The following is a 56280-nucleotide window of genomic DNA, read 5'->3' as shown; positions in this document are numbered from 1 at the left end:
CCGCGCGCGGCAGGAAAACCTCGATCGTCCGGATCTCTTCCAGTGGCAGCGCAAACTGGTTTCTAAGCGCAATCGCCGCATCGATCGCGGGGATGAGAAAGTAGCAGGCCGGGAGCGGCTTCACCGCAAGCTGCCCGCATAGCCATGTCTCGCCGAGCCCCTCGGTCAGAAGGCTCAGGTCGCATTGGCTGAAGCGTTCCGCCGCCATGATCCGGTAGAGGCCATAGAGCCCCTCATAAGGCTCACTCGGGACAATCATGCCGCTCCGCGCCAGGCGGGCCGCGGTCACACCGCAAACGCCGGCCCATGCCGGATGCAGTGCTTTTGTGGTGGCAAGCTCGCGGGTGAATTCGCGGCTGCCCGCGGCCATGCTGTGCGCGATCCCCTGCGCATGGCTCATCTGGACGCCATCGAGGCCAAGGAGACGCCCGGCGAGGACCGCGGCGCCGAAAGCGCCGCTCAGGCCGATAATGTCGACGCCGCGTTGCTGAAACGTGCCTTTGGACGCCGCGCCCACCCGGATCGCGATCTCGATCCCGACGATATAGGCCACGAGGATATCCCGGCCTCCCACACCCCATTCATTCCCGCACCACAGGGCGACCGGCGTGCAATAGCCGTTGGGATGCACACGCCCTTCTATGGACGTGTCGTCATACTCAATTCCGTTGATGAGCATCCCGTTCGCCAGGAGGGCATCGCTCAACGAAACCTTGTGGTGCGATCCGATGATTCCATGGGTTCCGGCCGAACCATCGGCCAGAGCATCGACCATGCTGCGGCTCGCGGCGAGCCGGGACGAAACAAGGCCAACACCAAGGGAATCGAGAATATGAAGCTTTGCTGTGTGCCGGATGGCTTCCGGTATATCGCCGAGCTTAATCTCACTGGCGAATTCGCCGACGATCCGGGAAATTGGCGCACGTCTGTTCATATTGAACCGCGCTTCACTTAAATTTTGAGAACAACTCTATCAGAAGACTTGCCCAACACATTTATTGGCGAGCAGAGCATGCGCAGATTGAACCCGCACGATCTCCGAGCAACGAATCTATATCTATGAGAAAACGATACCGTCAATAAGAAATACGCAGCCTCCCAGCTGCCACGCCTCGCGGCCCAGCATCATCCCTCGCGTTGCCCCGCTGTGTTTACGGCGGAAGCAAATTCGTGAAGCGTCCCCCCTCGGGGCAAGGCCGCGACGTATCATTGCCAATCTGTCGCAACTATCTTCATAATGCGAAAGACAGCGGCGACACGCTCCCAGGCCCATGGACGCCGATGCCCCAACCAGCTCGCTTGATCGGGTTGAAAAACAAGAATCCTGTAGGGAGAGACATATGAAGATCTGGAATTTCCTCACGGTCGCCGCCCTGTGTCAGGCGGCGGTCTTAGGGATGCCTGCCAGCAGTTCGGCCCAGACATCATTTCCAGAAAGAGCCATAAAACTCATCGTCAGCTTTCCACCCGGCGGCGGATCGGACGCCGTAGGACGGATCATCGCCCAGAAGCTGAGCGAGAACATTCAAAAGCCCGTCGTCGTGGACAACCGGGCGGGAGCCGCCACGAATATCGGCTTGGATGCCATCGCGAAGGCCCCTCCCGACGGTTACACAATGGGGCTGGCGACAAGCAATCTCGCCATCAATCCCGCCGTCTTCCCCTCGCTGCCGTTCAACCCGGTCACGGACTTCACGCCCGTCACTCTCGCAGCCACGGGGCTCTACGGCCTCGTCGTCCATCCTTCCGTGCCGGCAAATTCAGTTCGGGAGCTGATCGCATACGCCAAAGCCAATCCCGGGAAGATAGATGCCGCGACCGCGGGCATAGGAACGCCGCCCCATCTGGCGCTCGCCCAGCTCAACAACCTTGCCGGCACGGACATCGTGCCTGTCGCCTATAAGGGCGCGGCCCCGGCGCTGGTTTCCGTCATTGCGGGTGAGACCAAGCTGTATTTCACGGTGCTGTCGGCGGCCCTGCCGCACATCAAATCCGGCAAACTGCGCCTGATCGCGCTAACCACGCCCGAGCGGTCCTCCATGGTCCCCGATGTGCCAACCATGTCGGAAGAGGGCGTGAAGCTGGAAATCTATGAATGGTACGGCATCGTCCTGCCCGCCAAGGTGCCCGCGCAGATCGTGACGTACCTGAACCAGGAGATCGTGAAAGTCCTCAAGGATGAATCCATCAAGACCCGCCTGACGGAACTCGGCTGCGAGGCGGTTGGCAGCACGCCAGAGGCGTTCGGTACCTTCATCCGCAGCGAGATCAAGAAGATGGGAGAGATCGCCCGCGCGGCCAACATCAAGGTCGAATAGCGGAATTCCCAGCACCACCGTTCGCGGGGAGGCTGCGATGCCTCCTCGCGGAGGATGACGCAGTGCTACCCTCAATCCCCGAACACCGACCACCTCATGGCCTTGGCCAGATGCTCCAGCGCCAGCGAGCCGAGCACCGAGTTGCCGTGCGGGTCCAGCCCCGGCGACCAGACGGCGATGGATGCTTCCCCCGGCGCCACAGCGAGGATGCCGCCGCCCACCCCGCTCTTGCCCGGCAGGCCGACGCGGAAGGCAAAGTCGCCGGAGCCGTCATAATGGCCGCAGGTGAGCATGAGGGCATTGATGCGCCGCGCCCGCTCCGAAGAGATCACCGAGACGTCCTTGCCCGGCAGCCGGCCGGAAAAGGCGAGATAGCGCCCGGCCATGGCGAGTTGCCGGCAGCTCATGGTGATGGAGCAGTGGTGGAAATAGACCCCCAGCGCATGGTCCACGGGGTTCTCCAGCACCTTGAACGCCTTCATGTAATTGGCGAGCGCGGTGTTAAGGAAGCCGGTCTGCTTCTCCGAGCGCGCCACGTGCTCGTCGATGGCGACGCTGTCGTCTTCGGCCACGAACCGGCAGAAGCGCAGGATTTCCCCAAGCACCTCGCGCGGCTCGTGGCCGGCCAGCAGCACGTCGGTCACCGCGATGGCGCCGGCATTGATGAAGGGATTGCGCGGCTTGCCCTTCTCGTATTCCAGCTGGACGATGGAATTGAACGGGTTTCCCGAAGGCTCGCGGCCGACCCGGGTCCAGAGCTGGTCCCCCACCTTGCCGAGCGCGAGCGTGAGGGTGAAAACCTTCGAGATGCTCTGGATGGAGAAGGGGACCTCCGCATCGCCCGCCACGATCGTCTCGCCGTCCGCGGTGAAGACGGCGATGCCGAACTGGTCGATGGGCACCTTCGCCAGCTCGGGGATATAGCTGGCCACCTTCCCCCGCTCGTCACGGGCCGTCATGCGCTGGGCGATTTCCCCGACAACCGAGGCTAGGTTCGGCAAACCGCATTCCCCATTTTCAGCTTGGCCTTTTCCAAGACTACACCGATATCTTAGCCGGGCACGCGCACACTTGCCGCAGGCGATGCCGCCAGGCCCACCGCTTTAGTGGTGCCGCATTTTTTCTGGACATTCCGGTTATGGCCCCTGCCCTGCTCTGGTTCCGCGACGACCTGCGGCTGAAGGACAACCCGGCGCTGACCGCGGCAGCCGAAGGCGGGCGACCGCTGGCCGCGCTTTATGTGCTCGACGAGGATTCCCCCGGCATCCGCCCGCTGGGCGGGGCTGCGCGGTGGTGGCTCGCGCAGTCGCTGCGGGCCTTGCAGGAGGCACTGGCGGCGCACCGCATCCCTCTCATCCTGAAACGGGGACGCGCCGTTTCCATCGTGCCCGAGGTGGCGCAGGCGCTGTCCTGCGAGCTTGTTGCCTTCAACAGCCGCCCGGGCGCCGGAGAGGCGAAGGCGGACGCGGCTGTGATCGCGGCGCTGGACGCGCAGGGACGGGCGGTGCGAACCTTCAACGGCCATCTGCTGCACGCGCCCGGCTCCGTGCGCACCGCATCCGGCGGGCTACCGCGCACCTTCACCGCATTCCACCGCGCCGCGCAGAGGGCGGCGCGGCCCCGCCCCCCTTTGCGCCTGCCGGCGGATCTTGCAGGGGCGGCGCGCACGCCTGCCAGCGAGAAGCTGGAAGACTGGGATCTGGAGCCATCCTCGCCGGATTGGGCCTGCGGCTTTCGCGAAGCCTGGACCTGCGGGGAGAAAGAAGCCCATGGCCGACTGCTGGATTTCATCAAGAGCGGCCTGAAGGGCTATGCCACGCGGCGCGACAACCCGGGCTCCGAGCACGTCTCTCGCCTGTCGCCGCACCTGCGCTGGGGTGAGCTTTCCCCCAACCAGGTGCTTCATGCCATCCGTCATGCGGCGGAGACCGGCACCGTGCCCCATGGGGATGCGGAGAAGTTCGAGGCAGAGCTTTACTGGCGGGAATTCTCCCACCACGTGCTGAGCGCCGAACCCGATCTGGCGCGGCGCAACCTTCAGCCGCGCTTCGACCATTTCCCCTGGCGCGAATGCCCGGGCGAGCTGAAGGCCTGGCAGAGGGGCTGCACCGGCTATCCCCTGGTGGATGCGGGCCTGCGGCAATTGTGGCAGACGGGCTGGATGCACAACCGGGTGCGGCTGGTGGTGGGCTCCTTCCTCGCCAAGCACCTGCTCATCGACTGGCGCGAGGGCGAGGCTTGGTTCTGGGACACGCTGGTGGACGCCGACCCGGCCAACAATCCCGGAAACTGGCAATGGGTGGCGGGAACGGGCGTGGACGCCGCCCCCTATTTCCGCATCTTCAATCCCATCCTCCAGGGGGAAAAATTCGATCCCGATGGGGACTATGTCCGCGCCTTCGTGCCGGAGCTCGCAAAGCTCCCCAAGTCGGTGATCCACCAGCCCTGGAGCGCGGACGAGGCCACCCTCACCCGCGCCGGTGTCCGGCTCGGCACCACCTATCCGAAACCCGTTATCGCCCACGAGCTTGCCCGCGACCGCGCCCTGCGCGCCTTCGATCACATCAAAGGAAAATAGACGGCATCGGTTGCCGGGCAAGAACCCTCTCAGCTAATTTGCGCTCCCTTCGCTCAAGGTTGCCTCCATGACAATTCGCAACGGCCTCGTCGAATCCATCGGCCACACGCCCCTGATCCGCCTGAAGCGCGCCTCCGAGGAAACCGGCTGCACCATCCTCGGCAAGGCGGAATTTCTCAATCCCGGACAGTCTGTGAAGGACCGGGCGGCGCTCGGCATCATCCGCGATGCCATCGCGAAGGGAACGCTGGAGCCCGGCGGCGTCATCGTCGAGGGCACGGCGGGCAATACCGGCATCGGCCTTGCGCTGGTGGCCGCGCCGTTCGGCTTCAAGACGGTGATCGTGATTCCCGACACCCAGTCCCAGGAAAAGAAGGACATGCTGCGACTCGCCGGCGCCACGCTGGTTGAGGTGCCCGCCGTGCCCTATTCCAACCCGAACAATTACGTGAAGGTCTCCGGCCGCCTTGCCGAGGCCCTGGCGAAGACCGAGCCGCACGGCGCCATCTGGGCCAACCAGTTCGACAATGTGGCGAACCGGCAAGCCCATTTCGAGACCACCGGCCCGGAGCTGTGGGATGAGACAGGCGGCAAGATCGACGGCTTCGTCTGCTCGGTGGGCACCGGCGGCACGTTTGCCGGCGTCGGTATGGCGCTGAAGGCGCGCAACAAGGCCATCAAGATCGGCCTCGCCGATCCCATGGGCGCTGCGCTCTATTCCTATTACACCACCGGCGAACTGAAGGCCGAGGGCTCCTCCATCACCGAGGGCATCGGCCAGGGGCGCATCACCGCGAACCTGGAAGACGCTCCGGTGGATGCTGCCTTCCAGATCCCGGACGAAGAGGCCATCCCCATCGTCTTCGACCTTCTGGAGCATGAGGGCCTGTGTCTCGGCGGCTCCTCCGGCATCAATGTGGCCGGCGCCATCCGCCTCGCGAAGGAAATGGGCCCCGGTCACACCATCGCGACCATCCTGTGCGATTTCGGCACGCGCTATCAGTCCAAGCTGTTCAACCCGGACTTCCTCAGGTCCAAGAACCTGCCGGTCCCGGAATGGCTGGAGCGCGACGCCGCCGTACCCAACGTCCTCGTCTGATCCTCCCGAGGCCCACAATGCCCATCTTCGTCTCCACCCAGTGGCTCGCCGACAATCTCCACGCGCCTGACCTCGTCATCGTCGACGCCACCTGGTTCCTGCCGCCCACGGACCGCGAGGGCCGCAGGGAATTTCTTGAGCGGCACATTCCCGGCGCGGTGTTCTTCGACCTCGAAGGCATTTCGGACCAGACCAGCGACCTGCCCCACATGCTGCCCGAGCCGCGAGACTTCGCGACCGCGGTCGGCGCGCTCGGCATCGGCGACGGCGTGCGGATCGTGGTCTATGACGCGCTCGGCCTGTTCTCCGCGCCGCGCGTGTGGTGGACCTTCCGGGCCTTCGGCGCGCAGGACGTGAAGATCCTGGAAGGTGGCCTGCCCAAATGGCTGGCCGAGGACCGGCCGGTGGAAGCCGGCCCGGCGCGCCGCCCGCCGGCGGTGTTCACGCCGCGCCTCGACCGCTCTGTGGTGGCCGACATCGCCCATATGGAAAAGGCCATGGGCTCGAGCACGCAGATTCTCGACGCCCGCGCCGCCGCGCGCTTCACCGGCGAGGCTCCCGAGCCCCGGCCGAATCTGAAGTCCGGCCACATTCCTGGCAGTCTCAACCTGCCTTCTTCCAAGCTTGTGAAGGACGGAATTCTGGTGGGGCCGGACGTCGTGCGCGCGGAGCTGGCGGCGGCGGGGCTCGACATGTCCAGGCCGGTCATCACCACCTGCGGCTCGGGCGTCTCGGCGGCGATCCTCTGGATCGCGCTGGAGAGCGTCGGCAAGCGGCCGCAGGCGCTCTATGACGGCTCCTGGACCGAATGGGCCTCGCGCGGAAAGCCCATTGCCACCGGCGACGCCTGACTCATCCGCCCCGACGGGCGGCAGCGGCACTGCCGGCCCGGCGCATGAATGTCCTCGGGCGCGCCAAGGCACGGCCGGGGTCAGCCACCGCGCTGACGCCGGCAATGCACTCGCATGTCTTGCAAAGACTCAGTTGAGGTAACCGGAGGCAAGCCTCGGGCAAGCTATCCTAAGCATCACATACGATAGAGAGAGGTTTGCCCATGGACCCAGAGCCCATGCGTTGACCGCTCGGCATGTGGGAAGCAGGGGTGGAGCATGTCCTTCAAGAATTGGCCTATCCTCGTAAAAGTCCTGTCTCTGTCAGCGCTCCTTCTCGTATCCTCCGCGGTCGGCCTCTTCTTCATGGCCACCAAGGCGTACGAGGTTCAGAACGAATTCACGGACTTGATCGAACGGGACGCGATGGCCGCCATCGCCCTTTCCCAGTCGAGCCGCGCCCTCGTCTATACCAGCCGCTCCATCTATGAATCGCTGACTGCCGTCACCACCATCGACAACAAGACGGCTGTGCAGCATCAGGCCATGGGCCTGAAGACCTTCAAAGAGCAGATGGACATCGCGAAGAAGGCCCTGCCCGAGCGTGTCGCCGAGTTCGGCAGCATCCAGGACCAGTTCCTGGCGACCGTCGACAATGTCTGTAAGGAAACCATCGTCCTCGCCACCACGGGCACGTCCACGGAAGAGAATGACCGCGGCACGCGGCTGATGAACAATACCTGCGACCCGGCCCTCCAGGCGGTCGCCGACCAGCTCAACTATCTCGTGGATGACCTCCAGCGCAGCGTCGAGGACAGCTCGCACCAGCTCGTCGCCCGGTCGAACCAGGCCATCCTCTTCACCATGGGGATCGTCGCGGCGGTGATGCTCTTGGTCTTTATCCTCAGCGCGTTCACCGCCATCTTCGCCATCTCGCGCCCGATCAAGCGCCTCACCGGCGTCCTGACCTCCATCTCCAACGACGAGCTCGACGTCGAGGTGCCGGGGACGGAGCGGAAGGACGAGCTGGGCGCCATGGCCCGCAGCGCGGAAGCGCTCCGCCAGGATCTGGTGGAAGCCGAGCGAATGCGCCAGGAGGCAGCCGAAGCCGAACGCCGCAACGCGGAACGCATGAAAGAAGAGCGAAACGAGATCGCCAACGAGTTTGAGAGCAAGATGGGCGCGCTTGCCGGCGCCTTCGCGAACTCCTCCAGCGAAGTGTCCGATGCCGCGCGCAGCCTCTCCGCCTCGGCGGAAGAGACCTCCCGCCAGGCGCAGGCCGTCGCCGGTGCCGCAAATGAGGCCTCCAACAACGTCCAGACGGTGGCGGCCTCCACCGAGGAGATGAGCGCCTCGATCCGCGAGATCGGCGTCCAGGTCAGCCACGCCGCCAACATCGCCGTCGAGGCGTCGCGGGCGACCGAGCAGACCCACGGCGAGATTCGCGAGCTCTCCACGGCCGCGGCGAAGATCAGCGAAGTGGTGGACCTCATCACCAACATCGCTGGCCAGACCAACCTCCTCGCGCTCAACGCGACCATCGAGGCGGCGCGCGCCGGCGACATGGGCAAGGGCTTCGCGGTGGTGGCCCAGGAGGTGAAGGAACTCGCCTCCCAGACCGCCAAGGCGACCGAGGTGATCGGCTTGAAGGTGTCGGAGATCCAGGGCGCGACGCAGCGCACGGTGGGCTCCATCGAGAAGATCGTCGGCATCATCACCGACATCCGCCAGGCCACCTCCGCCATCGCCACGGCGGTGGAGCAGCAGGGCGCTGCGACCCGCGAGATCGCCTACAACACGCAGAATGCCGCCCAGGGCACCGAAGGCGTCAACGACAACATCTCCGGCGTGGGCCGGGCGGCGGAGATGACCGGCGCCGCCTCCACCCAGATGATGACCCTGTCCACCTCGCTGTCGAGCCAGGCCAATGAGTTGCAGGACGAAGTGCAGCGCTTCGTCGCCAACCTGCGGGCCGGCTGACGCCTTGAGAAGATTGGTTCCCCTCCCCTCGCGGGGAGGGCCGGGTGCGGGGTGCGTTCGCTGGCTTTTGCGGGGGCAAGCCAGCGTTCGTACCCCCACCTGAAAAAAGCTCCCTCACGGGAGCTTTTTTTATTGGCGTTCGGGCAGCAGGTCGGCCGGCTAAAGCAGCCCGAGGGCGCGCAGCTCCCGCTGCAGGGTCTCGGGCAGTTGGGCATCGCCCTCCCCGGCCACCACATCGGCCGGTGCCTCGCTGCCCTTCAGATAGCGCCAGCCCTGGAACGGCCGCGATGGGCGCGCCACCACGCGCACCACCTCAGGGTCGAGGACAAGGCGGCAGCGGCCGATGCCCTCGCCATCCACGAAGGGCTCGATCTTCATGAGGCGCTGGCGGCACAGGACCTCGCCCTTGATCACCCAATAGAGTGCGCCGCCCGCCAGCAATTCCTCAGCGCGGGTGGGCGTCATGCGGGTGATGTGTGCGTGCTCGACGGGCAGGCCCTTGGCCTTCTTGTCGGCGAGGCGCTCGGCGATCCAGGAGGTGAGATCCTCCACGGATTCGGCCCCCACGCACAATTTGATGAGGTGGAGGGATCCGGCGGCGGCCGGTTTCGGACGCTTGGCTTTTGGGGCGGCGGTCATTCCGCAGGTTCGCGCTTCACGACCGGCCAGTCCACCTCGTCGTGCTCTTCCACCCAGGTTTCCTTCAGGCCGTCCTTCCTCCAGGCGACGAAATCGGGCTGGGCGTGGATGGCGGCCACATAGGCGGCGCTGACGGGATCGAGGGGCACCGCATAAGTGCGGAAGCGCGTCGCGACAGGGGCATACATGGCGTCCGCCGCGGAGAAGCGGCCGAACAGGAAGTCGCCGCCCGCGCCGAACCGCCCCCGCGCCTCCTGCCAGATGGCGGTGATGCGAGCGATGTCCTTGGCGACGTTCTCGTCATAGGCGCGCGGCTCCGGCGGCCGCCACAGATTCATGGGCATATGCCGGCGCAGATAATGGAAGCCGGAATGCATCTCGGCGGAGATCGAGCGCGCCATCATGCGGGCCGCGCGATCGCCCGGCCATATGGCGCGGTCGGGATAGCGCTCGGCCACATGCTCGATGATGGCAAGGGAATCCCAGACCGGCTCATCGTCATGGACCAGCAGCGGCACGCGCCCGGGAGAGCCCAGCCCGGCGAGGGATTGCTTGAATTCCTCACTGCCGAAGGGGATCAGCCGCTCCTCGAAGTCCACATGGGCGGCCTTCAGGGCCAGCCACGCGCGGAGCGACCAGGACGAATAGTTCTTGTTGCCGATGAACAGCGTCAGCGCCATTGCCCCCTCCCAGAAAACGGTAGGTTCCGCGCGACGCGGTCAGCGCATCACTACAGCCGCCGAAGGCTCGAAACCGCCGAAGAGGTAAACCAGGACGATGGCGGCGAGGAAGACGCCGAGGCTAACGCGTGCGATTCCCCAACAGGAACGCTCGGTCTGTACTGCCATGATGACAATGGGCCTTGGATAAGTCGAAGTTCGGCCGGGCGGCGACACGCCGTCAAGCGCCGGGCAATGTGATTAAGAAATCCTTAAGCGACACGCAACGAAAATTTCATCGCAATGCACAATTTGATGACGCGCCGGCGACACGGCGCCCCCTTGCCGGCCCCTTGCCGGGATGCGAGGAGGGGCCATGAGCACACCGCATGATGAAATGGAACCGAACACGCCGGCCGAAGACAGCCCGGCGGCGCGCGTCATCCTCGCCCTCGCGCGCGAGATCGGCCCCGCCAAGACCCTCAGCCCCATCGACGCGGCGCAGGTGGTAGCGCCCGGCGAGGACTGGCAGCATGCTCTGCCCGAGGTGCGCCGCGCCGCAATCCGGCTGGCGCTGGAAGGCCGGCTGGTCATCTATCGCAAGGGAAAGCCGGTGGATCCGCTGGATTTCCGGGGTGTCTACCGCCTGGGTCTGCCGCGCGACGAGTGACGCTCAGGGCGCAGGAAACAACGCGTTGGTCCTGCCTGCGAGATAATAGGCGAGAAGCCCCACCCATTCCTTCGCCCCGATATCGGTGAGATCCTGCCCCTGCGAGGCGCGCGAGAACATGCCGCCGAGGGCGTTCGGGCCAAGCGTGCGATAGTCCACCGGGTTCGCGATCACCGGAAAGCCCGCTTCCCGGAAGCTCCCGATGGCCCGGGGCATGTGGAAGGCGGAGGTCACCAGCAGCCAGCGAGAGCCCGGGGCGGGGTTCACCATGGCCTTGGTGAAGATGGCATTCTCCGCCGTGTTGCGGGACTTGGTCTCGAAATGCATGCGCTTGAGGTCGATGCCCACATCCACCAGGCCTTCGCGCATGCCGAGAATCTCAAGGGATCCGGTCTCGCCGAACCCGCCCGGTGCCCCGGTGAAGACCAAGGTGGCGTCGGGGTATTCGCGCGCCAGTGCCGCGAAGGCGATCAGCCGCTCCCCGGCATCGTTCAGCGCGGGCACGCCGCGCGCAAGCGCAACATCCGGCACCTCAGCCCCGCCAAGCAGGATGATGCCATCCACCGGGCGCCCGTCCGGGACGAAGGGTGGGAATCGCTCTTCCAGTGGCGAGACCAGATAGTTCGGGAAGGGCGAGAGCCCGGTGACGATCTGGCCTGCCACCGCGAAGATGATGCAGGCGAGCCCCAGCCGGCGGGTGCCGGTCAGCGTGAAGGCGATGCCCAGCACGGCCATGAAGATGAGGAAATTCGAGGGGACCGCGAGCCCCCAGAACATCTTCGACAACGTGAAGAAGTCATCCACCGCCCCGCCTCCCCGGCCGGACCCCGCTCAGTCCCAGGCCGGGGACCAGGAGGGGTTGGCCTTGCGGCTGTTCGGGCGCGCGAGCCCGTGCAGCGTGGCCATGTCCTCATCGGTGAGGGCGAAGTCGAAGATGGCGAGATTCTCCGCCAGCCGCTCCACCTTGGCAGTGCGGGGAATGACGGTGAGATCCTGCTGGATCAGGTAGCGCAGCGCCACCTGCACCGTGGTGCGCCCATGGGCATCGGCGATGCCTTGAATGACCGGGTCGTGGACGATGTCGCCGCGGGCGATGGGGCTGTAGGCCGTGACTTCCAGGCCGAGATCCTTGGCGGCGCGGATCACCCGATCCTGCTCGAGATAGGGGTGCACCTCGATCTGGTTGCACAAGAGCGGCTCGGGGCAGAGCTGCACCGCCTCCTTCATGAGGGCGATGGTGAAGTTGGAGATGCCGATGTTGCGCGCAAGCCCGGCGCGCTTCACCCGCGCCATGGCGTCGAGCGTCACCTTCAGCGGGACGGCCGGGTTCGGCCAATGGATCAGCAGAAGGTCCACATAGGGCGTCTTCAGGCGGGCGAGGCTTTCATTCAGCGAGCCCTCCACGTCGTCGAGGCGGGTCCACCACACTTTGGTGGTGAGGAAGAAATCGCCCCGGTCCATGCCCGAGGCGCGCAGGCCCGCGCCCACCGCCTCTTCATTGCCGTAGGCGGCCGCCGTGTCCACATGGCGGTAGCCGACCTTCAGCGCTTCCTTCACCACAGCGACGACGGCGTCGCCCTCAACCTGGAATGTGCCGAGGCCGATCGGCTGCACTGCGGCGCCGTTGCCGGTGACATAGCTCATGGCGGGACGCTTTCTTCTGAGAAGAGGGATGCGCGAATGCGCTCACATTGTCTTCTCAAACAATTGGCGTCCGATCAACATGCGGCGGATCTCGCTGGTGCCGGCGCCGATCTCATAGAGCTTCGCGTCCCGCAGCAGGCGGCCGGTGGGATAATCGTTGATATAGCCGTTGCCGCCCAGGGTCTGGATCGCCTCGAGCGCCATCCAGGTGGCCTTCTCCGCCGCATAGAGGATGGCGCCGGCCGCGTCCTCGCGGGTGGTGGCGCCCCGGTCGCAGGCCTTGGCCACCGCATACACATAGGCCTTGGTCGCGTTCATGGTCACGTACATGTCGGCGATCTTGCCCTGCATAAGCTGGAAGCTGCCGATGGGCTGGCCGAACTGCTTGCGCTCATGGATGTAGGGCAGGACGATATCCATGCACGCCTGCATGATGCCCACGGGCCCGGCGGCGAGCACCGCGCGCTCATAATCGAGGCCGGACATGAGCACGTTGACGCCCCGGCCCACATCGCCGAGCACGTTCTCCTCCGGCACCTCGCAATCCTCGAACACCAGTTCGCCGGTGTCGGAGCCGCGCATGCCGAGCTTGTCCAGCTTCTGCGCCGTGGAGAAGCCCTTATAGCCCTTCTCCACCAGGAAGGCGGTCATGCCCTTGGAGCCGGCGGAAGGATCGGTCTTGGCATAGACCACCAGCGTCTCGGCAATGGGGCCGTTGGTGATCCACATCTTGTTGCCGTTGAGGATGTAGCGGTCGCCCTTCTTGTCGGCGCGGGTGCGCATGGAGACCACGTCCGAGCCCGCCCCCGGCTCCGACATGGCGAGCGCGCCCACATGCTCGCCGGAGATGAGCTTGGGCAGGTATTTGCGCTTTTGCGCGTCCGTGCCGTTGCGGCGGATCTGGTTGATGCAGAGGTTCGAGTGGGCGCCGTAGGAGAGGCCGACCGAGGCGGACGCCCGGCTGATCTCCTCCATGGCGATCACATGCTCGAGATAGCCGAGGCCGGAGCCGCCATATTCCTCCTCCACCGTCACGCCCAGGAGGCCGAGGGCGCCGAGCTGGGGCCAGAGATCGCGCGGGAACTGGTTGGTGCGGTCGATCTCGTCGGCGCGGGGAGCGATCTTGTCGTCGGCGAAGCTGCGCACCGTGTCGCGCAGCATGTCGGCGGTCTCGCCGAGGTCGAAATCGAATCCCTGATGGGCGTTGGGCAACATGGCGATCTCCTCCGGCCCTTATCTTACGCGCTCTCCCGGCGCGGCGCCGCAGGGTCCTGCGGCGAAGGGTGTGGCAGGAAGAATAAAACGGATGCCCGTTTATTCAACCTCGTTCGAGAGAGCGGTGGTTCCCTGGAGTCTTACGTCGAAGATGTCTCGTCAGGACGGAGATAAACCTATCCCCTGACCCCATCACCTTCCGTCCGGTCCGACAGCCTGCGGCTGGGTCCGCGCGGCTGGCCTTGGGCGCGCTGCGCCTCCAGCATTGAGACGGCCGTCTCAATGGATACCGGTGGGGAGAACAGGAAGCCTTGCGCCTGCTGGGCGCCGAAGGCCCGCAGGAAGCGGAGCTGCTCGCGCGTCTCCACCCCTTCGGCCGTGAGGACAATGCCCAGAGAGCGGCCGAGCCGCACCACATATTCGACGATGGACGCCGCATCCCGCTCGATGCCGAGGTTCATGATGAAGGAGCGGTCGATCTTGATCTTGGTCACCGGCACGCTGCGGATGTGCACCAGGGAGGCATGGCCGGTGCCGAAATCGTCCAACGCGATCCGCACGCCGGCATCGCGCAGCCGCAGCAAAGACTCCTTCCCCCGCCCCTCGGCCTGGAAGATGGCGCTCTCGGTGATCTCCAGCTCCAGGCGGTTCGGGTCGAAGCCGGTCTCCTCGAGGACGGAGAGCATGCGCTCGGCAATGTCCGGCTGGCGCAAATTCACCGCCGACATGTTGACGGAAATGGTCACGTCGGTGAGCTGACGCCCCAGTTCGCACGCCGCCCGCAGCGCCCATGCGTCGAGGCGGCTGATCAGGCGCGAGCGCTCGGCAATGGGCACGAACCCCTCCGGCAGGATGCGGCCTCGCACCGGATGGTCCCAGCGCACCAGCGCCTCGAAGCCGATGATGCGCTCGCTCTCCACATCCACCTGCGGCTGGAAGAGCAGCGCCAGCTGGCCCTTGGAGATGGCCTCCGACAGTTCCTGCTCCACCTCGCGACGGTGGAGCACCTCCACTTCCAGTTCCGGCTCGAAGGCGTGGAAACTGCCCCGCCCTTCCGCCTTCGCGCGATAGAGGGCGATATCGGCGCGACGCATCAGTTCGCGGGCATCGGTGGCGTGGCGGGGCGCGAAGGCGGCGCCGATGGAGGCGCCCACCATCAGATCTCGCCCCTCCATCTGCACCGGCTCCTGGATCACGGCGAGGAGGCGCGCCACCATGTCCGCCGCGGTGCGTTCCCCGTCGGGCGCGACGAACAGCACGAACTCGTCCCCGCCAAACCGGGCGGCGAGGCCCGCATCGCCGATGCAATCCTTGAGGCGCTGCGCGATGAGCCGCAGCAACTCGTCGCCGACGCCGTGCCCCAGCGTATCGTTGATGTCCTTGAAGCCATCGAGATCGAGGAAGAGGAGCGCAAGCGTGTCGTCCGGCTTCAGGTCCGCGAGGCGGGTGCCGAGCTGCTCGATGAAATAGCCCCGGTTGGCGAGGCCGGTGAGATAGTCCTGGAATGCGAGGGCGGTGGCGCGGGCCTCGCTCTGCGCCAGGGCGCGGGCCGAGCGGCGCGTGCGGATCAGCAGAGCGATGCAGATGGCGAGCAAGAGGGTGGAGAGCGCGGCAACCACCGGCGCGACACGGCGGAGCGAACCCGAACCGGCCTGATCGGGCTTCCACGACAAAGCAAGCGGTGCGTCGCCGGCGAGATTGGTGAGGGTCACGCTGTTCTCGGCGCGATCGGGGTTCACGGCCGGGACGATATGAAGGCCTGCCACCTGGAGACGGCCCTCCAGCTCATGCAGGAAGGTATCGTCCACCGCATCGACCACGACGCAGATGATGTTGGCTTGACCGGCCGGGGACGGAATGACGGCGGCGAACCCGACCCCCTGCCCGTCCACGATGAAACCCATGCGCTGGTCGCCCACGCCCCTCAGGGCGCGCCGCAATGTGGGGGTGACGCTCACGATCCCAGCATCATCGAGCATGCTGCCGTCGACGGAGGCATAGATCGGCTTTCCGGTGGTGCGGTCCACCAGAAAGGCACGCTCATAGCTGAAGCGGGAATTGAGAGGCTCGCCGAACTTGCTGTGGACGAAGCCCGCATCGCCGGAGGTGGCGCGCCGGATGATCTCGGTGTCCTCGAGGAGCGCATTCACGCTGCGCTGCATGGTGACCGCCCGCTCCTGGAGCAGGGCGGAAACCACGTCCCTTTCGCGCGCTGCGATACGACGGTCGCTGCCGGCCATGGTGATCACGAGAAGACCAACCAGCCCACCGAGAACGACCGCGACCGCGGCGACAGTCGCGATAAAGAAGGCGCGCTCGTCGGCGCCCGTACGTCTTGGAATTTTTTGCCTCCTGCGGCCGCAACGCAACCGCCCCCACGAGCCCCGTGGTATCGGCCACCTTTTAGGCAGCTTGCGCCATCTGGCGCAAGAAGGTCGAATGCCTTCCAAGCTTAAGGTTAAGCGCCCCGCCCGGTCGTGCGCTCGTGCCGCTCAAACCCGGGAAAACCAAAGGGACGCAAAGCCCAGGAAGACGAAGAAGCCGACGCTGTCCGTGACCGTCGTCACAAAGACGCCCGATGCGACGGCAGGGTCCAGCTTCAGCTTGTGAATGGCGATCGGGATAAGGATACCGAACAGGCCGGCCGCGAGCATATTGACCACGAGGGCCGCCGCGATGACGCAGCCGAGGTGGATGTTGGCGAACCACGCGGAAGCGATAAGGCCCAGCAGAATGGCCAGAATAATCCCGTTGCAAAGGCCCACCAGCACCTCGCGTCGCACCACGCGGCGGGCATTGTGGCTGCCGAGATCCTTGGTGGCGAGCGCGCGTACTGCCACCGTCATGGTCTGGTTCGCTGCGTTTCCGCCCATGGAAGCAACGATGGGCATGAGCACGGCGAGTGCCACCATCTTCTCGATGGTATCGGAGAACAGCGCGATGATGAAGGCGGCGAGGAACGCAGTGCCCAGATTGACCACCAGCCACGGCAGGCGGCCGCGCGCGGTATAGGCGACGCTGTCGGAGAGTTCTTCGTCGCTGCCGACGCCCGCCATGGCGCGCAGATCCTCGTCCGCCTCCTCCTGGATCACGTCCACCACGTCGTCGATGGTGATCACCCCGACGAGGCGGCCGGCATCGTCCACCACGGGGGCGGAGACGAGGTTGTAATGCTCGAACAGGCGGGCCACGTCCTCCTGGTCGTCGCTCGCTTTCACCACATGCCGCTGCTCGTTCTTCACCGTGGTCAGCGGCACCGAGCGCCGGGTGCGCAGGAGCCGGTCCAGGGAGACCGAGCCGACGAGGCGATAGGCCGGGTCCACCACGAAGATCTCGTAGAAGGTATCCGGCAGATCCTCGGTCTCGCGCATGTAGTCGATGGTGCGCCCGACGGTCCAGAAGGGCGGAACGGCGATGAACTCCGTCTGCATCCGCCGGCCCGCGCTCTCCTCGGGATAGTCGAGGGAGCGCTCCAGGGCCACGCGCTCGGGCGCGGGGATGTATTTGAGGATGTCCGCCTTCTCGTCCTCGTCGAGGTCTTCGAGGATGTAGACGGCGTCGTCGGAATCGAGATCGCGGATGCCTTCCGCCGTCGTCCAGGGCTTCAGGGCCCGGAGGATCTGGACACGAACCGTCTCGTCCAGCTCGGTGAGCGCGGTAAAGTCGAAATCACGGCCCAGAAGCTCGATGAGCCTGGGGCGCTCGTCGGCATCAAGGGATTCGATGAGGTCGCCGAGGTCGGCTTCGTGGAGGCCAGCGATTTCCGCCTTCAGCGCAGCCCGGTCCTCTCCGGCAATGGCGGCTTCCACACGTTCCAGAAAAGCGGGCACAAAGGCGCCGTCCTCGTCGCGGACGGACGGGACGTCTTCCTCGATGGCGGGATTGTCCTCGCGCATCCGCTCGTCCTCTTCGGCATGGATCGGAAACCTAAGGCGTTCTAGAGCGCACGGGCCCTGGAGGGAAGCTGAGATGGCCGCGCCGGAGGCGGCAAATCAGCCCTGCTTTCGGCCAAGCAAGCCGGCAGCGGCAGCGCTCCCGCCACCGCAAGTGGCAAGAAAAATGAGACAGCCGTCTTAGAAAAAGCGAGAGGGGAAATCCGCCATCCTTCGCGCCTATCCTGCCATCGTCTCCGAATCGGGTTTCCGCATGACCATTCGCTTTCTCCTGGGGCTCGCCCTCGTTGTCCTTTCCGGCATCGCGGCTCATGCACAGGCCCCCTGCCCGCGCCCCGGCACGCTCGGCACGACGCGGGTGATGGAGGTGCCGGCCGGCGTGCGCGTCGGCACCAAGTCCTTCCCCCAGACGCTTCCTTTGGCAGAGAAGGAAGTGGTCCTCACCTTCGATGACGGCCCCTGGCCCACCACCACCGCCGCGGTGCTCGATGCTCTCAAGGCGGAGTGCGTGAAGGCCACCTTCTTCCTGATCGGCCAGAATGCCCGCGCGCGGCCGGAGCTTGTCCGCCGCACGCTGGCCGAAGGGCACACGGTCGCCCATCATTCCATGACCCACCCGGAGGCGACACTCGCGAAGATGCCATTTGAGGCGGCGGTGGCGGAAATCGAGCACGGCATGGCTGCGGATGATCAAGCCGCCTACGGCACCAGCACGGGCGCGCCCCGAATCCCCTTCTTCCGATTCCCCGGCTTTGCCGCCACGCCTCAGCTTCTGGATTATTTGGCGGGGCGTGGCATTTCGGTGTTCGGCGCGGACCTCTGGGCCAGCGACTGGAATAAAATGACGCCCGAGCAAGAGCTTGACTTGGTGCTTCGTCGGCTCGACGCAGCGGGACGCGGTATCATCCTATTCCACGATACCAAATCTCAGACTGCGGCCATGATTCCGGCGTTCTTGCGGGCTCTAGCGGTGCGTGGGTATCACATAGTTCATATCGTTCCAGCTTCGGCGAAACCCGCCCGCGCGTTCAACTAGCGCATTGTTGGGCGTATCCGACGAAGCTGGTGCGGCTTGGTTCCTGGTCAGGGATCCGCCCAGGGCGGGCGTCGGGAGAGCAACGGGATGCGGTCCATTCTTTTGGCTGGCGCATTGATTGCGCTTGCGGGGGCGGCACACGCGGAAGACGCCTGTCCGAATCCCGACGCCATCGGCACGTCGCGGGTCATCACCATCGACCCGAAGCAGACGCCGTTCCTCGGCAATCTTCAGTACAAGACCACGGCGCCGCTCCAGAAGGGCGAAGTGATTCTCACCTTCGACGACGGCCCCCTGCCCCCCATGACCACCCGCGTGCTGGACACGCTGGCCCGCGAGTGCGTGAAGGCGACCTTCTTTATCGTCGGGCGCATGGCGAGCGCGTATCCGGCCGAACTCCAGAAGACGGCGGAAGCGGGCCACACCATCGGCACGCACAGCCAGACCCACCCGCTGATCTTCCCCAAGCTCAAGCAGCCCGCGGGCATCCAGGAGATCGAGCAGGGCTTCGCCTCTACCAATGCGGTGCTCGCGCCCATCGGCGCGCACACCGCGCCCTTCTTCCGATTCCCCGGCCTCGGCCGCACCAAGTTTTATGAGAACTATACCCAGGAGCACGGCATCGCCGTGTTCAGCGTGGATGCCGTCGCCGACGACTGGCTGCACCTGAAGCCCGAAGAGGTGATGAAGCGCGCCCTCGACCGCCTCACCGCGAAGGGCTACGGCATCCTGCTGCTGCACGATATCCAGCCTTCCACGGCGGTGATGCTGCCGAACCTGCTGAAGGAGCTGAAAGCGCGCGGCTTCAAGATCGTCCACATGGTCTATGGCGAGAACCCGGTGGCGGAAGCTCCGGCCGCTCCGGGGGCGCCAGCCGCCGCGACGATCGCGACTGCGCCCGGCGCGCCTATTGCGATTCCCTCTGCGGTCGGCGCTCCTGCGGCCCCTGCCACGACGCCGGAGGCCACCGCTTCCGTGCCGGCCCCGGCCCGTCCGGCGCCTGCGCCCGCTCCTGCCCGCACCGTTGCTGCCCCAAAGCCCGCACCGCCGCCGAATCCCACCCAGGCCCTGCCAGGGGGGAAAGCGCTGACGGATCCCGTCGAGACCCCGTTCAACCTGTTCTGGCCGCGCCTGATGACCAATACGGCACCGCCAAGCCTGCGCTGAAGGCGGCCCTCGAGCCTGTGGCTGGGAAATGGCTGAAACACATACCTGAAACGACAACGGCGGCCCTTGGGGCCGCCGTTGTCCGTTCTGGAGCCTAAGCTCACCAATATCTGGTGCGGACGAGAGGACTCGAACCTCCACGGGTCTCCCCACTAGCACCTCAAGCTAGCGCGTCTACCAATTCCGCCACGACCGCAATCAGATCTGGCCCGGGTCTGGCCCGGCAGCCGGCTCATCGCCGGGGGCCATCGTCTAACAGATCGACTTTGGCGCCACAAGGCCTCAACAGCACGCTTCGCGACAACTATATGTCCCATGTGGACAAGGGCGGCTGTGCCCTTCCGAACCGTTGTGCCCGTATGACCTCCGCTGTGACGCGCGCCCATCTCGATACCCGCTTCTTTCCCGCCTCCCCGGACGCCCCTCCGGTGGAATGGTGGATCAGCGACGATCTCGTCCCCTATCCGGACGCGACCGCGCGCATGGAAGCGCGCGTGGCGGCCATTGCAGCAGGTGAAGCCGCCGAAGCGGTCTGGCTGCTGGAGCATCCCCCGCTCTACACCGCCGGCACCAGCGCCAAGCCCGCCGATCTCGTGGATGCGCGATTCCCGGTGTTCGAGACCGGCCGCGGCGGCCAGTTCACCTATCACGGCCCCGGCCAGCGGGTGGGCTATGTGATGCTGGACCTGCGGCGCCGGCAGCCGGACCTGCGGCGCTATGTGAGCGCACTCGAAGCCTGGCTGATCGGCACGCTGTCCGCCTTCAACGTGCGCGGCGAGCGGCGTGAGGACCGAGTCGGCGTGTGGGTGCCCCATGACGGCGTCGAGGAGAAGATCGCCGCCATCGGCATCCGCGTGCGCCAATGGGTGACGTTCCACGGCATTTCGCTCAACGTCGACCCCGACCTCGACCATTTCGACGGCATCGTGCCGTGCGGCGTGCGCGAGCACGGCGTCACCAGCCTCTCGGCCCTCGGCCGCCTCGCGCCATTGCCCGAGGTGGACACGGTGCTGCGTGTCGCCTTCGAAGAAGTCTTCGGCCCCACCATCCAGCGCCACGGCCCCGCCGGCCTGCCCTGAGCGGCCTGCGCACAGCTCAGCAACACCCATACTCTACGTGATGCCGTTGAGGAATATTGCCCCGGCTATTCACACAAGCGTCGCCGGACGCAGCGTAATTTCAGTACATAGACATAACACATAAAATAGTACCTACCTGGATGCGGACTTGACCTTGACCCTAGCAGGTTAGCGACGGGATACGTCCCGTCGCCTTCGCGTCAGTTCCCCGAAAAACCAAACACATTCAATCGCTTCATCAAATCATCCATCACGCGCGAGCGAAGGCGGAAGATCATGCCCAATTATACTTTGCAGCTCCTGCATTGGTCGGACGGCGAAGCCGGCCTCCTGGCGTCCACCACAGCCCCCTATCTGGCGGCCATGGTGGATGCCTACGAGGACCAGTTCGCCAACACGCTGGTCCTGACCAGCGGCGATAATTTCCTCCCAGGCCCGTTCCTCGCAGCGGGGACTGATCCGAGCGTCATCGCGGCACTGAATGCGGCGGGCTCGCAGCTTTCTTCCACCGCGACCGTTCCCATCGGCGCCGTCGACATCGCCATCCACAACGTGTTGGGCGTCACGACCTCCGCCATCGGCAACCACGAATTCGATCTCGGCTCCCGGGTGCTGCGGGATGCCTTCACGCCCGCCAGCGGCTGGAGCGGGGCGAACTTCGTCTATCTCTCGTCCAACCTGGATTTCTCGGGCGATGCGGACCTCTCCAGCCGATTCACCAATACGGTGGACGGCAATCCCGCCACGCCGTTCGCTGACGCCAGCACCCTGAAGGGCCGAATTGCCCCGGCCGCGGTGATCAACCGGGGCGGCGAGCGAATCGGCGTCATCGGCGCCACCACCCAGCTCATCGAATCCATCTCCTCCCCCTCGGGGACCGAGGTGAAAGGCTTCCCCACCGGCGGCGGTGCCAATGGCGAAGTCGACAATATGGACCTGCTGGCAGCCCAGCTTCAGCCCATCATCGATGAGATGCTGGCGTCCGGCGTCAACAAGATCATCCTCCAGTCGCACCTCCAGCAGATTCAGAACGAGCAGTTGCTCGCGAGCAAGCTGCGCGGCGTCGACATCATCATGGCCGGCGGCTCCAACACCCGCCTGGGAGATGCGAACGATCAGGCGTCAGCCTTCCCCGGCCATGCCCCCGCTTTCGAGGGCTCCTACCCGCTCCAGGTGACGGGCGCCGACGGCAAGACCACGCTCATCGTCAATACGGATGGCGAATACACCTATCTCGGACGCCTGGCCGTCGACTTCGACGAGAACGGCGACATCGTGCTGAGCAGCCTCACCGCCAACCAGACGATCAACGGCGCCTATGCCTCCACCGCCCAGAACGCGGCCGCGGCCTGGGGTGTCGCCGTGAGCAGTCTGGAGGCGACGGCGTTCGCCGCCGGCACGAAGGCGGATCTGGTGCGCGACCTCACGCAGGCCGTGCAGAACGTGATCAACGCCAAGGACAGCGACATCTTCGGCTACACCAAGGTTTACCTCGAAGCCGAGCGCAACATCATCCGGAACGAGGAGACCAATCTCGGCAACCTCACCGCCGACGCCAATGCCTATGTGGCGCGCCAGATGCTGGGGGACGAGGCCACCTTCGTCGTCTCGCTCAAGAATGGCGGCGGCATCCGCACCCCCATCGGCACCCTTTCCGAGCCCGATCCGGTGGACGGCTCCATCGACAAGCTGCCGCCGCCGGCGAATGGCGCGGTGGGCAAGCTGGAGGGCGGCGTCTCCCTCCTCGATGTGGAGAATGCGCTGCGCTTCAACAACCGGCTCATGGTGTACGACACCACACCCGAGGGCCTGCTCAACATCCTGAACTGGGGCGCCGGCCTCTCCGCCAATAATGGCGGTTTCCCCCAGATCGGCGGCGTGCGCTATTCCTACGACCCGGACCTGCCGGGCAATTCAGGCACGACCCCCGGCTCGCGCATCCGCGACGTGGCGCTCATCGACGAGAACGGCCATGTCGTCGCCAAGGTGGTGGATAACGGCGTCGTGCTGGACGAGGCGCCGGACGTCATCACGGTGGTGACGCTGAACTTCACCGCCAATGGCGGCGACGGCTACCCGGTGAAAGCCAATGGCAGCAATTTCCGCTTCCTGCTGAATGACGGCACGGTTTCCGAGGCCATCGACGAGGCGCGGGACTTCACCAACGCCAATCCCACGACGGGCGTCGGTTCGCTGATCGCGCGTTCGGTCGGTGAGATCGAGAGCTTCGGCGCCTACATGCAGGCCGTCCATGGCACGCCGGCCACCGCTTATGACGGAGCCGACACGGGCCAGGCGCTGGATACGCGCATCCAGAACGTCAATGTCCGCCAGGACACGGTCTTCACCTCCGCGGCCGTGAATGGCTCCGACGCCGGCGATCCCCTCGACGGCACGGCGGGCGACGATGCGCTCCACGGGATGGCCGGAAACGACTTCTTCTTCGGCCGCAAGGGCGACGATCTGCTCGATGGCGGGGACGGCGACGACACCGCGGTGTTCGACGTCGACTTCAACAGCGTCTCGGTCTTCCTCGTCGGCAATGCCATTGTCATCTCCAGTGCCGAAGGCCAGGACCGGATCCGCAACGTCGAGCATCTTCAGTTCGCCGATGGCCGGATCGACCTCAAGGACGGCAATGCGCTGGTGAATGACCTGTTCTACTACGCCCAGAACAAGGACGTGTGGGACGCAGGCGCCGACGCAGAAACCCACTACGCCACCTTCGGCTGGAAGGAAGGCCGCGACCCCAGCGCCCTGTTCGACACCAGCGCGTATCTCGCTGCGAACGCCGACGTGAAGAAGGCCGGCGTCAACCCGCTGGAACATTATCTGACAATAGGTTGGAAGGAGGGCCGCGATCCCTCCGCCGATTTCGACACCCGCCTCTATCTGACCCAGAACCCCGATGTCGCGGCCGCGGGGGCCAACCCGCTCGAGCATCTGGAGGGGTCGGGCCGGGACGAAGGGCGGAAGATATCCTTCGCCATCGGCGACAAAGCCCAGAATGGCTTCGACGTCCAATACTACCTCATGAAGAATCCGGACGTGGCGGCGGCGGGGGTGGATGCCGCGCAGCATTATCACTCCATCGGCTGGAAGGAGGGGCGCGACCCCAACGCCCTGTTCGACACCTCCGCCTATCTGGCGGCTTATGCCGACGTTAAGGCGGCAGGCGTCGATCCGTTCGAGCACTACATGACCATGGGCTGGAAGGAGGGGCGCGATCCCTCAGCGCTCTTCGACGGCGACGCCTATCTTGCAGCCTATCCGGATGTGGCGGCCGCCAAAGCGAACCCGCTCCAGCACTTCCTCGCCAACGGCATCTATGAAGGGCGGGATGGCTTGATGATCTGACAAGATCCGGCACCGCCGGCAGAAAGAGGAACGGCGGAGACCTAGTCTCCGCCGTTTATTTTTTCACGAGGTGCAGAGCGCCGGGGGTGCTGCTCAGATGCCGAGCTTGCGCTTCAGGATGTCGTTGAGCGCCTGCGGGTTGGCCTTGCCGCCGGAGGCCTTCATAGCCTGGCCCACGAACCAGCCCAGCATGGTGGGCTTGGCCAGGACCTGGGCTACCTTGTCGGGATTGGCGGCGATGATGTCGTCCACCACCTTCTCGATGGCGCCGGTGTCCGTCACCTGCTTGAGGCCGCGCTCCTCCACGAGAACGCGCGGATCGCCCGCCCACTTCTCTTCCAGGATGATGATCAGCACGTCCTTGGCGATCTTGCCGGAAATGGTGCCGTCCGAGATGAGGTCGACGATACCCGCCACCTGCGCGGCCGAGACCGGGGTGCGGGAGATGGAGACGCCGGCGGTGTTCGCATAGGCGGCAACATCGCCCATGACCCAATTGGCCACCAGCTTGGCGTTGCGGGCGATGCCGCCCACCTTCACCGCCTCCTCGAAATAGTCGGCGGTCTCCTTCTCGGCCACCAGGATGGAGGCGTCATAGGGGGTGAGGCCGTAATCGGCGATGAAGCGGGCCTTCTTCGCGTCCGGCAGTTCGGGAAGCTCGGCTTCCAGCTCCGTGACGAAGCCCGGCTCCAGCACCAGCGGCAGCAGATCCGGGTCCGGGAAGTAGCGGTAATCGTGCGCCTCTTCCTTCGAGCGCATGGAGCGCGTCTCGCCCTTGTTGGGGTCGAACAGGCGCGTCTCCTGGTCGATCTTGCCGCCATCCTCGATGATGTCGATCTGGCGCCGCGCCTCGGCCTCCACCGCCTGGCCGATGAAGCGGATGGAATTGACGTTCTTGATCTCGCACCGCGTGCCGAGGGGATCGCCGGGCTTGCGCACCGAGACGTTCACGTCGGCGCGCAGGTTGCCCTTCTCCATGTCGCCGTCGCAGGTGCCGAGATAGCGCAGGATGGAGCGCAGCTTGGTCACGTAGGCGCGGGCCTCCTCGGAGGAGCGCAGATCGGGCTTGGAGACGATCTCCATCAGCGCCACGCCGGAACGGTTCAGGTCCACGAAGCTGCGGGAGGGGGAGAGATCGTGGATGGACTTGCCGGCATCCTGCTCCAGATGCAGGCGCTCGATGCCGACCGTGATGCTCTCGCCGTCTGGCAGGTCGACGATCACCTCGCCCTCGCCCACGATGGGGCTCTTATACTGGCTGATCTGGTAGCCCTGGGGCAGGTCCGGGTAGAAATAGTTCTTCCGGTCGAACACCGAGCGCAGGTTGATCCCGGCCTTCAGGCCGAGCCCCGTGCGCACTGCCTGGGCGACGCATTCCTTGTTGATCACCGGCAGCATGCCGGGCATGGCCGCGTCCACGAGCGAGACATGGTCGTTGGGCGGGCCGCCGAAGGCGGTGGAGGCGCCGGAGAACAGCTTGGCGTTGGAGGAGACCTGGGCGTGGATCTCCATGCCGATCACCACTTCCCAGTCGCCGGTGGCGCCCTTGATGAGCTTCTTGGCGTCGGCGGGGCGTGCGTGAGCGTTCATTGCTGTCCCTTGAAGAAATGTGGCGGTGCGCGCGGATGTTCCCTGTCCCCTACTCCCGACGGCGGGACGTGGCAACCACGCGGATTGACTGCGCGCCCCGCCCCCCTAAGAGTGCGCGCCCTTAAGGAACAGCCGGGCTGCCGCCATCACAATGCGCATCGCATCCATTTCCCTGGTCAAGGACGAGGCCGACATCCTGGAAGGGTTTGTCCGGCACAATCTCCATTTCGTGGACCGGATGTACATCATCGATGACCGCTCCACGGACAACACCCCGGAGATCCTGCGGCGGCTGACGGAGGAGACTTCGGCGGTCCGGATCCTGGAGGACGGCTGGACCGGCGCCTTCCATCAGGCGCGGCGCACCACCGCCGCCATGCGCCTGATCCTGAAGGAAGAGGACTGGGACATCATCCTCCCTCTCGACGCGGACGAGTTGATCCGTGCCGCCGATCGCAGCGTGTTCGAGGCGGACCTTGCGGCGATCCCGCAGGGCATGGCCGGCGCCTTCAGCGAGATGCGCTATCTGGCCGGCCCCGAAGACGACCTTTCCATCACCGACCCGCTGGTGCGTGTGCGCACGGCGCTGCCGCACGATCCCGTGGGCGCCTTCAAGAGCATCGCCACCCGCCAGCTTCTGGCCGAGCCGACGCTGGCCTTCGACGAGGGGAACCATTCGATCCTGACCCACGGCATCCGGGTGCCGACGCGGTCCCTGCCGAACGTGCAGCTCGCGCATTTCGCCATAAGGTCGGTGGATCAGATCGCCGTGAAATGCCTCAAGCATTATGTGGGCTGGCGGAGCCGGGAGGATTACACGAAGAATTTCGTGCCCACCCTGGTGGGGGGCGCCGAGGCCCTGAAGGCGGAACCGCGCTTCGCGCTGGCCCCTTCCGCCGCCATCATCCCCGCTTATTGCGATTCCTATCCGCTCGACCAGGCCGCGGACCGGCCCTTCGTGGAGCGGCGCGGCGCGCTGAAATGGCCGGAGCTGGCGGTGTCGCCGCCTTATGCCCAGGTGATCGGCCTGTTCGACCAGCTCATTGCCCGGGCCTCCGCCGGGGACGCGCTGGTGAAGGCGGCGGGTGGCGAGGCGAACGCCGAAGCGGTGTCGCGGGTCATCGCCGAGCGCAACGCGCTCCAGATCGAGATGGACCAGCTGAAGACCTCCACCAGCCGGCTGGCAAAGGCCTATTGGAACGCCGTGGTTTTTCGCATGCGGCGGTCGCTGCGCAAGCGCAGATACCGCTGAGCCGTCAGGCGACCGTTGCGAACAGATGAAACCGGGAACTGCGTCATTCCCTCTCCCGCTTGCGGGGGAGGGAATTGGTGAGAAATGGGCTGCTGAGCGCTTGATGTGAGGCTCCGGCCCCCTCCCCAGCCCTCCCCCGCAAGCGGGAGAGGGAGCCTATCCGCGCATGCTGCAACGGTCCCCTCAGGCGAGCTGCTTTTCCTCGTACTCAACGGTCCAGCCAATGAGCTGGCGCCATATGAGCTCCACAAGGTCGGGCGGCACATCCAGCCCCTGCGCCGCCACCTTCACCCGCTCCACCACGTCCTCGACACGGTCCGGCAGGAGCGCGGGGATGCCGTGGGCCTTCTTGATCTCCAGCACCTTGTGGACCACCCCGAGCCGGCGGGCCAGAAGGCCCACCATTTCGAGGTCGATGGCGTCGATATCCCGGCGCAGGTCGGAGAGCGCCTGAGGCGCCTCGCTCATTTTGACCACCAGAAATCCTCCACCGGGAAGCGGCCCGCCGAATCCTCGATGGCCTGCGCGAGGGAGAACAGGGTCTCCTCCTCGAACGGACGACCGATGAGCTGAAGGCCGAGCGGCAGCTCGTCCGCGGAAAAGCCGGCAGGAACCGAAATGGCTGGCAGGCCGGCGAGGTTCACGGTGACGGTGAAGACGTCGTTGAGATACATCTCCACCGGGTCGGCATTGGTCATGGCGCCGATGGCGAAGGCGGGCGACGGCGTGGTGGGGGTGAGGATGGCGTCCACCCCTTGCGCGAACACGTCGTCGAAGTCGCGCTTGATGAGTGTGCGCACCTTCTGCGCCTTCAGGTAATAGGCGTCGTAATAGCCCGCCGAGAGCACATAGGTGCCGATCATGATGCGCCGCCGCACCTCCGGCCCGAAGCCGGCGGCGCGGGTGCGCTCGTACATGTCGATGATGTCCTTGCCCGGAACCCGCTCGCCATAGCGCACACCATCATAGCGGGCGAGGTTGGAAGAGGCCTCCGCCGGGGCGACGATGTAATAGGCTGGCAACGCGTACTTCGTGTGGGGCAAGGTGATGTCGACGATCTCCGCCCCCGCATCGCGCAACATGGAAGCGCCCTGCTCCCACAGCTCGATGATCTCCTGCGACATGCCGTCCACGCGGTATTCGCGCGGGATGCCGATGCGCTTGCCGCGCACCGAGGCGCCCACCGCATCCTCATAGTCCGGCACGCGCATGGTGACGCTGGTGGAATCCTTCGGATCATGCCCGGCCATGGAACGCAGCAGGATCGCCGCGTCATTCACCGTGCGGGCGAAGGCACCGGCCTGATCCAGCGAGGAGGCATAGGCGATGATGCCCCAGCGCGAGCAGCGCCCATAGGTAGGCTTGATGCCCACCGTGCCGGTGAAGGCGGCCGGCTGACGGATGGAGCCGCCGGTGTCGGTGCCTGTCGCACCCGCGCAGAGGAAACCTGCCACCGCCGCCGCGGAGCCGCCGGAGGAGCCGCCCGGCACGAGCGGGGTCGCATCGCCGTCGCGCCGCCAGGGCGAGACCACCGGGCCGAAGGCCGAGGTCTCGTTGGACGAGCCCATGGCGAACTCGTCATTGGAGAGCTTGCCCAGCATCACCGCACCATCGCGCCACAGGTGCGAGGTGACGGTCGATTCATAAGGCGGCACGAAGCCGTCGAGGATCTTCGAGCAGGCGGTGGTCCGAACGCCTTCGGTGGCGAACATATCCTTCACGCCCAGCGGCAGCCCTTCGAGGCGCCCGGCATCGCCGGAGGCGATCCGCTCATCAGCCTTCGCGGCCATGGCGAGCGCCCGGTCCGCGGTCTCCACCGTGAAGGCATTGAGCGCGCGCGCCTTCTCCATGGCGGAGAGATAATCCTGCGTCAGCTCGACGGCGGTGAATTCCCGGGTCGCGAGGCCCTCGCGCGCCTGGGTCAGGGTGAGGAGATTGAGGTCGGTCATTCCACCACCTTCGGCACGGTGAAGAAGCCGCCCTCGGCTTCGGGGGCATTGGCGAGCACCTTGTCGGGGTAATGGCCGTCGCTCACCACGTCCTCGCGCATGGGCAAAGCGAGCGGCACCACGCTGGTCATGGGCTCGATGCAGGACACGTCGATATCGGCCAGTTGCTCCACGAAGGCCAGGATGGCGTTGAGCTCACCCTGCAATGCGGGCAGTTCCTCCTCACGGACGGAGATGCGCGCCAAATGCGCCACCCGCCGCACCGTCCCAAGATCGACCGACATGAAATGCTCCTTGACCGGGCGCCCGACGACGCCCGCCCCCCGCCTATAGCAAGCGGGGGAATTGCGAGGCAACGGGCGAAGGTGCGTCGTTGTCCTGGACAAGCGACGCCGGAGGCGGAGCGCAGATCCGGGACCCAGCGCAAAGCTTCGGCGAAGCCGTCAACCCGCGACCAGCGCCTGCACGCCTCCGCCGCGCGGCAGCGGAGGCTCATTGAAGCGCTTTCAGCGAACTCCTGCGCTGGGTCCCGGCTCTCCTTCCACTGCGCTGCGCTCCGTTGCCGTCGGCCAGGACAAGGTGCGCGGGGACCCTTTGTGCCCCTACCCTTCCTTCACCGCCGCCAAAAACTGCGGCCCGTAGCGCTCCAGCTTGGCCTCGCCCACGCCGGAAATGTCGCCGAAGGCCGCGAGCGAGCGGGGCCGGATGCGGGCCATTTCCATGAGCGTCGCATCATGGAAGATCACATAAGGCGGCACGCCCTGCGCCCGCGCCAGCTCCAGGCGCAACGCCCGGAGCTTCTGGTAGAGCGCCTCGTCGCGCGGATCCTCCAGAGCAGCCTTGGGTGCCCGCCCGCCGCCGGAAACCCGCGCGGCGCGCACCCGTGTCTCGGCCTTCAGCTCGACGCGCCGCTCGCCGCGCAGCACAGGGCGGCAGGCGGCCGTGAGGCTGAGCCCGCCATGGCCCTCCACATCCACGCTGAGGAGGCCGAGGGAGACCACCTGTCGCACGATGGCGCGCCATTCGTCCCGCGACACGCTGTTGCCGATGCCGAAGGTGGAGATGGTGTCGTGCCCGAACTTCGTAACCTTGTCCGTGGCATTGCCCAGCAACACGTCCACCACGTGCCCGGCCCCGAACCGCTCCCCCGTGCGGTACACGCAGGAGAGCAGCTTCTGCACATGCTCGGTGCCGTCATAGGTGCGCACCGGCTCGAGGCAGGTGTCGCAATTGCCGCACGGCTCATCCAGCTGCTCGTCGAAATAGGAGAGCATCACGCCGCGCCGGCAGCTCGCCGTCTCGCACAGGCCGATGAGCGCATCGAGCTTGCCGCGCTCCACGCGCTTTCGCGCGTCGGGCGCGTCTGACGCCTCCACGAACTGGATCAGCTTCGCCACGTCCTCCATGCCGTAGAGCAGGAAGGTCTCGGAGGGCAGCCCGTCGCGCCCGGCACGGCCGGTCTCCTGGTAGTAGGATTCGATGCTCTTCGGCAGATCGAGATGGACCACGAAGCGCACGTCCGGCTTGTCGATGCCCATGCCGAAGGCGATGGTCGCCACCATCACCACGCCTTCCTCTTTCAGGAAGCGGTCCTGGTTCCGCGCGCGGGTCTGGGCATCGAGGCCGGCATGATAGGGGAGCGCCACGCGGCCCTCCGAATTCAAGATCTCGGCGGTCGCCTCCACCTTGGCGCGGCTCATGCAGTAGATGATGCCCGCCTCGCCCTCATGGGCGTCCAGGAAGGCCCGCAATTGCTGGCGCGGCTGGGCCTTGGGCGAGATGCGGTAGCGGATGTTCGGCCGGTCGAAGGAGGACAGGAACACCCGCCCCTCCTCCAGCCCCAGCCGCTCCACGATCTCGCGGCGCGTCGGCCCGTCGGCGGTGGCCGTGAGCGCGAGGCGTGGTACGGAGGGGAAGCGCTCGTGCAGGATGGTGAGCTGGCGATATTCGGGGCGGAAATCGTGCCCCCATTGGGAGACGCAGTGCGCCTCGTCGATGGCGAACAGCGCGATGCGCGCGCCCTGGAGCAAAGAGAGGAAGCCATCCGTCAGAAGCCGCTCGGGCGCCACATAGAGGAGATCCAGCTCGCCCATGGCGAGCGCCCGCTCCACCTGCCGCGCCTCATGGGGCGCCAGCGACGAATTGAGCGCCGCCGCCTTCACCCCGAGCTGGCGCAGCGCCTGCACCTGATCGTGCATCAGCGCGATGAGCGGGGACACCACGATGCCCGTGCCCGCCCGTGCCAGCGCCGGCACCTGATAGCAGAGCGACTTGCCCCCGCCCGTGGGCATCAACACCAGCGCGTCGCCGCCACCGGTCACATGGGCGACGATCTCCGCCTGCCGGCCCCGGAACGCCTCATAGCCGAAGACATGCCGCAGCACGTCGGCCGGATCGCGGCTGCGGCCGTCCTGTGGCGCGAGGAACGAGTCGGGAGGCATGGCGCCTTATAGCGCCATGGGGCCGGCGGGCAAACGCGGGCGGCTCAGCGCGGCGCCCCTTCCAGCACGGGGCGCATGTGGCGGGCGGAATAGGCCTCGGAATAAAGCCGGTTGGGGAACGACGCTGCGGCCGGCGGCGTGATGGCGAGAAGCTCGTCGATCCGCCCGGCTTCCTTGATGGCCATCCAGGGACGGCGGGCATATTCCCGGTCGTTGAGCCAGTAGCGGCCCCAGTCGGCCGTGGTCGCGATCAACTCGCTGGCGAAGGTGCCGCCATATTCCAGCGCGCCCTGGAGCACCAGATCCACATAGGACTGGACGATGGGGTGCTCCGCATCCGGAAGGAGAGGCGTGGCGGAGGGATCGGACAGGCTTTTGGGCACATAGACCCAGATGGTCCCGCGCTCCGGAAGCCGCTGCCAGGACACGGTCTCGATGTGCTCTGCCGACACCGGCACGCGGTTATAGTTGCCCTCGCGCCGGTCGAAGCGCGGCAGCAGGCCGGCATCCACGGGGAATACGACGCCGTTGATGCTCCCGCCCTCCTCGCCCGCCGCACGCGGGCGCAGGCCCAGCGCCGTGAAGCCGCTGCGCGAGCGCGCACACCAGGAGCGGACATGCCCGAAATCGGGAGACAGGCGCGCCGGCAATGTGGGGATGCCGGGCCGCCCCGTGCCCTCCCGCGAGGGCGTGTTGATGAGGCTGCCATAGCCGAAAATGAAATCTACTGGCTCGTCGGGCAGCGGCTGGCCCCAGAAGCTGCGCTGCGCAAAAGCCGGCGTCGCCGACACTGCCGCGAGGGAGAGGCCCTTCAGGAAACCGCGTCTTGACAGCGCCATCTCAGCCTCTTTGGTGTTTTCTCGGCCATCGAAGGCGCGCGCAAGCACCCCACAACTATGGATGCTGCATTGCAACTTCAAGCTTGCCGCACCCTTTCTCCTGCCTCATGCTCGCAAGGTCGTGGGGAAAACCAGATGAAACTGCCGCGCAATTTTTTCAAGCCGCTCGCCATTGGTGCGCCGGCTCCCTATCGCGAGCTGCCGGTCCGCCTGGAGCGGATGATCCATTTCGTGCCGCCCCATCTGGAGAAGCTCCGCGCCAAGGTGCCGGACCTTGCCAAGCAGGTGGACGTGGTGCTCGGCAACCTCGAGGATGCCATCCCCATCGACGCCAAGGAAGCCGCGCGGGCGGGCTTCATCGAGCTGGGCAAGAGCGTCGATTTCGGCAGCACGGGCCTGTGGACCCGCATCAACGCGCTCAACAGCCCCTGGGCGCTGGACGACGTGATCGAGATCGTCGGCGCCATCGGCAACAAGCTCGACGTGATCATGCTGCCCAAGGTGGATGGCCCCTGGGATATCGCTTATCTCGACCAGCTCCTGGCGCAACTCGAAGCCCGGCACGGTATTTCCAAGCCCATCCTCATCCACGCCATCCTTGAGACCGCCGAGGGCGTGAAGAATGTGGAGGAGATCGCCGCCGCCTCCCCGCGCATGCACGGCATGAGCCTCGGGCCTGCGGACCTCGCCGCCTCGCGCGCCATGAAGACCACCCGCGTCGGCGGCGGCCATCCCGACTACAAGGTGCTGGCGGATGCGGAGGGCGATGCGCCCCGCGCCGGCTATCAGCAAGACCTCTGGCACTATACCGTCGGCAAAATGGTGGATGCCTGCGCCGCCAACGGCATTAAGCCCTTCTACGGCCCGTTCGGCGATTTCGCGGACCTTGCCGCCTGCGAGAGCCAGTTCCGCAACGCCTTCCTCCAGGGGTGCGTGGGCGCATGGTCGCTGCACCCGACCCAGATCGAGATCGCCAAGCGCGTCTTCAGCCCGGACCCCGGTGAGGTCGCCTTCGCCCTCAAGATCCTGGAAGCCATGCCTGATGGCGCCGGCGCGGTGATGATCGACGGCAAGATGCAGGATGACGCCACCTGGAAGCAGGCCAAGGTGATCGTGGACCTCGCCCGCATCGTCGCGGCCAAGGATGCCGATCTCGCGAAGGTGTACGGATTGTAAGTTGTGCTCACCCAAGGGCGGGCGCATGAAATGGGAAACGGGGGAAGGACACATGCCGCAGAACGAGAAGCCCAGGGATGTGTCGGCCCCAGTCGCCCGTATTGACAACCGGAAGTGGACGCGCGACACGCGCCCCTCCCCGGAGCCTCAGCCCTGGGCTGATGCAGGAATGACGATGCGCCTTGCCAAGTTCAGGATCGGTGATGTGGTTCGCCACAAGCACTTCCCGTTCCGGGGCGTGGTGTTCGACGTGGACCCGGTGTTCGACAATACCGAGGAGTGGTGGCTCGCCATCCCCGAGGAAATCCGGCCCCACAAGGACCAGCCCTTCTATCATCTGCTCGCCGAGAATTCGGAGAGCGAATACGTGGCCTATGTCTCCGAGCAGAACCTGGAGCGCGACACGTCCGACGAGCCGGTGCGCCACCCCAAGGTGGCCGAGGCCCTCTCCGAGGACGGCGAAGGCGGCTGGCAGGTGCGCCGCGACCTGCTGAACTGAGCCGCAGTATTTTTGTTGTCCCGGACAAGCGACGGCGCAGCCGGAGTGCAGATCCGGGATCCAGCGCAGGACTCCGGCGAAGCCGCCAACCCGCGACCAGCGCTTTCACGCCTCCGCTGCGCGGCAGCGAAGGCTTACTGAAGCGCCTTTGGCGGACTCTTCCGCTGGGTCCCGGCTCTCCTTCCACTGCGCTGCGCTTCGTTTCAGTCGGCCAGGACAATGTGCCACGAGGGAAAGCCCCTCACTGAAGCGTCGCTTGCGCTAGCCAGGTCTTCACCGCATTCAGCGCCTCGCCCCGGTTGCCGGTGCGGTGCTGGGCCTCCTGGAACACCGCGAGTTGCACGTCCGCGCTGGTGCCGGCTGAGGCGATAGTGCGCAGGTGCATAATCGCATCCAGTGAGCCCAGGGCGTCCGCATCGTCCGCCACCATGGAGATGAGCTCCTCCACCGCATCCGGCACGGGCACGGCGCGCTTGTCGGCAAGGTTCACGAACGAACCGTGGATGCCGTAGCGCTGCGCGCGCCACTTGTTCTCGTTGGCGATCGCGCGGTCCACCGTGCCGATATGGGCGTTGTGCTCGGGATTGCGCACGAGATAACGCACCAGCGCGCGGTAGAGCGCGGCGATGGCTACCGTGTCTTCCACGCGGGTGCAGCTGTCCGGCGCCCGGAGTTCCAGCGTCGGGTGCTTGGCTGAGGGGCGGATGGCCCACCAGACATAGCTGGAATCCGAGATGGCGCGCGCCGAGACCAGCGCGTCCACATAGGCCTCATACGCCGCATTGTCCTCGAACAGCTCGGGCAAGCCGGTGCGCGGCAGCTCGTCATAGGCGGCGAGCCGGTAGCCCATGAGCCCGGTCTGCTTCGAGCCCCAGAAGGGTGAGGAGGTGGCGAGCGCGATGAAATGCGGGATGAAGGGCAGGATGCGCCGCATCACGTTCACGCGCTGGTCCGGATCGGGCAGTTCCACGTGCACGTGCAGGCCGCAAACCATGTTGCGCTCGCCCAGCATCTGCAGATCGTGCATCAGCCCGTCATAGCGGTTCGCCTGGGTGTGGCGCACCCCGTCCCAGGTGGCGGTGGGGTGCGTGCCGGCGGCGATGAAGGCAAGGCCGTGCTCGGCCGCGACGCGGGCGGCGCTGCCGCGCAGATCGCGCAGCTCCTGCAAAGCGCTGCCGGCCTGGGTCGAAGGGTCGGTGGCAATCTCGAGCTGCGACTGAAGCAGCTCGACGGTCACCGCCTGGCCGAGTGTTTCCTTGAGGTGGTCGAAGAAGCCGGTGGGCATGCGCCGCTGCACCGCCTTCGATCCGGCATCGACGACGAAGAACTCCTCCTCGATGCCGAAACGGTAATTCTGGGACATGGGACTTCCCTCCACCTGTGCCACCGAGGCGACGCTTAAACGCGGCGCTTCGGTTTCAGTTTCGCCGAGGGTGAAGGAAAATGAGCCAGAAATGGGGCGAATCAAATTGAATAGGACAATGCTAAACAGTGGTGCGCCGCAATAAATCTAGGGGCCTTCGTACTAATTCCGATCTCTGCGAAATGAAGATGAATGTGGAATATTTTTGATTCCTAGAATGGAACTTTTATTCATCTAAGACGTTCTGCGCCATTTCTGGCACCAGAGTGCCGCTACGCCATCACGCGCGGGAATCACCGCGCACGGCCTGCACCAGAGCGAGCGCCGCCACGGCTGCCGTATCGGCCCGCAGGATGCGTGGCCCGAGCGAAAGCACTACGGTGCGGCCGTGGGCCCGGAGCATGGCGCGTTCCTCGGCGGAGAACCCACCCTCGGGCCCGATGAGCAGGCTCACCGGCCCTTCCGGGGCATCGCGCAAGGTGGCCACGGGGTCTGCCACAGGGGCATCCTCGTCACAGAACACCAGGAGCCGCTCTGCCGACAGGTCCGCCACCCAGCGATCCAGCGGGCGAGGCTCGTCCAGCGCCGGCAAAGAGAGGATGCCGCATTGCTCGGACGCCTCGACCGCATTGGCCTGCATGCGGTCGAGATTCACGCGGTTCACCTGGGTAAAGCGGGTGATGACAGGAGAAAGCCGCCCCACCCCCATCTCCACCGCCTTCTGCACCATGTAATCGAGCCGCGCATGCTTCAGCGGCGCGAAAGCGTAGTCGATGGCGCCCGGCGGCGTCTGGTCCCGCAGGCGGCGTTCCAGCATCACCCGCACCTCGCGCTTCATCCCCTCCGCGCGATGGGCCAGCCACTCCCCATCACGGCCGTTGAAGAGCAGCACCGCGCCGCCGATGGGCAGGCGGATGACGTTGGAGAGATAGTGCGCCTGTTCAGGGGGGAGCGTGACCTGCGCGCCCTCGCTGAGGTCTTGCGCCACGAACAGGCGCTGGGCGCGGGAGGGGGCGTCGCTCATTGCTTTTCTCCCGAGGGGGCGAATTGCTTGAGATAGGCGATGAGGTCGGCCCGCTCCGCCTCCGGCTTGATGCCGAAGAAGGCCATCCGGCCGGCCGGCGCCACCGCCTTGGGATTGAGAAGATAGGCGTCGAGCGTCGCCGCGTCCCAGACCTTGCCCGCCGCGCCCCCGGCTTTGAGGTCCTCGGAATAGGTGAAATCGGGAAACTGCGCCCATTTGGCGCCGACAATGCCATTGAGCGGCGGCCCCACCTTCGGCTTGGCGCCGGGGCCGACCGCATGGCACGGCATGCATTTGCGGAAGGACTGCTCGCCCTTCGCGATGTCCGGCTCGGCCAGCGCGGGGGCTGCAAAAAGAACCGCAAGCGATACGGAGAGGAGGAGGCGGTGCATGGCGGCGATAGATGCACCTTAAGCGGCAGCACGACAATCGACATGTCGGCGCACCCCGCCTGAGGCCGCCCGCTTGTCAGGACGCGCAGGCGACGGTCCGGTTTTCCAGCCGCGCGAAGCGCTCCAGCAGCACCTTCTCCACCCGCGCCACCGGAATGGCGCAAAGATCGATGCTGCCCTTGGGCGGGCGCACTTCCACGACGCCGGGATTGCGCGGCCCGGTCACTTCCAGCACGGTGGGGCCGAACAGGCCGACGCTGGGCGTCCCGATGGCGCCGGCAATGTGCAGCATGCCGGAATCATTGCCGAGGAACAGCGTCGCGCTGGCGAGCTGGTAGGGGACATCTTCCAGGGGGGTGTCCGTGAAGTCCCGGATCGGCGCGCCGTTCGCGATGCGGCGGGCCGCCTCATGCTCCTGGGGGCCACCGAGGACCCATATCTCCCATCCCCGCTTGGCGAAGAGGCGCGCCGTCTCGGCGAAGCTGTCCACGGGCCACAGCCGCTTGTTGTTGTAGGCGCCCGGCGCCATGGCCAGCACCGGTGCGGCGAGCGCGCCGCCATATGTTTGTTGCCATGCCGCAAGCGCCGCCGGCTCCACCTGCATGCGCGGCGGCATGAGCGCGCCGCAGCCGCTGAGACCATTCTTGAAGGCGAGGGCGCAAACCTTCTCGGTTTCGCCGTAGATGGCCTCCTCGCCCGAGCGCACCTCATTGATGAGGACGGCGCGTCCCTCGCCGAACCAGCCGACCCGCTCGGGGATACCGGCGAGGAACGGAACGATGGCGGCCTTGAGCGTGCGGCTCACCACATAGACGCGGCGATAGCCCTCCCGCCGCAGGCGCGCGGCGAGGCGCAGCTTGTGCGAGATGCCCAGCTTGCCGTGGGGCGTGTCGTCGACGAAAGCGGTGCGCAGTTCGGGCACGAAGCGCACCAGCCGATCCACAGGACTGCGGCACAGAAAGTCGATGGGGGCACCGGGGTGGCGCATCGCGATATGACGTGCGAGCGCAAAGCAACGGATGTGATCGCCGATGCCGCCGAATCCTGCAATCAGGATGGGACCCTCTTGAAGGGACGTCCCGTGCTCTCGAACCAACGCCCTGTCCCCGCGCCGCTCTGTTCCAGATTACCACATGGCCTTCCGGAACACGTTGCGTCAAGGGAATGAGCTGACTTCAGGGCACGTCCTTGGCGGCGTCCTCACCTTTTTGCTGGGTCTGCTTGCCGAGAGCCTCGAGTTCGCTCTCCATCTTGGCCTGCCCCTGGGCGTCGAGCACCGGCGGCCGCTCCACCTGGGGCACGGGGGCGCCGACGGACGGAAACTGCCCGGCCGGGACCTGTGGCACCTCCGGCTCCTTCGGCCCGAACATGGAGAAGACGCCTTCGCCCGCACAGCCGGACAGCGCAAGGGCGGCAGCGAGCAGCAAAGCAAGGCGCACCCGCGCCACACCGCCTCCGCCCATGCCGTTTGGAACCCGTACCATCGCCGCTCCATCCGTCGCGTTTTACGCTTTGCCGCGGGAGACGCCCCTCGCCCGCTGCCATCAGCCCCGTTAATATGCCCGAAGCAGGAAACGCGATACAGGGGCCAGCGTTCGTCATATGGGCGGCGCCTGCCGAGGGATGCAAATGTCGGCGCAGAAGGAAGTCACGACGGACCCACGTCCTCCGAAGCTCGACATGGACGCCTTCGCCAACAACCTTGCCCAGTTGGTGGAGGAAGGCGGCAAGGCGCTCGCGGCCTATATCCGCCCGCGCGAAGAGGGAAAGAAGGACGACCTCGCGGACGATGTCGCCGATGCGGTGAAGACCATCGGCAATGTGGCGAATTACTGGCTGATCGACCCGCAGCGCGCGGTGGAGGCGCAATCGCGCCTCATGTCCGGCTATCTCGGCGTGTGGACCGCCGCGCTGAAGCGCATGTCCGGCGAGGAGGCCGCTTCCACAGTCACCCCGGACCCCAAGGATGCCCGCTTCAAGGATGAGGAGTGGAGCACCAACCCCTTCTTCGACGCCCTGAAGCAGACCTATCTCGTCACGTCGATCTGGGCCGAGGCCATGGTGAAGGAAGCGGACGGGCTCGACCCGCACGTGAAGCACAAGGCCGAATTCCTGGTGCGCCAGCTCACCAACGCCATCTCGCCCTCCAACTTCATCCTCACCAATCCCGAGCTCCTGCGGGAGACGTTCAACTCTTCCGGCGAGAACCTCGTGCGGGGCATGAAGAACCTCACGGAGGACCTGATCGAGGGTAAGGGCGACCTGCGCATCCGCCAAACCGACATGTCGGCCTTCGAGCTGGGGCGGAACCTTGCCATGACGCCCGGCAAGGTGATCTTCGAGACCGAGCTCATGCAGCTCATCCAGTATGAGCCGTCGACGCCGAGCGTGAAGAAGGTGCCGGTGCTGCTGATCCCGCCGTGGATCAACAAGTTCTACATCCTCGATCTGACGCCCGAGAAATCCTACATCAAATGGCTAGTGGACCAGGGGCTGACCGTGTTCGTGGTCTCCTGGGTGAACCCGGACGCCCGCCTCGCGGCCAAGGGGTTCGACGATTACATGCGCGACGGCATCCTGGCCGCGCTGGACACGGTCCTGAAGGTGACCGGCGAGCCCCAGGCCCATACGGTCGGCTATTGCGTCGGCGGCACGCTGCTGGCGGTGACGTTGGCCTATATGGCCGCCACCGGCGACACACGGGCGGCCAGCGCCACCTTCCTCACCACCCAGATCGACTTCACCCATGCGGGCGACCTGAAGGTGTTCGTGGACGAGGAGCAGCTCACCGTCCTCGAACGCAAGATGAAGGAGCTGGGGTATCTCGAAGGCCGCAAGATGGCGAGCGCCTTCAACATGCTGCGCTCCAATGATCTGATCTGGCCCTATGTGGTGAACAATTACATGAAGGGCAAAGCGCCCTTCCCCTTCGACCTGCTGTTCTGGAACGCCGATTCCACCCGCATGCCGGCGGCGAACCATTCCTACTATCTGCGCAACTGCTATCTCGAGAACAACATCGCCAAGGGCCTGGCGGAGATCGGCGGCGTGCGCATCGACATGAAGAAGGTGACCATTCCGGTCTATGACCTCGCCACCCGCGAGGACCATATCGCCCCGGCCAATTCCGCCTTTATCGGCGCGGGATTGCTGGGCGGGCCGGTGCGCTACGTGCTGGCGGGCTCGGGCCACATTGCCGGCGTGGTGAACCCGCCGGCCAAGAAGAAGTACCAGCACTGGACCGGCGGCCCGGTGGGCGGCGCCTATGAGGACTGGCTGAAGGGCGCGCAGGAGCATGCCGGCTCCTGGTGGCCGGACTGGATGTCCTGGTTCAGCGCCATGCACCCGGAAGAGGTCCCGGCCCGCCAGATCGGCGGCGGTGTGTTCAATGCCATCGAGGATGCCCCGGGGCGGTATGTGCGCGAAAAATCTTGAGCTTTACAATAAGGCGTCACGACCAGCACATGATTTCACTTTCAGTGGCAGAAAGATCTACGCCACAGCCGGTGCAATATATTGACAGCGCTGTATATTTAAGCCGCTAATCCCGCGACCGCTGGGGTCGTAGGGGCTTGGATATGAGCGTTGAGGCTGGAGCTGCCGGCGGACTGCTGGCGGGCGTGACGATTATCGATCTCTCCCGCGTGCTCGCGGGGCCGTTTTGCACCATGACGCTGGCCAATATGGGCGCGCGCGTCATCAAGGTGGAAATTCCCGAAACAGGCGATGATTCCCGCGCCTTCGGCCCCTTTTACAATGGGAAGTCGCTCTATTTCTCCGCCATCAATTGCAACAAGGAGAGCATCGCGCTCAACCTGAAGAATCCGGACGACCGGGTGATCTTCGAGAAGCTGCTCGAGAAGGCGGACGTCCTCGTGGAGAACTACCGGCCGGGCACCATGGAGAAGCTCGGCTACGGCTGGGACACCCTGCACGAGAAATTCCCCCGCCTCATCTACGGCGCCGCCTCCGGCTTCGGCGACAGCGGCCCAATCTCCCGGCGCGCGGCCTATGACATGGTGGTGCAGGGCATGGGCGGTGTGATGAGCCTCACCGGCTATCCCGGCCAGCCGCCGGCGCGCGTCGGCATCTCCATCGGCGACATCACCGCCGGCATTTATCTGTCCAACGGCCTCTCTGCCGCCCTCTACAAGCGGGCTGTATCCGGCATCGCCTGCAAGATCGACATCGCCATGCTGGACTGCCAGGTGGCGATCATGGAGGACGCGGTCACGGCCTATGCCAAGACCGGCGAGGTGCCCGGCCCCAAGGGCACCCGCCACCCCTCCATCTGCCCCTTCCAGGCCTATGCCGCGCAGGACGGCAACGTCATCATCGCAGCCGGCAATGATCACCTCTTCAGCCTGATGGCGCAGGCGCTGGAGCGGCCCGATCTGCTCACCGACGAACGCTTCAAGTCCAACGACTTGCGCCACGGCAATGGAGACGCGCTTCAGGCCGAGATGGAGAAGACCCTCGGCACCAAGCCCGTTGCCGCTTGGCTGGAGGCACTGAACGCAAAGGGCGTGCCCTGCGCGCCCATCAACGACATTCCCCACATGATGGCCGAGCCCCAGGTGGCGGCCCGCAACATGATCGTCACCGTGGACGATCCCGTCGCGGGCGAGATCAAGGTGGCGGGCAACCCCATCAAGGTGGTCGGCGCGCCGGAGCCGAAGACCTACTCCCCGCCACCCGAGCTCGACGCCAACCGCGCCGCGATCCTCGCCGAGTTCGTGGGAAGCGCATCGTGAGCGACGCGGCCCAAATGGTGTCGGTTGAGGTCAAGGACCGCATCGCCACCCTCACCCTGAACAATGCCGCCAAGCGCAACGCGCTGACCCGGGCGCTGCTGGACGCGCTCATCGCCGCCCTGAAGAGCCTGAAGGCGCAGGACGTGCGCGTGGTGATCCTGCGCGCCCCGGCGGATGCCACAGTCTGGTCGGCGGGCCACGACATCAAGGAACTGCCCCACGGCCATGAGGATCCACTCGGCTATGCCGATCCCCTCGAACGGGCCTTGCGGGCGATCCGCGAATTCCCGACGCCGGTCATCGCCATGGTGCACGGCACGGTGTGGGGCGGCGCGTTCGACCTGGTCCTGTCCTGCGACATGATCGTGGCGGACGAGACGGCGAGCTTCGCCATCACGCCGGTCAATCTCGGCTTGCCCTACAACACCACGGGACTGCTGCACTTCATCGGCCGGCTGCCCATGAACCTCATCAAGGAAATGTTCTTCACCGCGACCCCGCTGAAGGCCGAGGACGCGGCGCGCTGGCATATCGTCAACCACCTCGTGCCCTCGGCCGAGCTCGAAGGCTTCACCCTTTCTCTGGCAGAGGGAATGGCCGCAAAGGCGCCTTTGGCGGTGGCGGTGATCAAGGAGCAGCTGCGGGTGCTCACCGACTACCAGCCCATCGCCGCCCAGGTGTTCGAGCGTATCCAGGATATGCGGCGGAAGGTCTATGACAGCGCCGATTTCCAGGAGGGCATCAACGCCTTCCTGGAAAAGCGCAAAGCCGTGTTCACCGGCAGCTGAAGAGGCTCTCCCATTCATCAGGCCAGGGCTTGTCCCGGGCGTGACGGCCGTGTGGGACCTACCGCGCCTTCAGCCGTGCGATCAAAGCGCGGCAATAATCGGGGCCGACCTCCCGGTCATTGAAGATGATATGGAAGACGAGGGGGGCCACCAGATGGTCAACCACCTCGTCCACCCGGAACGGCGTCTCGCCCCGCGCCGCGGCACGGGCGGCGATGGTCCCCAGCTGCTCATTGGTGAACTGGCAGCACTGTTCGGGACGATCTGATTCCCCAAGTGTGCCGAGGACATCCCGTAGCAAGGCCTGCCCCACCGGCGAGGACATTTCTTCCATATATTGCTCGGCCCAGGCTTCCAGGTCCGACCACATGCCGCCGGTGTCCGCGGGATCCGCGATGGGGCGCAGTCGCTGCACGGCGACGTCCGCCATCAGCTCGGACAGGTCGCCCCAGCGCCGATAGACGGTCGAAGGCGTCACGCCCGCGCGCGCCGCGATCATTGGCACCGTGATCTCCGCCCGGTCCATCTCCGTGGACAGGTCGTTCACCGCCTGGTGGACGGCGGCCTGGATGCGGGCACTGCGCCCGCCGAACCGCATCCTTTCCTTGGTACTCATCGAACTTACTCCCGGCCCCCGCGCATGGCGCATAGCGGCCATTCCACGGCGGCATATACCCCTTAACGCAAAAAAGTTGCATTAAGAATGGCACAGCCTTACACAGGCTTAAAGCTATAAATTAGCTTTAAGAGAAGGGCTAGTCCCATGCAGAGCAGCAGCGCTCCCACCATGACCGTCCGCCAACGCGCAACATTCAGTCCCGGCGCCATGACGGTGTTCGCCGTTCTCGCGGCCGTGACCATCTCAGCCAGCAGCAGCGCGCCGACGCCGCTCTATCATCTGTATCAGGAGCAGATCGGCCTCTCGCCGCTCCTCATCACCATCGTCTTCGCCACCTATTCTATGAGCCTCCTGGTGGCGCTTCTTACCGTCGGCTCGCTATCCGACTATATCGGCCGCCGGCCGGTGATCCTCGCCGCGCTCATCCTCAATGTGGGGGCGATGGTGCTCTTCATCATCGCCGGCTCGGCCACCATGCTGATTGCGGCGCGCGCGGTGCAGGGCTTTGCCACCGGCATCGCGACCACGACCCTCGGCGCCGCCATTCTCGACACGAACCGGACCCGCGGGCCCCTTCTCAACAGCATCACGGCCTTCATGGGCCACACCGTCGGCTCGCTCGGCGCGGGCGTGCTCATCACCTTCGCCCCGGCGCCGACCCAGCTCGTCTACGGCCTGCTGATGGCGGTCTGCGTGATCGGGATCGTGGTTCTCGCGGCCATGCCGGAGACCGGCATGAACCGGCCCGGCGCGCTCGCCTCCCTGAAGCCCGATGTGCGCGTACCCCAGCAGGCCCGGGCGACCTTCCTGCGCATCCTGCCGCTCAATGTGGCGGGTTGGGCGCTCGGCGGCTTCTACCTGTCCCTCATGCCCTCGGTGGTGCGCGTCGCCACTGGCTTCACGTCTCCCCTGGTAGGCGCGGCGGTGGTGGCGGCGCTGATGATCACGGCCGTGAGCACGGTGATCTCCCTGCGCAATCAGCCCCCTGCCCGGCTCCTGTCCCTCGGCGTGTGGGGCCTTGCGCTCGGGGTCATGATCACCCTTGCGGGCGTGGAGCTTCAGCGGGTGGAGCTGATGCTGGGCGGCACGGTGGTGGCCGGCATCGGCTTCGGCTCGTCCTTCTCCGGCATCCTGCGCGCGCTCCTGCCGCTCGCGGGGCCGGATGAGCGCGCCGGGCTCCTCGCCACCTATTATGTGGTGAGCTTCCTCTCCTTCAGCCTGCCGGCGGTGGCGGCCGGCATCCTCGCGCCCACGTTCGGATTGGCGCACACCGCCCACATCTATGGCAGCGTGGTGATCCTGCTGTCGCTGATCTCATTCGTCGCCACCCGGCTGTCCCGCACCGCCTGAGGCGCGTGGCTAGAGCGCCACCTGGAATTCCCGCCAGCGCACCATGCGCGCCTTCAGGTCGATGGTCCGCCCATCGGTGGTGAAGGTGCCGTCGCCCTGGTGGTGCAGCATGCGCCGCTCCTTGCGGTCGCGGTCCATCCAGATCGCGACCGCCTCCAGCACGAACAGATTGTATTTCTTGACCAAAGTGTCGTCGGCCACCCGGCACTCGATATTGGCGAGGCACGCCGGAAGCAGCGGCGCCGACACCTTCGCAGCCTTCTTGGTCTCCAGCTTGAACGCCGCGAACTTGTCCGTGTCCGCCCCCGAGCAATTGCCGATGTCCACCACGGTCTTGGCAAGGTCTACAGTGGGGATGGCGAGCACACATTCCCCGGTCTCCCGCAGCGCCGTGTAGCTGTGGTCCCATGGGCCGATGACACAGCCGATCAGCGGCGGATCGTGCTGGATCATCATGTGGAAGCCCATGGTCATGACGTTGGCCTTCCCCTTCAAAGCGGTCGTCACCAGAAGGATGGGGCCGGGCTCCAGCAGCCGGTAGGCCTTGGACGGTTCGATCTTTTCCATGGCGGTCTCCCAGGCAGCGCTCCGGTGGACAATGCCCCAGGCGACACCCGGGTTTCCGGCCGGGTCAAGCCCAACCGTAACGTATGCCCTTATCCCGCATACGCCTTCCGCATTTTCGCGAGATTGATCTTCTTCATCTGCATCATGGCCCGCATGGCCCGCTCCACGCGGGCGGGATCGGCATCGAGCATCATCTCGGGCAGTTCCCAGGAATTGATCTGCCAGGTGACGCCGTAGCGGTCCGTCAGCCAGCCGCAATCATGCCCCTCGCCGCCATGGCCCAGCGTCTCCCAGAGACGGTCGATCTCCTGCTGGTTCTCGCAGTCCACATACAGGGAGATGGCGCCGGTGAACTTGAAGAGCGGGCCGGCATTGATGGCCGCAAACGCCTGCCCTGCCAGCTCGAAGGCGATGCACATGACCGAGCCCTCAGGTCCCGGTCCCGCCTTGCCGTAGCGGGCGACATCGAGGATGCGCGAGTTCGGGAACACGGAGACATAGAAATTCACCGCCTCCTCGGCAGTGCTGTCGAAACAGAGGAAAGGGGTGATCTTCTGCTTGATGTTCATGAGGTCCTCCTGTGCGTGCTTCCAGAGGACGGATGAAGCGGCGCGATACCGACAGGTCTCCCCTCGCCTTTTCCGATTTTCAGATATTACGTCGCGGAATACATGTCCGTGCGTGAGACAAATGTGTGCCTCGCCGACAGCATGACTGTCTTACGGAAGCAAATCGCCCCGCATGATCGCATCGGCATAGTTCTTGCGGTTTTCTCCACAACCGCCAGCACCCTGAACGCATGGCGGACTCCTGAGGAGACGCCCGTGCCACACATCCCCTCTTCGCACTTGAATCGCAGGACTGCCCTCGGCAGCCTCGTTCTGGCCGCTACCCTGCTTGTGCCATCCCTCGTGCAGGCGCAGAGCGCCACATACCCGTCCAAGGCCATTGAGCTGATCGTGCCGTTCGCAGCCGGCGGCACGACGGACGTCGCAGCCCGCATCCTGGCTCCCGCTCTGGAGGCGCGGTGGAAAGTGCCCGTGCGCGTTATCAACCGGCCGGGCGGCAATACGGTGCCCGCCGTCAACGAGGTGATGACCGCACAGCCGGACGGCCACACCCTGCTCATGGACAACCCGCCCCAAAGCTCGATGCTTGAAATCGTCGTGAAGCAGCTCCCCTTCAAGGTCATGGATCGCAGCTTCATCGGCATGTTTGCCCAGACGCCGATGATGATCATCGTGCCCTACGACTCTCCCTTCAAGACGCTGGCCGACGCAGCCGCGGCCTTCAAGGCGGACCCCACCAAACCGAGCTGGACCTCGCTCGGCGGCGCCGGCGCGCAGGACCTCACGTTCCGCCAGTTCTTCAAGGCATTGGCGATCGACGTCACAAAGACCAGGCCAGTGCAGCTCAAGGGCGGCTCGGAAGCGGTGACGCTGACCGCTGGTGGTCATGTCTCCGTGGGTGTCGCCACCTGGTCCTCCATCGCCGCGCCGCTTTCCGCCAAGCATCTGCAGGTGCTGGCCGTGGCGGCGTCCGAGCGCTATCCTGAAATCCCCGATGTGCCGACCACGGTGGAGGCCGGCTTTCCCCACATGAACGTGCTCTATTGGACCGGCGTCTCCGGTCCGCCCGGACTGCCGCCGGAGGTGGCGCAACGTTGGGATGCGGCGCTGAAGGAGCTGACCGGGGACCCCGCTTTCATCCAGCAGCTTGCACGGGTGGCGCTGGTGCCCTTTTTCATGAACGCGTCAGGCATGCGCGACTTCGTCTCGGACGAGACCAAGTCCGTCGCCGCGCTCTGGGCCAAGTAGAGAGGCCAAGGCATGACCACCCCCTTGAAGTGTGCCCTCCAAATCCTCGCAGAGCCGCCATCCCTTCAGCGACCGGCGCCGGCGGGGGTGCTCCAGCGGCAGGTCTGGAAAGGCGGCGTCACGAACCGCGAAACACGTAGGGTGGAATCCACGCCGCCGCGCTACCTCTTCCTCGCCGATCTGTCCTGTGGGGCCCTGGAGGCGGGCGCGCAGACCCATTCCCCACCGCTTCATGATTGGCTTCTGGAGCAGATCGAGCCGAGCGGCGAACAAGCAACGAACGCGGCAGGTGGTGTGATCCTGGTGTCCATGGACGTCGATCCAGCCCAGGAGGACGAATTCAACGAGTGGTACAATACCGAGCACTTCCCGATCTTCCGACGCGTGCCCGGCGTGATCCAGGCCCGGCGATTTCGCGCACTGAGGGGCGCACCGCGCTACGTGGCGCTCTACCACGTGGAAAGCCTCGACGTGTATCGCCGCCCCGACTGGATGGCCGCCAACGAAACGCCTTGGATCCTGCGGTTGCGCCGCTACCAGCGCAACCGCACCTATTTCATGTTTTCCGAAGCCACACAGGCAGATTAGGGCGACCAGCCCTTATCGGCTCCAGCCGTTGGCGCTCCTCAGTCGAACAGATCCTCCAAGAAGGACTTTTTCCGCTTTGGGTAGCCTTGCTTGCCGTGGTCGCCGCCATAAGGCTGGCCATAGCCCTGCTGCCCGTATCCCTGCTGCGCGTATCCTTGCGGCTGGTAAGCCGGCGCCGGCTGGGGCTGATAGGCCGGAGCCGGTTGGGGCTGCGCCTGAGGCTGCGATGCCGCTTCGCGGCCGCTGCGCTCGATGATCTTGTCCAGCTCGCCCCGGTCCAGCCACACCCCCCGGCATTGCGGGCAATAGTCGATCTCGACCCCCTGCCGCTCGCTCATCACCAGAGGCAGCTTGCAGACGGGACACGGCATGCCGACGGCGGGATTGGTCATGGGCTTGGCCTCCTCAAGGGCGGCCGTCGCCCCCTGGCGCCGGCTGCTGAAGTGACGTAAGGGCATGTCGCCACCCTTTCAAGGCGCGGGAAGTGTCGCACCGGGAAAGAAATCGCGCCGGCCTGTCGGATTGGCGCCGTCCGGCCCGTCCTTGAGGGGTGCAACTCAAGAGGAGGCTCTCATGCCCTACGTGGATGGTTTCGTGCTTGCCGTGCCGAAGGCCAATCTCGACGCCTACAAGGCGGTGGCGACCACCGCCGGCGAGGTGTGGAAGGAATATGGCGCGCTCTCTTACGTGGAGTGCTTCGCGGACGATGTCCCGGACGGAAAGCTCACCTCCTTCCCCCTGGCCGTGAAGGCCACGGAGGATGAGATCGTGGTGTTCTCCTGGATCACCTATCCCTCCCGCGAGGTGCGCGACGAGATCAACAAGAAGGTGATGGCGGACCCGCGCCTCAAGTGCGAAATGGAGAACATGCCCTTCGACGGCAAGCGCATGATCTATGGCGGGTTCAAGACCGTCATCGAGATGTAGGGCACCCCTCCCGCTCCGGATCGTGAAGGCTTGGCCATTGCACGTCGAACCCTGTCCGGGTTCAACTGGCGAGGGGAGCCTGTCATGGTCCGGAACGAGGGAAGCAAGGCACCGGCGAGCCGGCCGCTGACGCGGCGGGCCGTGCTGGCCGGCTTTGCCCTGCTTGCGGCGCCGCGCGCGATGGCCGATGCCTCGCCAGAGGCCCTGACCATCGCGGCGGCCGGCGACCAGGTCGCGGTGACGCGGTTTGCGGCAGCGGGATCGGACAAGCGCCCGGCCGTGCTGCTGCTTCACGGCAGCCTCGGCGTGGAGCTGAGCCCGAAAGCCTATGAGCGGCACGCGCAGGCGCTGGCCGCCGCCGGCATCGACGCCTATCTCGTGCGCTATTACGACCCCGCCGACATGGCCGCGCTGGATGAGCACACGACCAAGCACGCGGCCCGTCTCGCCTATCGCGCGCAGCGCTTCGCCCATTGGGCCGAGCAGGAGGCGGCGGTGGCCGCTGCCATCGCGCGCCGGCCCGAGAGCTCGGGCCGCATCGGCCTCCTCGGCTTTTCCCTGGGCGGCTATGTGGCCGCCGCCACGGCGGCGCGGGACCCGCAGATCGCGGCGCTGGCCGTCATGTATGGCGGCATGCCCCCGGCTTTCGTGCCGGAGGTCACCCGCCTCCCGCCCCTCATCGTCCTTCACGGGGAGGCCGATCGCAGGATTCCGGTGTCGGAAGGCGAAGCCCTCGTTCAGCTCGCGCGCAAGGTGGGCGCTCCCGCCGAACTCGTCACCTATCCGGGCGAAGGCCACGGCTTCGACCGCTCCGCCAAGAACACCGCGGGTATGGACGCCATCGCGCGCGTGGTCAGCTTCTTCCAGCGCACGCTGACGGCGAGCTAGTTCTCCGGCCCCGACCCGCCAATGTTCGCCATGGTCGGCTCTTCCGGCCGCACGCCGGCGGCGCGGTTGACCAGGGCGGTGATGATCCAGAGCACCAGGCCAATGGCGAGGAGGACGCCCGCCACGCGATACTGGACGGGATCACGCCCGGTCCACGGCCCGGCCAGGAAGGCGCAGAACAGCGCGCCGAGCACGGGCAGCAGCGTGGGTGTGCGGAAATGCTTGTGGTCCACCTCGTCCTTCCGCAGCACCAGCACCGCGATGTTCACCACCGTGAACACGCAGAGCAGCAGCAGCGCCGTGGTGCCGCCCAGGGCCGGCACCTCGCCGACGAAGGTGATGAGCGCGAAGGCCAGGAGTGTGGTGAAGCCGATGGCCACATAAGGCGTGCGGCGCGACGCATGCACCTTGCCCAGCAGCGGCGGCAGCACGTGCTCCCGGCTCATGCCATAGACCAGCCGGCTCGCCATCAGCATGTTGATGAGGGCGGAATTGGCCACCGCGAACATGGTGATGAAGCCGAAGATCCAGATGGGAAACCCCGGCGCGCCGGCCTGCACCACCTTCAGGAGCGGCGTCTCGCCCTCCCCCAACTCCGCCGGCGGCACCAGCGTGACGGCGGAGATGGAGACCAGCACATAGATGGCGCCGGTGATGAACAGGCCTGCCAGCAGCACTTTCGGGAAATGGCGGGTGGGATCCTTGCATTCCTCCGCCATGTTCACGCTGTCCTCGAACCCCACCATGGCGAAGAAGGCGAGCGTGGTGGCGGCGATCACCGGCCAGACCAGCCCCGCTTCGCCGGAGGGGAATTCCAGCACCCGCGAGACATCGCCCTGCCCGGCGCCGATCGCCCAGAGGCCGATGAAGATGATGATGAGAAGGCCGGTGAGCTCCACCAGGGTGAGCACCACATTGGCCTTCACGCTCTCGCCGACGCCGCGGAAATTGATCGCCGCCACCGCGGCCATGAAGAGCAAGCCGACGGCCGTGATGCCGAAGGTGCCGGCGAGGCCGAGATCGAAGGCATTCGAGAGGTTCGCCGCAAAAGCCCGCGAGGCGGTGGAGGCGGACGTGATGCCGGAGCACATCACCGCGAAGGCGACGATGAAGGTGACGAAATGGATGCCGAACGCCTTGTGCGTATAGAGCGCCGCGCCGGCCGCCTTGGGGTATTTCGTCACCAGCTCCAGGTAGGAGAAGGCGGTGATCACCGCCACCACGAAGGCGACGAGGAAGGGCAGCCAAACCGCGCCGCCCACCTGCTTCGCCACCTGCCCGGTCAGCGCGTAGATGCCGGTGCCGAGGATGTCGCCGACAATGAAGAGGAGCAGCAGCCAGGGTCCCATGACCCTGTGGAGGCTCGGCTGGGCCGGCTCCTTCTGCGCGAGCGCCTGATTGGCTGTTATGTCGCTCATGCCCTGCTCCTCCTGGTCGAACCGAGCGGCACAAAGATGCCACTGCGGTATTCAGGCTTAACAGTGGAGAAGCGTGACAGTTCCGTAGAGGAATGTGTTGCGGCGCATCAAAGCTTGGCGGCGCAGAACGAGCGCCAGCCGGAAACCTGGGCAGTCCGCCGCCGGCGGGCACCAGGAGGGCGTGCATCACCCGGCTGAGTTATCCACAGACGGAGATGCCGCCGCAGGCTGTGGTTCCATCCGCCTGTCGCAAAGCGCGGGTCGTATTTTCCACCGGCAATTTCACCGATATCCGAGCCCGCATGCTCATCCTATAAAAGGTGGAATCCCATGCACCACATGAGAGCTTAACGACGTGTCATCGAGCCCCGCCGAATCCCCTGCTGCGCCTGCCGAACGCAAGAGCGCGCGCACCATCTGGATCGTCGCCGGCGTCCTTGGGGTGATCGCCTTCTTCTATCTCGTGCCGGAATTGTTCGTCGCCTACACAGAAGATGCCTATGTGCGCTCGGACTTCGTGGAGGTGGCGCCTGAAGTGTCCGGTGTGATCGCGCAAGTGGATGTGGTGGACAACCAGACAGTGTCCGTCGGCACCCCCCTCGCCGCGATCGACCCCAAGCCGTTCCAGCTTGAAGTGGACCTGAAACAGAAACAGGTGGAAAACGCCCTGGCAGCAGCGAAGGTGAAGCAGGACGGCGCCCAGGTGATTGCCGCGGACATCGATTCCGCGAAGGCGGCGGTGACCTTGGCTCAGCGGGAGTATGACCGCTTCCACGCTCTCGTAAGCGAGCAGGCGGTCTCCCAGGAGGTGCTGGACCGTGCCACGGACCAGCGCCAGACCACCCTCGACACGCTCGCGCAGAAGCAGTCGGATGCGAAGGTGAATGCCGGCGAAGTGGCCGCTGCTGAAGCACAAGTGGAGATCACCAAGGCAGAGCTCGCGCTCGCCCAGTATAATCTCTCGCGCACGCGGCTTGCCGCCCCGGTGCCCGGCTATGTCACCAACCTCATCCTGCGCCCTGGCGCCTATGCCAGCGCCGGCAAGCCGGTGGTGGGCATCGTCGACGAAACGCAGTGGCGCATCACCGCGAACTTCAAGGAATATGTGGCCTCGCGCCTCAAGCCCGGCATGCGGGCATGGGTCTGGCTCGACAGCTCCCCCTGGCGGCTCATGCCTGCCCGCGTGGTCGGCGTGGCGCGCGGCATCTCCCGCGACCAGGAAACCGGCCGCATGCTGCCCTATGTGGCGCCCACCACGGACTGGATCCGCCTGCTGCGGCGCCTGCCCGTGACGCTGGTGCTGGACCCCAAGCCCGCCGACGTGCCTCTCTTCATGGGTGCCGACGCCCGCGTCCTGCTGTTCCCCTGAGGCCGGCATGGGCACGTCCAGGGGGCCTCTGCATCACCGCCTTTCCACCGGGCTGCGGCGGGAGTTGGGGACCATTTCCTTCTCCGGGCCCGTTGCCAGCCTCGCCTGCCGCACGTCGCTGGCAGCCGTGCTCGCGGTGCTTGCCGCCTTGTGGCTGCATCTGGAGAATCCCGTCTGGGCCGGCATCACCGCATTCGGCATCATCCAGCAGGACATTGCCGCCTCCGTTTCCCGCTCCATAGACCGCTGCCTCGGCACCATTGTGGGAGCGGCAGTGGGCTATTTCGGTTCGCACTTCGTCGCGCAGCACCTGATCTTCATGCTCATCTGTACGTGCTCCATCATCTTCGGCATCTATGGCCAGGAGCGCAGCCGCCACGGCTACGCCGTCCTCCTCGGCGCGGTGACGGTGATCCTCGTGATGTTCGGCAGCATGTCCAACCCGGACAGCGCCCTCGATGTCGCCGTCTACCGCTCCCTGGAAATCATGGTGGGCGTGGTGGTCGCCTGCTTCATGGATTACGTGTTCGGCCCCACCGGGCCGCGCGTTCCTCCTCCGCCCAAGCCCGGCATCTTCACCCGGCCGCTCGATGAGGGGCTGCTGGTCATCGCCATCACGGGCGGGATCGCCGCCGCCGCGATCCCGATCATCTGGGAGGGCTTGCAGCTTCCCGGCCTCAGCCAGACGCCGATCACCGCCTTCGTCATCATGATCGGCATGCGCCGCGAGCCGGCCTGGACGGCGGTCAACCGCCTCGCCGGCTGCGTGCTGGGCGGCGGTTTCGGGTTGCTGTGCATGCGCATCGTCGACGACGACATCGTGCTGTGGCTCACCTTCATGTTCATCGGCCTATACGTGGTGGCGCACATCAAGCACGGGAAAGGCGATGCCAATTATGTGGGCTACCAGGCGGGCATCGCCATGATCATGGCCATGGTGCAGGGCTTTGCCCCCTCTCCCGATATCATGCCCGCCATCAACCGCCTCGTCGGCATCTTCGGCGGCATCGTCGTGGTGCTGGTGGCGCAGGCCCTGGTCATGCCTCTCGTTGCCCGCGCCATGCCCTACATCCTGGGCCGCACGCAGAGCGCCCCGCCGGCGCGCGATGCCTAACCCCGCCGGCAAGTGCTTGGCTGCCGATGCAATTCAGCATTAGATGACGCACGGTGCCGGGGAGGACATCCCCCGGCACCCGAGACATCCGCAGGATTTCCGGCAGGGACTGGCTCGGCCAGCACAGACACTGGGGCGCATAGATTTCGAAGCGCTGTTCGCCGCTTCGCCGAACCCATATGTCCTGCTCGACCCCTCGTTCGGCCTTGTGGCCATGAACGACGCTTATTTGCGCGTTACCGGCCGGGAGCGCACGGACATCCTCGGCCGCAACATGTTCGAGGCGTTTCCCAGCGACCCGGATTCAGCGGGTCATCGCACACTGCGCCAATCGCTGGAACGGGTGGTGCGCGAGCGCGTCCAGGATCACCTTCCGCTCATTCTCTATGCCATCCCTATCAACGGCGGGCGCGGGTTCGAGGAGCGTTATTGGAGCGCCACGCACACGCCACTGTTCGGTGAGGACGGCAAGCTCGCATTCATCCTCCAGCATACGGTGGACGTCACCGAGCTTCACCGCCTGCGGCAGCAGGCCGGCAGCGCCACGGTCGCCGAGGACGGCGTGCTGCGCCGCGCGGAGGCCGTGCAGCACGTCAATCTGGTCCTCGAGCAAGAGCGCGTGAGGCTCGCCGACCTGTTCGAGCAGGCGCCCGGCTTCATGGCGGTCCTCTCCGGCCCCTCCCACGTCTATGAGATGGCGAACGCCGCCTGCCGCGCGCTCATCGGCGATCGCAAGATCCTGGGCCGCAGCGTGCAGGACGTCCTGCCCGAGCTCGTGGAGCAGGGCTTCATTAACCTGCTCGACAAGGTGTATGAAAGCGGACAGCCTTTCGTGGGCCGCCAGGTGCGGGTGGACCTCGGGACAGAGCCGGACAAGCCGGCCACGCCGCACTTTGTCGACTTCGTCTACCAGCCCATCCGCAATGCGCAGGGCGCCACCACAGGCATCTTCGTTCAGGGACACGACGTCTCCGACCTGAAGGCGGGGGCGGATGCGCTGCGCGAGACCGAGGCCCGCTTCCGCCTTGTGGCGGAAAGCGCGCCGGTCATGCTCTGGATGGGGGATGTCCATGGCGGTTGCGTGTATCTCAACCGGGCGCTCCGGGATTTTTGGGGCATATCGGAAGACGACATCGCGACGTTCGACTGGAACCAGACGCTGCATCCGGACGACCTGCCGAAGCTGCACGCGCCCTACAGCAAGGCCATGGCTGCGCGCATCGGCTTCTCCGTGGAGGCGCGATACCGGCGCCGCGACGGCGTCTACCGCCTCATCCACACCGACTCCCGCCCCCGCTTCGGCCAGGACGGCGCCTTCTTGGGCATGATCGGCGTGAATGTGGACATCACCGACATGCGCGAGGCGGAAGAGGCGCTGCGCACCGAGACGCAGCACCTGGAGCTGCTGAACCGGACCGGCGCCGCCATCGCCGCGGAATTGAACCTGGAGCGCATCGTCCAGACCGTGGTGGATGCCTCCGTCGACCTGACGGGGGCCGCCTTCGGCGCGTTCTTTTACAACCTGGAGGATGTAAAAGGCGAAAGCTACGCTCTTTATGCCTTATCCGGGGCGCCCCAAGAGGCGTTCAAGACGTTCCCCATGCCTCGTGCCACGCAGGTGTTCCAGCCCACCTTCCGTGGCGAGGGGCCGGTACGCTCGGACGATATCCTGGCGGACCCGCGCTACGGCAAGAGCGCGCCTTATTACGGGATGCCCGAGGGCCACCTTCCGGTGCGCAGCTATCTCGCCATCCCGGTCACGTCCCGGGCGGGCGAGGTCCTTGGCGGCCTGCTCTTCGGCCACCCGGAGCCCGGCCGCTTCAAGGCGGAGCATGAAACGCTGCTGACCGGCATCGCCGGCCAGGCGGCCACCGCCATCGACAATGCCCGCCTGTTCCAGGCGGCCGAGCGGGAGCTGGCCGAGCGCCGCCGTGCGGAAGAGGCGCTCCAGGCGCTCAACGCGACGCTGGAACAGCGCGTGGCGGAAGAGGTGGCCGAGCGCTCCAAGGCCGAGGACGCGCTGCGCCAGGCACACAAGATGGAAGCGGTCGGCCAGCTCACGGGCGGCATCGCCCACGATTTCAACAACCTGCTCCAGGGCATCATCGGCTCGCTCAACATCATGCAGCAGCGCATCCAGCAAGGCCGCACGGCGGACCTGGAGCGCTGGACCGCCGGGGCCATGACCTCGGCACAGCGCGCCGCCTCCCTGACCCACCGCCTGCTCGCCTTCGCGCGCCGCCAGCCGCTGGACCCGCGGCCTGTGAACGGCAACCCGCTGATGGCCTCCATGGAAGACCTGCTGCGGCGGACCATCGGCGAGCACATCCGGCTGGAACTGGTGCTTGCCGCCGGCCTGTGGACCACCTTGTGCGACCCAAACCAGCTCGAAAACGCGGTGCTGAACCTTGCCATCAATGCCCGCGATGCCATGCCGGACGGCGGCCAGCTGACCATCGAGACGTGCAACACCCATTTGGATGCACAGATCGCCAAGGAGCGAAACATGGTGGCGGGGCAGTATGTCTGCATCTGCGTCACCGATACCGGCGTCGGCATGACGCCGGAGGTGCTGGAGCGGGCCTTCGATCCGTTCTTCACCACCAAGCCCATCGGCCAGGGCACCGGGCTCGGCCTCTCCATGATCTACGGCTTCACGCGCCAGTCGGAAGGCTTCGCGAAGATCTACAGCGAGGTCGGCAAGGGCACGACGGTGAAGCTCTATCTTCCGCGCCACCGGGGTGCGGCGGAGGACGACGCGATAGCCCCGCCGGATTCGGACGAGGACACAATCGGCGACGGGCAGACCGTGCTGGTGGTGGAGGATGAGAGTGTCGTGCGCGGGCTCATCATCGAGGTCCTGCACGATCTCGGCTACCGCACCCTGGAGGCCGCCGACGGCTCTTCAGCGCTGGAGGCGCTGCAGACCACGCGCCAGCTCGACCTTCTGGTGACGGACATCGGCCTGCCCGGCCTGAATGGCCACCAGATCGCAGACGCCGCGCGCCAGGAGCGGCCGGACCTGAAGGTGCTGTTCATGACCGGCTATGCCGAGAACGCCACCATCGCCAACGGCTTCCTGGAGCCGGGCATGGCCATGATCACCAAGCCCTTCGCCATGGAGACCCTGGCGCGGCGGGTGCGGGACATGATGGGCGAGGCGTGAGGGTCCTTTCGAGCTGGCAATCGCCCCTCCTGCTTGCGGGAGAGGGTTAGGGTCTGAACTCAATCGAGTTGCGGTTTGGTTGTGTTACTGATTCAAAGCCTTCTGCTTGAGAGCGGAGGCTTGAATGGCGAAGGCTCTGACGTGGTTGAGCGATGCGGAGTGGGCTCGGATCGAACCGTTGCTGCCGAAGGGCCGCTGCGGGGCGCGACGTGTGGACGACCGCAGG

49 protein-coding genes, 1 tRNA gene and 1 pseudogene (1 of these 51 only partly in view) are annotated in these 56280 nt (G+C 65.8%); 25 read left to right on the top strand and 26 right to left on the bottom strand.

Annotation, left to right across the window (positions count from 1 at the left end; all coding sequences use genetic code 11):
- Positions 1–934: the 5' portion of an MmgE/PrpD family protein gene (locus ABLE91_RS12980; RefSeq protein WP_348931260.1), read on the bottom strand. Its footprint begins 452 nt before the window's first position; the window shows 934 of its 1386 coding nt (coding positions 1–934); the start codon lies at positions 932–934; its stop codon lies beyond the left edge, outside the window.
- 406 nt (positions 935–1340) lie between these two features.
- Between ABLE91_RS12980 and ABLE91_RS12975 the strand changes: the two genes are divergently transcribed.
- On the top strand, positions 1341–2318 hold the full coding sequence (locus ABLE91_RS12975; protein ID WP_348931259.1) for a Bug family tripartite tricarboxylate transporter substrate binding protein: 978 nt from the start codon (positions 1341–1343) through the stop codon (positions 2316–2318).
- Positions 2319–2389: 71 nt separating this feature from the next.
- Here the strand turns inward: ABLE91_RS12975 and ABLE91_RS12970 are convergent, their stop codons facing one another.
- Positions 2390–3319 (bottom strand): glutaminase, encoded by a 930-nt coding sequence (locus ABLE91_RS12970; RefSeq protein WP_348931258.1) that lies wholly within the window; start codon positions 3317–3319, stop codon positions 2390–2392.
- A 137-nt stretch (positions 3320–3456) separates the two neighbouring features.
- Here ABLE91_RS12970 and ABLE91_RS12965 point away from each other — a divergent pair, with 137 nt between their 5' ends.
- From ABLE91_RS12965 to ABLE91_RS12950, 4 genes are all read left to right on the top strand, one after another.
- Positions 3457–4896: a cryptochrome/photolyase family protein gene (locus tag ABLE91_RS12965; protein ID WP_348931257.1), complete on the top strand. Its 1440-nt coding sequence runs from the start codon at positions 3457–3459 to the stop codon at positions 4894–4896.
- Positions 4897–4963: 67 nt separating this feature from the next.
- On the top strand, positions 4964–5995 hold the full coding sequence (locus ABLE91_RS12960; protein ID WP_348931256.1) for a cysteine synthase A: 1032 nt from the start codon (positions 4964–4966) through the stop codon (positions 5993–5995).
- Between the two features lie 17 nt (positions 5996–6012).
- Entirely contained in the window at positions 6013–6846 is an 834-nt protein-coding gene (sseA, locus tag ABLE91_RS12955; protein ID WP_348931255.1) for a 3-mercaptopyruvate sulfurtransferase, read from the top strand.
- A gap of 258 nt (positions 6847–7104) precedes the next feature.
- Positions 7105–8805, top strand: coding sequence for a methyl-accepting chemotaxis protein (locus ABLE91_RS12950; RefSeq protein WP_348931254.1), 1701 nt, complete (start codon positions 7105–7107; stop codon positions 8803–8805).
- Positions 8806–8964: 159 nt separating this feature from the next.
- On the opposite strand, the gene ABLE91_RS12945 is transcribed toward ABLE91_RS12950, so the two are convergent.
- Positions 8965–9444: a DUF1489 family protein gene (locus ABLE91_RS12945; protein WP_348931253.1), complete on the bottom strand. Its 480-nt coding sequence runs from the start codon at positions 9442–9444 to the stop codon at positions 8965–8967.
- The gene (locus ABLE91_RS12940) at positions 9441–10124 is read right to left on the bottom strand and encodes a glutathione S-transferase family protein (RefSeq protein ID WP_348931252.1); all 684 of its coding nucleotides are present in this window, start codon (positions 10122–10124) and stop codon (positions 9441–9443) included. Before ABLE91_RS12940 ends, ABLE91_RS12945 begins: the two co-directional genes overlap by 4 nt.
- Positions 10125–10479: 355 nt before the next feature.
- Between ABLE91_RS12940 and ABLE91_RS12935 the strand changes: the two genes are divergently transcribed.
- Entirely contained in the window at positions 10480–10773 is a 294-nt protein-coding gene (locus ABLE91_RS12935) for a DUF3253 domain-containing protein (RefSeq protein WP_348931251.1), read from the top strand.
- 3 nt (positions 10774–10776) lie between these two features.
- On the opposite strand, the gene ABLE91_RS12930 is transcribed toward ABLE91_RS12935, so the two are convergent.
- The 5 genes from ABLE91_RS12930 to mgtE form a co-directional block, all read right to left on the bottom strand.
- A complete protein-coding gene (locus tag ABLE91_RS12930) occupies positions 10777–11577 on the bottom strand; it encodes a YdcF family protein (RefSeq protein WP_348931250.1) in 801 nt (266 codons plus the stop codon).
- A gap of 27 nt (positions 11578–11604) precedes the next feature.
- Complete coding sequence (locus tag ABLE91_RS12925; RefSeq protein ID WP_348931249.1) at positions 11605–12417, bottom strand: aldo/keto reductase; 813 nt, start codon at positions 12415–12417, stop codon at positions 11605–11607.
- A 42-nt stretch (positions 12418–12459) separates the two neighbouring features.
- A complete protein-coding gene (locus ABLE91_RS12920) occupies positions 12460–13632 on the bottom strand; it encodes an isovaleryl-CoA dehydrogenase (RefSeq protein ID WP_348931248.1) in 1173 nt (390 codons plus the stop codon).
- Between the two features lie 176 nt (positions 13633–13808).
- Positions 13809–15830, bottom strand: coding sequence for a putative bifunctional diguanylate cyclase/phosphodiesterase (locus ABLE91_RS12915; RefSeq protein ID WP_348931247.1), 2022 nt, complete (start codon positions 15828–15830; stop codon positions 13809–13811).
- A gap of 294 nt (positions 15831–16124) precedes the next feature.
- On the bottom strand, positions 16125–17528 hold the full coding sequence (gene mgtE, locus ABLE91_RS12910) for a magnesium transporter (RefSeq protein WP_348931246.1): 1404 nt from the start codon (positions 17526–17528) through the stop codon (positions 16125–16127).
- Between the two features lie 250 nt (positions 17529–17778).
- Between mgtE and ABLE91_RS12905 the strand changes: the two genes are divergently transcribed.
- Together ABLE91_RS12905 and ABLE91_RS12900 are read left to right on the top strand one after the other, a co-directional pair.
- Positions 17779–18561 carry a polysaccharide deacetylase family protein gene (locus tag ABLE91_RS12905; RefSeq protein WP_348931245.1) on the top strand — a complete coding sequence of 261 codons (783 nt, stop codon included), beginning with the start codon at positions 17779–17781 and terminating at the stop codon, positions 18559–18561.
- Positions 18562–18648: 87 nt separating this feature from the next.
- Positions 18649–19728: a polysaccharide deacetylase family protein gene (locus ABLE91_RS12900; RefSeq protein ID WP_348931244.1), complete on the top strand. Its 1080-nt coding sequence runs from the start codon at positions 18649–18651 to the stop codon at positions 19726–19728.
- Positions 19729–19839: 111 nt separating this feature from the next.
- On the opposite strand, the gene ABLE91_RS12895 is transcribed toward ABLE91_RS12900, so the two are convergent.
- Positions 19840–19924, bottom strand: a tRNA-Leu gene (locus ABLE91_RS12895).
- Between the two features lie 163 nt (positions 19925–20087).
- On the opposite strand from ABLE91_RS12895, the gene lipB reads away from it, so the two are divergent.
- Positions 20088–20807, top strand: a complete 720-nt coding sequence (gene lipB, locus ABLE91_RS12890) for a lipoyl(octanoyl) transferase LipB (RefSeq protein ID WP_348931243.1) — start codon at positions 20088–20090, stop codon at positions 20805–20807.
- A 276-nt stretch (positions 20808–21083) separates the two neighbouring features.
- On the top strand, positions 21084–24164 hold the full coding sequence (locus ABLE91_RS12885) for a bifunctional metallophosphatase/5'-nucleotidase (protein WP_348931242.1): 3081 nt from the start codon (positions 21084–21086) through the stop codon (positions 24162–24164).
- Between the two features lie 93 nt (positions 24165–24257).
- Here the strand turns inward: ABLE91_RS12885 and gatB are convergent, their stop codons facing one another.
- Positions 24258–25754 (bottom strand): Asp-tRNA(Asn)/Glu-tRNA(Gln) amidotransferase subunit GatB, encoded by a 1497-nt coding sequence (gatB, locus tag ABLE91_RS12880; RefSeq protein ID WP_348931241.1) that lies wholly within the window; start codon positions 25752–25754, stop codon positions 24258–24260.
- Between the two features lie 151 nt (positions 25755–25905).
- Here gatB and ABLE91_RS12875 point away from each other — a divergent pair, with 151 nt between their 5' ends.
- A complete protein-coding gene (locus ABLE91_RS12875; RefSeq protein WP_348931240.1) occupies positions 25906–27006 on the top strand; it encodes a glycosyltransferase family 2 protein in 1101 nt (366 codons plus the stop codon).
- Positions 27007–27189: 183 nt separating this feature from the next.
- Here the strand turns inward: ABLE91_RS12875 and ABLE91_RS12870 are convergent, their stop codons facing one another.
- The 5 genes from ABLE91_RS12870 to ABLE91_RS12850 all read right to left on the bottom strand — a co-directional run bounded on the left by ABLE91_RS12870 (position 27190) and on the right by ABLE91_RS12850 (position 32235).
- Entirely contained in the window at positions 27190–27474 is a 285-nt protein-coding gene (locus tag ABLE91_RS12870) for a chorismate mutase (protein ID WP_348931239.1), read from the bottom strand.
- Complete coding sequence (gatA, locus tag ABLE91_RS12865) at positions 27471–28955, bottom strand: Asp-tRNA(Asn)/Glu-tRNA(Gln) amidotransferase subunit GatA (RefSeq protein WP_348931238.1); 1485 nt, start codon at positions 28953–28955, stop codon at positions 27471–27473. The genes ABLE91_RS12870 and gatA overlap by 4 nt, the downstream gene beginning before the upstream one ends.
- The gene (gatC, locus tag ABLE91_RS12860; protein ID WP_348931237.1) at positions 28952–29239 is read right to left on the bottom strand and encodes an Asp-tRNA(Asn)/Glu-tRNA(Gln) amidotransferase subunit GatC; all 288 of its coding nucleotides are present in this window, start codon (positions 29237–29239) and stop codon (positions 28952–28954) included. The genes gatA and gatC overlap by 4 nt, the downstream gene beginning before the upstream one ends.
- Positions 29240–29557: 318 nt before the next feature.
- Positions 29558–31396, bottom strand: a complete 1839-nt coding sequence (gene recQ, locus ABLE91_RS12855) for a DNA helicase RecQ (protein WP_348931236.1) — start codon at positions 31394–31396, stop codon at positions 29558–29560.
- 44 nt (positions 31397–31440) lie between these two features.
- Positions 31441–32235, bottom strand: coding sequence for a gamma-glutamylcyclotransferase family protein (locus ABLE91_RS12850; RefSeq protein WP_348931235.1), 795 nt, complete (start codon positions 32233–32235; stop codon positions 31441–31443).
- A 135-nt stretch (positions 32236–32370) separates the two neighbouring features.
- Here ABLE91_RS12850 and ABLE91_RS12845 point away from each other — a divergent pair, with 135 nt between their 5' ends.
- A complete protein-coding gene (locus ABLE91_RS12845; protein ID WP_348931234.1) occupies positions 32371–33411 on the top strand; it encodes an HpcH/HpaI aldolase/citrate lyase family protein in 1041 nt (346 codons plus the stop codon).
- Positions 33412–33580: 169 nt separating this feature from the next.
- Positions 33581–33910 (top strand): heat shock protein HspQ, encoded by a 330-nt coding sequence (hspQ, locus tag ABLE91_RS12840; RefSeq protein ID WP_348931233.1) that lies wholly within the window; start codon positions 33581–33583, stop codon positions 33908–33910.
- A gap of 241 nt (positions 33911–34151) precedes the next feature.
- Here hspQ and ABLE91_RS12835 read toward each other — a convergent pair whose 3' ends face one another.
- From ABLE91_RS12835 to ABLE91_RS12815, 5 genes are all read right to left on the bottom strand, one after another.
- Positions 34152–35273, bottom strand: coding sequence for a carboxylate-amine ligase (locus tag ABLE91_RS12835; RefSeq protein WP_348931232.1), 1122 nt, complete (start codon positions 35271–35273; stop codon positions 34152–34154).
- 280 nt (positions 35274–35553) lie between these two features.
- Positions 35554–36297 carry a 16S rRNA (uracil(1498)-N(3))-methyltransferase gene (locus ABLE91_RS12830; RefSeq protein WP_348931231.1) on the bottom strand — a complete coding sequence of 248 codons (744 nt, stop codon included), beginning with the start codon at positions 36295–36297 and terminating at the stop codon, positions 35554–35556.
- Positions 36294–36689, bottom strand: a complete 396-nt coding sequence (locus ABLE91_RS12825) for a c-type cytochrome (protein WP_348931230.1) — start codon at positions 36687–36689, stop codon at positions 36294–36296. Before ABLE91_RS12825 ends, ABLE91_RS12830 begins: the two co-directional genes overlap by 4 nt.
- 76 nt (positions 36690–36765) lie before the next feature.
- The gene (gene waaF / locus ABLE91_RS12820; protein WP_348931229.1) at positions 36766–37785 is read right to left on the bottom strand and encodes a lipopolysaccharide heptosyltransferase II; all 1020 of its coding nucleotides are present in this window, start codon (positions 37783–37785) and stop codon (positions 36766–36768) included.
- A gap of 79 nt (positions 37786–37864) precedes the next feature.
- A complete protein-coding gene (locus ABLE91_RS12815) occupies positions 37865–38173 on the bottom strand; it encodes a hypothetical protein (RefSeq protein WP_348931228.1) in 309 nt (102 codons plus the stop codon).
- A gap of 145 nt (positions 38174–38318) precedes the next feature.
- Here ABLE91_RS12815 and phaC point away from each other — a divergent pair, with 145 nt between their 5' ends.
- The 3 genes from phaC to scpB all read left to right on the top strand — a co-directional run bounded on the left by phaC (position 38319) and on the right by scpB (position 42231).
- Positions 38319–40124, top strand: coding sequence for a class I poly(R)-hydroxyalkanoic acid synthase (gene phaC / locus ABLE91_RS12810; protein WP_348931227.1), 1806 nt, complete (start codon positions 38319–38321; stop codon positions 40122–40124).
- Positions 40125–40267: 143 nt separating this feature from the next.
- Complete coding sequence (locus ABLE91_RS12805) at positions 40268–41443, top strand: CaiB/BaiF CoA transferase family protein (RefSeq protein ID WP_348931226.1); 1176 nt, start codon at positions 40268–40270, stop codon at positions 41441–41443.
- Positions 41440–42231, top strand: a complete 792-nt coding sequence (gene scpB / locus ABLE91_RS12800) for a methylmalonyl-CoA decarboxylase (protein WP_348931225.1) — start codon at positions 41440–41442, stop codon at positions 42229–42231. The genes ABLE91_RS12805 and scpB overlap by 4 nt, the downstream gene beginning before the upstream one ends.
- A gap of 58 nt (positions 42232–42289) precedes the next feature.
- Here the strand turns inward: scpB and ABLE91_RS12795 are convergent, their stop codons facing one another.
- The gene (locus ABLE91_RS12795) at positions 42290–42847 is read right to left on the bottom strand and encodes a TetR/AcrR family transcriptional regulator (RefSeq protein ID WP_348931224.1); all 558 of its coding nucleotides are present in this window, start codon (positions 42845–42847) and stop codon (positions 42290–42292) included.
- 171 nt (positions 42848–43018) lie between these two features.
- Between ABLE91_RS12795 and ABLE91_RS12790 the strand changes: the two genes are divergently transcribed.
- Entirely contained in the window at positions 43019–44200 is a 1182-nt protein-coding gene (locus ABLE91_RS12790) for an MFS transporter (protein WP_348931223.1), read from the top strand.
- 9 nt (positions 44201–44209) lie between these two features.
- Here the strand turns inward: ABLE91_RS12790 and ABLE91_RS12785 are convergent, their stop codons facing one another.
- Together ABLE91_RS12785 and ABLE91_RS12780 are read right to left on the bottom strand one after the other, a co-directional pair.
- Positions 44210–44767 (bottom strand): flavin reductase family protein, encoded by a 558-nt coding sequence (locus ABLE91_RS12785; RefSeq protein ID WP_348931222.1) that lies wholly within the window; start codon positions 44765–44767, stop codon positions 44210–44212.
- 89 nt (positions 44768–44856) lie between these two features.
- Positions 44857–45336: a VOC family protein gene (locus ABLE91_RS12780; RefSeq protein ID WP_348931221.1), complete on the bottom strand. Its 480-nt coding sequence runs from the start codon at positions 45334–45336 to the stop codon at positions 44857–44859.
- Positions 45337–45591: 255 nt separating this feature from the next.
- On the opposite strand from ABLE91_RS12780, the gene ABLE91_RS12775 reads away from it, so the two are divergent.
- Entirely contained in the window at positions 45592–46584 is a 993-nt protein-coding gene (locus ABLE91_RS12775) for a tripartite tricarboxylate transporter substrate binding protein (protein WP_348931220.1), read from the top strand.
- A 12-nt stretch (positions 46585–46596) separates the two neighbouring features.
- Entirely contained in the window at positions 46597–47172 is a 576-nt protein-coding gene (locus tag ABLE91_RS12770) for a hypothetical protein (protein WP_348931219.1), read from the top strand.
- 38 nt (positions 47173–47210) lie between these two features.
- On the opposite strand, the gene ABLE91_RS12765 is transcribed toward ABLE91_RS12770, so the two are convergent.
- On the bottom strand, positions 47211–47564 hold the full coding sequence (locus tag ABLE91_RS12765) for a TFIIB-type zinc ribbon-containing protein (protein ID WP_348931218.1): 354 nt from the start codon (positions 47562–47564) through the stop codon (positions 47211–47213).
- Between the two features lie 181 nt (positions 47565–47745).
- Here ABLE91_RS12765 and ABLE91_RS12760 point away from each other — a divergent pair, with 181 nt between their 5' ends.
- Together ABLE91_RS12760 and ABLE91_RS12755 are read left to right on the top strand one after the other, a co-directional pair.
- A complete protein-coding gene (locus tag ABLE91_RS12760; RefSeq protein ID WP_348931217.1) occupies positions 47746–48099 on the top strand; it encodes a DUF1428 domain-containing protein in 354 nt (117 codons plus the stop codon).
- An 84-nt stretch (positions 48100–48183) separates the two neighbouring features.
- Positions 48184–48987, top strand: coding sequence for a dienelactone hydrolase family protein (locus tag ABLE91_RS12755; RefSeq protein ID WP_348931216.1), 804 nt, complete (start codon positions 48184–48186; stop codon positions 48985–48987).
- Here the strand turns inward: ABLE91_RS12755 and ABLE91_RS12750 are convergent.
- Positions 48984–50405 (bottom strand): APC family permease, encoded by a 1422-nt coding sequence (locus ABLE91_RS12750; RefSeq protein WP_348931215.1) that lies wholly within the window; start codon positions 50403–50405, stop codon positions 48984–48986. The genes ABLE91_RS12755 and ABLE91_RS12750 overlap by 4 nt on opposite strands.
- A gap of 355 nt (positions 50406–50760) precedes the next feature.
- On the opposite strand from ABLE91_RS12750, the gene ABLE91_RS12745 reads away from it, so the two are divergent.
- The 4 genes and pseudogenes from ABLE91_RS12745 to ABLE91_RS12730 all read left to right on the top strand — a co-directional run.
- A complete protein-coding gene (locus ABLE91_RS12745) occupies positions 50761–51774 on the top strand; it encodes an HlyD family secretion protein (RefSeq protein ID WP_348931214.1) in 1014 nt (337 codons plus the stop codon).
- A 7-nt stretch (positions 51775–51781) separates the two neighbouring features.
- Entirely contained in the window at positions 51782–52888 is a 1107-nt protein-coding gene (locus ABLE91_RS12740) for an FUSC family protein (protein ID WP_348931213.1), read from the top strand.
- A 43-nt stretch (positions 52889–52931) separates the two neighbouring features.
- The gene (locus ABLE91_RS12735) at positions 52932–56054 is read left to right on the top strand and encodes a PAS domain-containing protein (protein WP_348931212.1); all 3123 of its coding nucleotides are present in this window, start codon (positions 52932–52934) and stop codon (positions 56052–56054) included.
- Positions 56055–56178: 124 nt separating this feature from the next.
- Positions 56179–56280, top strand: a pseudogene (locus ABLE91_RS12730) (IS5/IS1182 family transposase); the annotation flags it as partial.

Origin of the sequence: Aquabacter albus (assembly GCF_040049275.1) — a bacterium.
GTDB lineage: Bacteria > Pseudomonadota > Alphaproteobacteria > Rhizobiales > Xanthobacteraceae > Aquabacter.
Note: the sequence above shows the minus strand (reverse complement) of the source record. Positions and strands in the feature narration are given on the sequence as shown.

What these genes read in the sequence shown, in the direction of transcription:
- ABLE91_RS12765 (WP_348931218.1), bottom strand. Translation starts at nt 47,564, where the DNA reads ATGACCAATCCCGCCGTCGGCATGCCGTGTCCCGTCTGCAAGCTGCCT.
- ABLE91_RS12960 (WP_348931256.1), top strand. Translation starts at nt 4,964, where the DNA reads ATGACAATTCGCAACGGCCTCGTCGAATCCATCGGCCACACGCCCCTG.
- ABLE91_RS12845 (WP_348931234.1), top strand. Translation starts at nt 32,371, where the DNA reads ATGAAACTGCCGCGCAATTTTTTCAAGCCGCTCGCCATTGGTGCGCCG.
- gatB (WP_348931241.1), bottom strand. Translation starts at nt 25,754, where the DNA reads ATGAACGCTCACGCACGCCCCGCCGACGCCAAGAAGCTCATCAAGGGC.
- ABLE91_RS12925 (WP_348931249.1), bottom strand. Translation starts at nt 12,417, where the DNA reads ATGAGCTATGTCACCGGCAACGGCGCCGCAGTGCAGCCGATCGGCCTC.
- recQ (WP_348931236.1), bottom strand. Translation starts at nt 31,396, where the DNA reads ATGCCTCCCGACTCGTTCCTCGCGCCACAGGACGGCCGCAGCCGCGAT.
- ABLE91_RS12950 (WP_348931254.1), top strand. Translation starts at nt 7,105, where the DNA reads ATGTCCTTCAAGAATTGGCCTATCCTCGTAAAAGTCCTGTCTCTGTCA.
- ABLE91_RS12850 (WP_348931235.1), bottom strand. Translation starts at nt 32,235, where the DNA reads ATGGCGCTGTCAAGACGCGGTTTCCTGAAGGGCCTCTCCCTCGCGGCA.
- ABLE91_RS12805 (WP_348931226.1), top strand. Translation starts at nt 40,268, where the DNA reads ATGAGCGTTGAGGCTGGAGCTGCCGGCGGACTGCTGGCGGGCGTGACG.
- ABLE91_RS12795 (WP_348931224.1), bottom strand. Translation starts at nt 42,847, where the DNA reads ATGAGTACCAAGGAAAGGATGCGGTTCGGCGGGCGCAGTGCCCGCATC.
- gatA (WP_348931238.1), bottom strand. Translation starts at nt 28,955, where the DNA reads ATGACCGACCTCAATCTCCTCACCCTGACCCAGGCGCGCGAGGGCCTC.
- ABLE91_RS12875 (WP_348931240.1), top strand. Translation starts at nt 25,906, where the DNA reads ATGCGCATCGCATCCATTTCCCTGGTCAAGGACGAGGCCGACATCCTG.
- ABLE91_RS12935 (WP_348931251.1), top strand. Translation starts at nt 10,480, where the DNA reads ATGAGCACACCGCATGATGAAATGGAACCGAACACGCCGGCCGAAGAC.
- ABLE91_RS12830 (WP_348931231.1), bottom strand. Translation starts at nt 36,297, where the DNA reads ATGAGCGACGCCCCCTCCCGCGCCCAGCGCCTGTTCGTGGCGCAAGAC.
- gatC (WP_348931237.1), bottom strand. Translation starts at nt 29,239, where the DNA reads ATGTCGGTCGATCTTGGGACGGTGCGGCGGGTGGCGCATTTGGCGCGC.
- ABLE91_RS12790 (WP_348931223.1), top strand. Translation starts at nt 43,019, where the DNA reads ATGACCGTCCGCCAACGCGCAACATTCAGTCCCGGCGCCATGACGGTG.
- ABLE91_RS12815 (WP_348931228.1), bottom strand. Translation starts at nt 38,173, where the DNA reads ATGGTACGGGTTCCAAACGGCATGGGCGGAGGCGGTGTGGCGCGGGTG.
- lipB (WP_348931243.1), top strand. Translation starts at nt 20,088, where the DNA reads ATGACCTCCGCTGTGACGCGCGCCCATCTCGATACCCGCTTCTTTCCC.
- ABLE91_RS12825 (WP_348931230.1), bottom strand. Translation starts at nt 36,689, where the DNA reads ATGCACCGCCTCCTCCTCTCCGTATCGCTTGCGGTTCTTTTTGCAGCC.
- ABLE91_RS12905 (WP_348931245.1), top strand. Translation starts at nt 17,779, where the DNA reads ATGACCATTCGCTTTCTCCTGGGGCTCGCCCTCGTTGTCCTTTCCGGC.
- ABLE91_RS12920 (WP_348931248.1), bottom strand. Translation starts at nt 13,632, where the DNA reads ATGTTGCCCAACGCCCATCAGGGATTCGATTTCGACCTCGGCGAGACC.
- ABLE91_RS12770 (WP_348931219.1), top strand. Translation starts at nt 46,597, where the DNA reads ATGACCACCCCCTTGAAGTGTGCCCTCCAAATCCTCGCAGAGCCGCCA.
- ABLE91_RS12755 (WP_348931216.1), top strand. Translation starts at nt 48,184, where the DNA reads ATGGTCCGGAACGAGGGAAGCAAGGCACCGGCGAGCCGGCCGCTGACG.
- ABLE91_RS12835 (WP_348931232.1), bottom strand. Translation starts at nt 35,273, where the DNA reads ATGTCCCAGAATTACCGTTTCGGCATCGAGGAGGAGTTCTTCGTCGTC.
- ABLE91_RS12965 (WP_348931257.1), top strand. Translation starts at nt 3,457, where the DNA reads ATGGCCCCTGCCCTGCTCTGGTTCCGCGACGACCTGCGGCTGAAGGAC.
- ABLE91_RS12785 (WP_348931222.1), bottom strand. Translation starts at nt 44,767, where the DNA reads ATGGAAAAGATCGAACCGTCCAAGGCCTACCGGCTGCTGGAGCCCGGC.
- mgtE (WP_348931246.1), bottom strand. Translation starts at nt 17,528, where the DNA reads ATGCGCGAGGACAATCCCGCCATCGAGGAAGACGTCCCGTCCGTCCGC.
- ABLE91_RS12760 (WP_348931217.1), top strand. Translation starts at nt 47,746, where the DNA reads ATGCCCTACGTGGATGGTTTCGTGCTTGCCGTGCCGAAGGCCAATCTC.
- ABLE91_RS12780 (WP_348931221.1), bottom strand. Translation starts at nt 45,336, where the DNA reads ATGAACATCAAGCAGAAGATCACCCCTTTCCTCTGTTTCGACAGCACT.
- ABLE91_RS12945 (WP_348931253.1), bottom strand. Translation starts at nt 9,444, where the DNA reads ATGACCGCCGCCCCAAAAGCCAAGCGTCCGAAACCGGCCGCCGCCGGA.
- ABLE91_RS12900 (WP_348931244.1), top strand. Translation starts at nt 18,649, where the DNA reads ATGCGGTCCATTCTTTTGGCTGGCGCATTGATTGCGCTTGCGGGGGCG.
- sseA (WP_348931255.1), top strand. Translation starts at nt 6,013, where the DNA reads ATGCCCATCTTCGTCTCCACCCAGTGGCTCGCCGACAATCTCCACGCG.
- ABLE91_RS12750 (WP_348931215.1), bottom strand. Translation starts at nt 50,405, where the DNA reads ATGAGCGACATAACAGCCAATCAGGCGCTCGCGCAGAAGGAGCCGGCC.
- phaC (WP_348931227.1), top strand. Translation starts at nt 38,319, where the DNA reads ATGTCGGCGCAGAAGGAAGTCACGACGGACCCACGTCCTCCGAAGCTC.
- ABLE91_RS12735 (WP_348931212.1), top strand. Translation starts at nt 52,932, where the DNA reads ATGACGCACGGTGCCGGGGAGGACATCCCCCGGCACCCGAGACATCCG.
- ABLE91_RS12940 (WP_348931252.1), bottom strand. Translation starts at nt 10,124, where the DNA reads ATGGCGCTGACGCTGTTCATCGGCAACAAGAACTATTCGTCCTGGTCG.
- ABLE91_RS12870 (WP_348931239.1), bottom strand. Translation starts at nt 27,474, where the DNA reads ATGAGCGAGGCGCCTCAGGCGCTCTCCGACCTGCGCCGGGATATCGAC.
- ABLE91_RS12885 (WP_348931242.1), top strand. Translation starts at nt 21,084, where the DNA reads ATGCCCAATTATACTTTGCAGCTCCTGCATTGGTCGGACGGCGAAGCC.
- hspQ (WP_348931233.1), top strand. Translation starts at nt 33,581, where the DNA reads ATGACGATGCGCCTTGCCAAGTTCAGGATCGGTGATGTGGTTCGCCAC.
- ABLE91_RS12975 (WP_348931259.1), top strand. Translation starts at nt 1,341, where the DNA reads ATGAAGATCTGGAATTTCCTCACGGTCGCCGCCCTGTGTCAGGCGGCG.
- ABLE91_RS12740 (WP_348931213.1), top strand. Translation starts at nt 51,782, where the DNA reads ATGGGCACGTCCAGGGGGCCTCTGCATCACCGCCTTTCCACCGGGCTG.